This is a genomic window from Tardiphaga sp. 285_C5_N1_2 (assembly GCF_052076065.1).
Classification (GTDB): Bacteria; Pseudomonadota; Alphaproteobacteria; order Rhizobiales; family Xanthobacteraceae; genus Tardiphaga; species Tardiphaga robiniae.
In genome coordinates, this window is sequence record NZ_CP197241.1 from 444,875 (window position 1) to 502,545 (window position 57,671).

General features: G+C 61.6%; 45 protein-coding genes and 1 tRNA gene (1 of these 46 cut by a window edge). 30 read left to right on the forward strand and 16 right to left on the reverse strand.

Translation table 11 applies throughout. The features are described 5' to 3' along the window. Both AB7951_RS02100 and AB7951_RS02105 read left to right on the forward strand, forming a co-directional pair. A protein-coding gene (locus tag AB7951_RS02100) for a lytic murein transglycosylase (RefSeq protein WP_441255649.1) crosses the window boundary here: on the forward strand, nt 1–1,305 show its 3' portion. 93 nt of this gene lie to the left of the window's left edge; the window shows 1,305 of its 1,398 coding nt (coding positions 94–1,398); its start codon lies off the left edge, out of view; the stop codon is at nt 1,303–1,305. 96 nt (nt 1,306–1,401) lie between these two features. Next, the gene (locus tag AB7951_RS02105) at nt 1,402–2,367 is read left to right on the forward strand and encodes a tripartite tricarboxylate transporter substrate binding protein (RefSeq protein WP_120287199.1); all 966 of its coding nucleotides are present in this window, start codon (nt 1,402–1,404) and stop codon (nt 2,365–2,367) included. Between the two features lie 52 nt (nt 2,368–2,419). Here AB7951_RS02105 and AB7951_RS02110 read toward each other — a convergent pair whose 3' ends face one another. Both AB7951_RS02110 and AB7951_RS02115 read right to left on the reverse strand, forming a co-directional pair. Beyond that, on the reverse strand, nt 2,420–3,307 hold the full coding sequence (locus AB7951_RS02110; protein WP_120287198.1) for a TauD/TfdA dioxygenase family protein: 888 nt from the start codon (nt 3,305–3,307) through the stop codon (nt 2,420–2,422). A gap of 117 nt (nt 3,308–3,424) precedes the next feature. After that, entirely contained in the window at nt 3,425–4,204 is a 780-nt protein-coding gene (locus AB7951_RS02115) for an SDR family oxidoreductase (protein WP_199711968.1), read from the reverse strand. Nucleotides 4,205–4,311: 107 nt separating this feature from the next. Between AB7951_RS02115 and AB7951_RS02120 the strand changes: the two genes are divergently transcribed. Then, nucleotides 4,312–5,046, forward strand: a complete 735-nt coding sequence (locus AB7951_RS02120) for an SDR family oxidoreductase (RefSeq protein WP_120287197.1) — start codon at nt 4,312–4,314, stop codon at nt 5,044–5,046. An 82-nt stretch (nt 5,047–5,128) separates the two neighbouring features. After that, nucleotides 5,129–5,491 carry a CsbD family protein gene (locus AB7951_RS02125; protein WP_089266232.1) on the forward strand — a complete coding sequence of 121 codons (363 nt, stop codon included), beginning with the start codon at nt 5,129–5,131 and terminating at the stop codon, nt 5,489–5,491. A gap of 157 nt (nt 5,492–5,648) precedes the next feature. On the opposite strand, the gene AB7951_RS02130 is transcribed toward AB7951_RS02125, so the two are convergent. After that, nucleotides 5,649–7,355 (reverse strand): DUF459 domain-containing protein, encoded by a 1,707-nt coding sequence (locus AB7951_RS02130; RefSeq protein WP_120287196.1) that lies wholly within the window; start codon nt 7,353–7,355, stop codon nt 5,649–5,651. A gap of 231 nt (nt 7,356–7,586) precedes the next feature. On the opposite strand from AB7951_RS02130, the gene AB7951_RS02135 reads away from it, so the two are divergent. Further along, the gene (locus tag AB7951_RS02135) at nt 7,587–7,841 is read left to right on the forward strand and encodes a PepSY domain-containing protein (protein ID WP_120287195.1); all 255 of its coding nucleotides are present in this window, start codon (nt 7,587–7,589) and stop codon (nt 7,839–7,841) included. 15 nt (nt 7,842–7,856) lie between these two features. On the opposite strand, the gene AB7951_RS02140 is transcribed toward AB7951_RS02135, so the two are convergent. Continuing rightward, nucleotides 7,857–8,237 (reverse strand): DUF930 domain-containing protein, encoded by a 381-nt coding sequence (locus tag AB7951_RS02140; protein WP_120287194.1) that lies wholly within the window; start codon nt 8,235–8,237, stop codon nt 7,857–7,859. Nucleotides 8,238–8,688: 451 nt separating this feature from the next. Here AB7951_RS02140 and AB7951_RS02145 point away from each other — a divergent pair, with 451 nt between their 5' ends. Then, nucleotides 8,689–10,605: an AAA family ATPase gene (locus tag AB7951_RS02145; RefSeq protein WP_441255650.1), complete on the forward strand. Its 1,917-nt coding sequence runs from the start codon at nt 8,689–8,691 to the stop codon at nt 10,603–10,605. Nucleotides 10,606–10,748: 143 nt separating this feature from the next. Here AB7951_RS02145 and AB7951_RS02150 read toward each other — a convergent pair whose 3' ends face one another. Together AB7951_RS02150 and gltB are read right to left on the reverse strand one after the other, a co-directional pair. Next, nucleotides 10,749–12,206, reverse strand: a complete 1,458-nt coding sequence (locus tag AB7951_RS02150; protein ID WP_439059877.1) for a glutamate synthase subunit beta — start codon at nt 12,204–12,206, stop codon at nt 10,749–10,751. Between the two features lie 146 nt (nt 12,207–12,352). Beyond that, nucleotides 12,353–17,110 (reverse strand): glutamate synthase large subunit, encoded by a 4,758-nt coding sequence (gene gltB, locus AB7951_RS02155; protein ID WP_120287191.1) that lies wholly within the window; start codon nt 17,108–17,110, stop codon nt 12,353–12,355. Nucleotides 17,111–17,657: 547 nt separating this feature from the next. On the opposite strand from gltB, the gene AB7951_RS02160 reads away from it, so the two are divergent. Beyond that, complete coding sequence (locus tag AB7951_RS02160) at nt 17,658–18,503, forward strand: hypothetical protein (protein ID WP_120287190.1); 846 nt, start codon at nt 17,658–17,660, stop codon at nt 18,501–18,503. Nucleotides 18,504–18,602: 99 nt separating this feature from the next. Here AB7951_RS02160 and AB7951_RS02165 read toward each other — a convergent pair whose 3' ends face one another. Then, complete coding sequence (locus AB7951_RS02165; protein ID WP_199711967.1) at nt 18,603–19,079, reverse strand: Hsp20 family protein; 477 nt, start codon at nt 19,077–19,079, stop codon at nt 18,603–18,605. A gap of 199 nt (nt 19,080–19,278) precedes the next feature. On the opposite strand from AB7951_RS02165, the gene AB7951_RS02170 reads away from it, so the two are divergent. Both AB7951_RS02170 and AB7951_RS02175 read left to right on the forward strand, forming a co-directional pair. Next, nucleotides 19,279–20,226 carry an alpha/beta fold hydrolase gene (locus AB7951_RS02170; protein WP_120287188.1) on the forward strand — a complete coding sequence of 316 codons (948 nt, stop codon included), beginning with the start codon at nt 19,279–19,281 and terminating at the stop codon, nt 20,224–20,226. A gap of 12 nt (nt 20,227–20,238) precedes the next feature. Beyond that, the gene (locus tag AB7951_RS02175; protein WP_120287187.1) at nt 20,239–20,877 is read left to right on the forward strand and encodes a LysE family translocator; all 639 of its coding nucleotides are present in this window, start codon (nt 20,239–20,241) and stop codon (nt 20,875–20,877) included. Here the strand turns inward: AB7951_RS02175 and AB7951_RS02180 are convergent, their stop codons facing one another. Then, on the reverse strand, nt 20,878–21,630 hold the full coding sequence (locus tag AB7951_RS02180; protein ID WP_120288012.1) for a sulfite exporter TauE/SafE family protein: 753 nt from the start codon (nt 21,628–21,630) through the stop codon (nt 20,878–20,880). A 94-nt stretch (nt 21,631–21,724) separates the two neighbouring features. On the opposite strand from AB7951_RS02180, the gene AB7951_RS02185 reads away from it, so the two are divergent. Continuing rightward, entirely contained in the window at nt 21,725–22,618 is an 894-nt protein-coding gene (locus tag AB7951_RS02185; RefSeq protein WP_120287186.1) for a LysR substrate-binding domain-containing protein, read from the forward strand. 10 nt (nt 22,619–22,628) lie between these two features. Here AB7951_RS02185 and hisN read toward each other — a convergent pair whose 3' ends face one another. The 3 genes from hisN to AB7951_RS02200 all read right to left on the reverse strand — a co-directional run bounded on the left by hisN (nt 22,629) and on the right by AB7951_RS02200 (nt 25,309). Continuing rightward, entirely contained in the window at nt 22,629–23,411 is a 783-nt protein-coding gene (gene hisN, locus AB7951_RS02190; RefSeq protein ID WP_120287185.1) for a histidinol-phosphatase, read from the reverse strand. 619 nt (nt 23,412–24,030) lie between these two features. Further along, the gene (locus AB7951_RS02195) at nt 24,031–24,195 is read right to left on the reverse strand and encodes a Flp family type IVb pilin (RefSeq protein ID WP_199711966.1); all 165 of its coding nucleotides are present in this window, start codon (nt 24,193–24,195) and stop codon (nt 24,031–24,033) included. Nucleotides 24,196–24,421: 226 nt separating this feature from the next. Then, entirely contained in the window at nt 24,422–25,309 is an 888-nt protein-coding gene (locus AB7951_RS02200; RefSeq protein ID WP_120287184.1) for an N-formylglutamate amidohydrolase, read from the reverse strand. 292 nt (nt 25,310–25,601) lie between these two features. On the opposite strand from AB7951_RS02200, the gene cpdR reads away from it, so the two are divergent. From cpdR to AB7951_RS02215, 3 genes are all read left to right on the forward strand, one after another. Beyond that, nucleotides 25,602–25,961: a cell cycle two-component system response regulator CpdR gene (cpdR, locus tag AB7951_RS02205; protein ID WP_015669438.1), complete on the forward strand. Its 360-nt coding sequence runs from the start codon at nt 25,602–25,604 to the stop codon at nt 25,959–25,961. A 128-nt stretch (nt 25,962–26,089) separates the two neighbouring features. After that, nucleotides 26,090–26,164, forward strand: a tRNA-Val gene (locus tag AB7951_RS02210). 172 nt (nt 26,165–26,336) lie between these two features. After that, nucleotides 26,337–27,158, forward strand: a complete 822-nt coding sequence (locus AB7951_RS02215; protein WP_120287183.1) for a gamma-glutamyl-gamma-aminobutyrate hydrolase family protein — start codon at nt 26,337–26,339, stop codon at nt 27,156–27,158. Here the strand turns inward: AB7951_RS02215 and AB7951_RS02220 are convergent. Continuing rightward, nucleotides 27,118–28,536, reverse strand: coding sequence for a DHA2 family efflux MFS transporter permease subunit (locus AB7951_RS02220; RefSeq protein WP_120287182.1), 1,419 nt, complete (start codon nt 28,534–28,536; stop codon nt 27,118–27,120). The genes AB7951_RS02215 and AB7951_RS02220 overlap by 41 nt on opposite strands. Before the next feature lie 161 nt (nt 28,537–28,697). Between AB7951_RS02220 and AB7951_RS02225 the strand changes: the two genes are divergently transcribed. The 10 genes from AB7951_RS02225 to AB7951_RS02270 all read left to right on the forward strand — a co-directional run bounded on the left by AB7951_RS02225 (nt 28,698) and on the right by AB7951_RS02270 (nt 44,628). Next, complete coding sequence (locus AB7951_RS02225) at nt 28,698–29,615, forward strand: amino acid ABC transporter substrate-binding protein (RefSeq protein ID WP_120287181.1); 918 nt, start codon at nt 28,698–28,700, stop codon at nt 29,613–29,615. Between the two features lie 92 nt (nt 29,616–29,707). Continuing rightward, the gene (locus AB7951_RS02230) at nt 29,708–30,439 is read left to right on the forward strand and encodes an amino acid ABC transporter permease (RefSeq protein WP_120287180.1); all 732 of its coding nucleotides are present in this window, start codon (nt 29,708–29,710) and stop codon (nt 30,437–30,439) included. A gap of 3 nt (nt 30,440–30,442) precedes the next feature. Next, entirely contained in the window at nt 30,443–31,135 is a 693-nt protein-coding gene (locus tag AB7951_RS02235; RefSeq protein ID WP_068728918.1) for an amino acid ABC transporter permease, read from the forward strand. Nucleotides 31,136–31,186: 51 nt separating this feature from the next. Next, nucleotides 31,187–31,918, forward strand: coding sequence for an amino acid ABC transporter ATP-binding protein (locus tag AB7951_RS02240; RefSeq protein WP_120288011.1), 732 nt, complete (start codon nt 31,187–31,189; stop codon nt 31,916–31,918). Between the two features lie 304 nt (nt 31,919–32,222). Next, on the forward strand, nt 32,223–34,253 hold the full coding sequence (locus tag AB7951_RS02245; RefSeq protein WP_120287179.1) for a methyl-accepting chemotaxis protein: 2,031 nt from the start codon (nt 32,223–32,225) through the stop codon (nt 34,251–34,253). Nucleotides 34,254–34,341: 88 nt separating this feature from the next. Then, complete coding sequence (locus AB7951_RS02250; protein WP_089266236.1) at nt 34,342–36,345, forward strand: HAMP domain-containing methyl-accepting chemotaxis protein; 2,004 nt, start codon at nt 34,342–34,344, stop codon at nt 36,343–36,345. Between the two features lie 282 nt (nt 36,346–36,627). Continuing rightward, nucleotides 36,628–38,628, forward strand: a complete 2,001-nt coding sequence (locus AB7951_RS02255) for a methyl-accepting chemotaxis protein (RefSeq protein ID WP_120287178.1) — start codon at nt 36,628–36,630, stop codon at nt 38,626–38,628. A 528-nt stretch (nt 38,629–39,156) separates the two neighbouring features. Then, nucleotides 39,157–40,917 carry a HAMP domain-containing methyl-accepting chemotaxis protein gene (locus tag AB7951_RS02260; protein ID WP_120287177.1) on the forward strand — a complete coding sequence of 587 codons (1,761 nt, stop codon included), beginning with the start codon at nt 39,157–39,159 and terminating at the stop codon, nt 40,915–40,917. A gap of 54 nt (nt 40,918–40,971) precedes the next feature. Beyond that, a complete protein-coding gene (locus tag AB7951_RS02265; RefSeq protein WP_120287176.1) occupies nt 40,972–42,663 on the forward strand; it encodes a methyl-accepting chemotaxis protein in 1,692 nt (563 codons plus the stop codon). Between the two features lie 285 nt (nt 42,664–42,948). Beyond that, a complete protein-coding gene (locus tag AB7951_RS02270) occupies nt 42,949–44,628 on the forward strand; it encodes a methyl-accepting chemotaxis protein (RefSeq protein ID WP_120287175.1) in 1,680 nt (559 codons plus the stop codon). 111 nt (nt 44,629–44,739) lie between these two features. On the opposite strand, the gene AB7951_RS02275 is transcribed toward AB7951_RS02270, so the two are convergent. Further along, nucleotides 44,740–46,542: a carbamoyltransferase C-terminal domain-containing protein gene (locus AB7951_RS02275; RefSeq protein ID WP_120287174.1), complete on the reverse strand. Its 1,803-nt coding sequence runs from the start codon at nt 46,540–46,542 to the stop codon at nt 44,740–44,742. A 389-nt stretch (nt 46,543–46,931) separates the two neighbouring features. On the opposite strand from AB7951_RS02275, the gene AB7951_RS02280 reads away from it, so the two are divergent. From AB7951_RS02280 to hemC, 5 genes are all read left to right on the forward strand, one after another. Next, a complete protein-coding gene (locus tag AB7951_RS02280; RefSeq protein WP_120287173.1) occupies nt 46,932–47,246 on the forward strand; it encodes a hypothetical protein in 315 nt (104 codons plus the stop codon). A 260-nt stretch (nt 47,247–47,506) separates the two neighbouring features. Then, nucleotides 47,507–48,619: an NADH:flavin oxidoreductase/NADH oxidase gene (locus AB7951_RS02285; protein WP_120287172.1), complete on the forward strand. Its 1,113-nt coding sequence runs from the start codon at nt 47,507–47,509 to the stop codon at nt 48,617–48,619. Nucleotides 48,620–48,839: 220 nt separating this feature from the next. Then, nucleotides 48,840–49,025: a DUF3311 domain-containing protein gene (locus AB7951_RS02290; RefSeq protein WP_092145849.1), complete on the forward strand. Its 186-nt coding sequence runs from the start codon at nt 48,840–48,842 to the stop codon at nt 49,023–49,025. Next, nucleotides 49,015–50,502, forward strand: coding sequence for a monocarboxylate uptake permease MctP (gene mctP, locus AB7951_RS02295; protein ID WP_120287171.1), 1,488 nt, complete (start codon nt 49,015–49,017; stop codon nt 50,500–50,502). The genes AB7951_RS02290 and mctP overlap by 11 nt, the downstream gene beginning before the upstream one ends. Nucleotides 50,503–50,611: 109 nt before the next feature. Further along, nucleotides 50,612–51,595, forward strand: coding sequence for a hydroxymethylbilane synthase (gene hemC / locus AB7951_RS02300; RefSeq protein WP_199711965.1), 984 nt, complete (start codon nt 50,612–50,614; stop codon nt 51,593–51,595). 127 nt (nt 51,596–51,722) lie between these two features. Here the strand turns inward: hemC and AB7951_RS02305 are convergent, their stop codons facing one another. After that, nucleotides 51,723–53,822: a S9 family peptidase gene (locus AB7951_RS02305; protein ID WP_120287170.1), complete on the reverse strand. Its 2,100-nt coding sequence runs from the start codon at nt 53,820–53,822 to the stop codon at nt 51,723–51,725. Between the two features lie 83 nt (nt 53,823–53,905). Here AB7951_RS02305 and AB7951_RS02310 point away from each other — a divergent pair, with 83 nt between their 5' ends. Next, nucleotides 53,906–54,511: a nuclear transport factor 2 family protein gene (locus AB7951_RS02310; protein ID WP_120287169.1), complete on the forward strand. Its 606-nt coding sequence runs from the start codon at nt 53,906–53,908 to the stop codon at nt 54,509–54,511. Between the two features lie 149 nt (nt 54,512–54,660). After that, nucleotides 54,661–56,199, forward strand: coding sequence for a class I adenylate-forming enzyme family protein (locus AB7951_RS02315; protein WP_120287168.1), 1,539 nt, complete (start codon nt 54,661–54,663; stop codon nt 56,197–56,199). 215 nt (nt 56,200–56,414) lie between these two features. Here the strand turns inward: AB7951_RS02315 and AB7951_RS02320 are convergent, their stop codons facing one another. Beyond that, nucleotides 56,415–56,642: a SlyX family protein gene (locus AB7951_RS02320; protein ID WP_089265841.1), complete on the reverse strand. Its 228-nt coding sequence runs from the start codon at nt 56,640–56,642 to the stop codon at nt 56,415–56,417. Further along, nucleotides 56,635–57,432 carry an oxygen-dependent tRNA uridine(34) hydroxylase TrhO gene (gene trhO, locus AB7951_RS02325; protein ID WP_089265842.1) on the reverse strand — a complete coding sequence of 266 codons (798 nt, stop codon included), beginning with the start codon at nt 57,430–57,432 and terminating at the stop codon, nt 56,635–56,637. Before trhO ends, AB7951_RS02320 begins: the two co-directional genes overlap by 8 nt. Nucleotides 57,433–57,671: the final 239 nt, after the last annotated feature.

Below are 57,671 nucleotides of genomic sequence, written 5' to 3' on the forward strand. Positions count from 1 at the left end.
CAGGCGCAGAGCAAGAGCGGCCCTTTCAGCCTGTTCGACAATATCTTTAGCGGATCGTCGCAGACCCAGGACCCGCCGCCACAGGCGGCACTGCCCGGCGCGCCCGGAGCGCAGCCCTGGAGCGGCGAGGACGGCGCATCCGGCCATCCGCTGATGACTGCACAGGCAATCCGCGAGGCCGCTGGTAATTTCGACAACTGCATTGCCGGACTGTGGCCTGATGCCGCACGCCGCGGCATCTCGCAGGACAGCTATCAGCGTTTCACCGCCGGGCTGACGCCGGATCTGCGAATCATGGACCTGATGGATTCGCAGCCGGAATTCACCAAGGCGATCTGGGACTATCTCGACATCCTGGTGAACGACAACCGAATGGCCAAGGGCCGCGAGGTGCTGGCGCAGTACAAGACCATTTTCGATGCGGCCGAGAAGGCCTACGGCGTCGATCGCTACATCGTCGCGTCGATCTGGGGCATCGAGTCGAACTACTCGACGATGATCGGCGATCGCAGTGTGCTGCGCTCGACGGCGACGCTAGCCTGCGTCGGCCGCCGCCAGGCCTATTTCAAGGATGAGTTTCTGGTTGCTCTGGAAATCCTGCATCGCGGCGATCTGAGGCCTGAACAGATGCGCGGCTCCTGGGCCGGCGCATTCGGCCCGACCCAGTTCATGCCGACCGCGTTCAAACGCTTTGCGGTGGACGGCGACGGCGATGGTCGCCGTGACGTGGTGGACAACCCGACCGATCTGATTTTCTCGACCGCCAACAACTTGAAAAAGGATGGCTGGCAGAGCGGTCAGACCTGGGGCTACGAAGTCGTGGTTCCACAGGGCTTCAACTACATGCTGGCCGACAAGGCCAAGGCGATGACCCTGCCGCAATGGGAGCAGCTTGGCCTCAAGCGGGCGAACAACCAGCCGTTCCCGCGCATGACAGAAAAGGCCTATCTACTCGCGCCCGCCGGTTCGCAGGGGCCGGGCTTCCTGATGCTGACGAATTTCCGCGTCATCATGAAATACAATCCGGCTGAGGCCTATGCGATGGCCATCGGCCATTTCGCCGACCGGTTGCGCGGCGGTCCGCCTTTCGTGCAGCCATGGCCGCGTCAGGAGCGCGTGCTATCCCGCGCAGAACGGCTTGAGCTGCAGCAGCTGCTGGCGCAGCGCGGCTTCTACAAGGGCACGCCGGACGGCCAGTTCGGCGGCCAGACCCGTGAAGCCTTGCGCAATTTCCAGGCCTCCGTCGGCGCGCCTGCTGATGGGTTTGTATCATCGGAGATGCTGGATCGGCTCCGGGTGAGATAAGCGCCCTGCGCAGAGGGCCATAGCGCATAGCATTATACCGCAGTGCAGCATGCATGCTACGCTGGTCTCCTTGGATGCATTCTTTGGGGACTATCGATGTTGAACAGGCGCACGCTGCTGGCCGGATTGTCGGCAAGCCTTCTTCCATTTCAGGCCAAAGCGGCGTGGCCGGAACGGTCCATCACCCTGCTGCACGGTTTCGCGCCGGGCGGCGGCACCGACGCAACCTCGCGTGTGCTTGCCGAAGGTCTGTCGAAAATCCTCGGCCAGACGGTGGTGGTCGAGACCAAGCCTGGTGCCGGCACGACGCTCGCCGGGGCGCAGCTCGCCCGCTCGGCGCCTGACGGCTACACGATCTCGCTGATTACCGCGACCTATGGTGCGTCGTCGGCCTTCTACAAGAGCCTGCCTTACAAACCGGTCGATGACCTCAAGGGCATCTGTCAGGTTTCCGAAGCGCCCTACATGTTCTCGTGTAATGCGGACGCGCCCTTCAAGAATCTCGCCGAGTTGATCGCTTCTGCAAAGAAGCAGCCGGACAAGCCGCTCACTTACGGCACGCCCGGTGTCGGCTCGGGGCCCCATCTGATCGTCGAGCAGATCGGGCAGTTGGCCGGCGTGAAATTTCAGCACATCCCATTTCGCGGCGGCGCGCAGGCCGTGGTCGAAGTCCTCGCGGGTCGCATCGACTTCATGGTCGATCCGCCGATCTCGATGATCGAGCAAATCAAGGCCGGCAAGTTCCGCGCGCTGGCCGTGACCACCGCTGAACGCTTTCCGTCATTCCCGGATATTCCGACCGTGGCCGAGGCAGGTTTCCCCGGTTACGCGGCGCCAGGCTGGTACAGCCTCGTTGGCCCGATCGGCCTTCCCGATGACGTTGTGGCAAGACTGAACGCTGCGACGGTCACATTGCTCAAGGATGAGAGCGTGAAGGAGCGGCTGCTGTCGCTCGGTAGCCAGGCGAAGGCCTCGCAGCCGAAGGAGGTGATCGATCTCCTTGCCTCCGACGTGAAGCGCTGGGGCGAAGTGCTGGAGAAGGCAAAGATCGAGCGGATCTAGAACGCACACAGGCGCGCTGCATCGTGCGGCGCGCCTGTGTTTGAACGGCAGGTTATTCCGCCGCCTGCTGCGCCACCGTCGGCGCATTGCCGGCGACTGTGGCCCGGCGCATGTCGCGCGGCTGCGACTGGTCGTAGCGGCGGACGCGATGCATGGTCTGGCGATTGTCCCACATCACGAGATCATGCAGCGTCCATTTGTGGACATAGACGAATTGCGGCTGCGTGGCGTGTTCGTTGAGATCGCGTAACAATACGCGGGCTTCGGGCACCGACATGCCCTGGATCGCGCCGGCATGCGACGACAGATACAGCGACTTCCGGCCATGCACCGGATGCGTGCGCACCAGCCGCTGCAGCACCGGCTTGAACATCTCTTTCTCTTCGTCAGTGTAGTCGAGAAAGCCGAGCGCGCCGCGCGAGGTCATCAGCGAATGTTCGCAGATCATGTCCTCGATCTCGGCCTTGGTGTCGTTATCAAGCGCATCATAGGCGGCGCGCATGTCAGCGAATTCGGTGTTGCCGCCCTTCGGATTGACCACGCGTGCCGACAGCAGCGAGAATTTCGCCGGAATCGGCCGGAAGGAACTGTCGGAGTGCCACAGGCAGTTGCCCAGATTGAACAGGTGTGTCCGGCTGTCTTTCGGCAGCGGCTTGCCGTCCTTGCCGAGATTGGACACGTCGGCGAGACCCGATGTCAGCCGGTAGTCTTCCTTCTTGGTGACGGAGCCGCCTTTTCGGTTCTCTCGCTCGCCGAAATTCTGCGCGAAAGCGAGTTGCTGTTCGTCGGTGATATCCTGCTTGGGGAATATCAGAACAGCGTAGTCATCCATGCCGCGCTCGATGGCAGCGGCGTCATCGGGGTTGATGGGCCTCGTCAGGTCGACGCCGGTCACTTCGCCGACGAACAAGGGATGTAGTTTGCGGATCGTCACGGGCATTGCAGATTTCCTCCGTGTGGAATGGTTGACCCATTCGATTGCGGCTTCCAGCGATGCCGTGCCGCTTGAGAAAAATGCTACGCCCCCAAAGTGCGAAGTCAACCGGTGTGAATGCCGTTACGCATTGCGTGCCATGAGGCCGCCGTCGACCGGGATCACCGCGCCTGTGATATAGGACGCGGCCGGCAGGCACAGGCTTAGCGTCATATGCGCGACTTCTTCCGGATCGCCATAGCGGCGCAGCACCGTGCGGCGCTTGGCAAAGATCACCTTGTGCTCGTCGCTGATGCGTTCGGTGATCCCCGTCGTGATCGGGCCGGGACAGATGCAGTTCACAGTGATGCCGTCGCGGCCGAGTTCCACTGCGAGTGAGCGCGTAAGCCCGGTGACGCCGGCCTTCGCTGCGGAATAGGGACTGTGCAGTGCGGTGGCGCCGAGCGCTTCGGTGGACGCGATATTAACGATCCGCGGCGAGGGCGACTTGCGCAAGTGAGGCAATGCGGCGCGGATGATGCGCTGGTGCGAGGTCAGCATCACCGCGATGGCGCGATCCCACGCGGTGTCATAGCCGTCCTGGTCGATCGCGGTGGAAACTGAGATGCCGGCATTGTTGACGATGATATCGAGACTCCCGAAATGCGCGGCGACGTCGCTGACCACTGTGCGGATGCGATCGGGATCGGCAACATCGAGCGTCCATGCGTGTGCGCTGCCGCCGCCTGATGTGATCGCGCTCGCGACTGCTGCAATCCCGTCCGCCGAAATATCCGTGACGGCAACATTGGCGCCTTCGTCGCCGAACAAGCGCGCCGTCGCGCGGCCCATGCCGCTTGCAGCGCCGGTGACGAGAACGGTGAGGCCGCGCACCGAGCGGCTGAGTTGTTTGTAATCCGACAAGGCATCCTCCGAATTTTGCGCCTTCATGATGAGGCTTGATTGAAGGCTTGCACCGATCGCCGGCGCGGTCAAACATGCGCCGATAAAATCAAGAAGGACGATCAGGGATGAACGAACTCGATTTCAGCGGCCAGCAGGTGTTCATCGTCGGAGGATCAAGCGGCATCGGCAATGGTATGGCGCAGGCCTTTCGTGCGCGCGGCGCGCATGTGCATGTCTGCGGGACGCGCGCCAAGGCCAGCGACTACACGATCGATGAAGGTTCCGATCTCGACGGCCTCGGCTACAGCCAGCTCGATGTTGGCAGCGCGTCGGCCATCGAGGCCTTCGATCCGAAGCTCGATCGGGTGGATGTGCTGATCCTCGCGCAGGGTGCTGTGATCTATCGCCGCGGTGAATTCGAAATGGATGGCTTCCGCAAGGTGATGGAAGTCAACCTGATGAGCCTGATGGGCTGCGCGACGAAGTTTCACGCGCAACTGAAGGCCAGCAACGGCCGATTGATCATTGTCAGTTCCACCGCGGCCTATCACGCCACCAAGGGAAATCCCTCCTACAATGCGTCGAAGACCGGCGCAGTTGGGCTCACGCGCACATTGGCGCAGGCGTGGTCGGAAGACGGCATTCGCGTCAATGGTATCGCGCCGGGGCTCGTCGACACCAAGATGACAAAGGTCACGACAGCGAATCCGAAGCGGCTGGAAGGCGCGATTGCCAGGATCCCGCTGCAGCGGCTCGGCACGCCTGCCGATATGGCTGGCGCTGCATTGTTCCTGGCGTCGCCGCTGTCATCCTATGTTTGCGGTCATACGCTGGTCGTCGATGGCGGTTTGATCCTTTAAATTCACGGCGCCTGCATCGCGGCGGAACCAGTACTGGCTTCGGGCATTACACCGGCGAGAATTTCCTCACGGAGTAATGGACATGGACAAGGACCGTATTGCGGGCGCAGCCAAGGATGCAGCTGGCAAGGTTGAAGGTGTGATCGGCCGAGCCACGGGCGATGAGCGGACTGAAGCCTCGGGCCGCGCGCGCGAAGCGACGGGCACCGTGCAGAACCTGTATGGCCAAGCCAAGGATGCCGTGCGTGACGCATCGGACGCCGCCACCAGCTATGCCAAGGATGCACTCGACAGCGACGTCTATCGCGACGGCACGCAGGCGATCACCGACAAGGTCCGCGATAATCCGCTGGGCTCGCTGCTCATCGCAGGCGGTATCGGCTTTGCGCTGGCGATGCTGATGACGCGTCCGCCGCGCCGTCGTCCGAACCGTTTCGGTTATTGATCGCAGATCGCGGCAGACATAACGGACGCTGCAGAAGCGTCAGCAATCGCATCTGAGAAAACGTCCCAGAAAATATCCAGAAGCGAAAATCCCTCAGCCCGCAAAGGCTGAGGGATTTTTTTGACTCTGAAGTTTCGCGTCGGAATTTTTCGCGCGGTTAGCGCGTGAAGAAACCGGAGGGGGCGGAGGCGGCGGGGCCGACATTGGCGGGCGGCCGCGGTCCGGGCGCCTGGGCCGGGCGGGGGCGCTGCGGCGCCTGCTGGACGGGCGCGCGGCGCGGCGCATCGTCGAAGCCAAAGAAACTACCGAAGGATGACGGCGCTTCGGTGGCGATGACGGGTTTCGGCTTTTTCTTCGGCGCGGCCGGCGGCGCCATCACCGGAACGATGCCGTCCGGCCCGGTCGCCGCAGCGGTCGTGCCGCTCGTGCCTGATGTGGTCGGGGTGACTGCGGCCACAGGCACATCGCCCTTGGCCTGTTCGCGGCCGATCTCGCGGCGCGGCCAGGCGAAGTCGTCGGCGCGGCCGGCAGGCGCGGCGAGCGGCTCGCCCTTCACCAGCACGCGCGCCACCAGTGCATCGACACTCACCGGCTTCACGCCGGGGCCGCCGAGCAGTTGATCGGTGCCGACCGAGGAGGCGACCAATGGCACGATGGGGCCGGCCAGCGGACGCGGCGCTGGCGCGCCGGGCACGGCATTGAGGTCTGGCGTCGCAGGCTCGCTCGGCAGCGCGATCGGCGCGGAGCGGCCGGAGAGCAAACGGGTAATCTCGCGCTCGACGTAATGCGCCATCTTGCGGGCGCCGGCCCTGGTGAAATAGACGCCGTCGGCCGAACGCAGCCGGCGGATCTGGCCTTCGAAATCCGGGCCCTGCTGCAGGAAGCGGCCGGCCTCGTCGACGAAGCCGTCCCAGATATCGACATAGGTGATGCCGGCCTTGGTCGCGGCGTCGCGATAGAGATTGTCGAGATAGAGCATGTCGGCGGTCGCCTTGGTGCCGCGCACCGCCGGCAGGCCGACCCACAGCACGGGGACGCCCTTCGCCTTCACGACATTGATCATCTCCTCGATCTTCTTCGAGTATAGCTCGCCCCAGCGCTCGTCGCGGAAATCGACCATGCCGCCGGCGCGCGCGCCGCGCTCGGTCACGATCGAACCGGGATCGGGAATATCTGCATCGTCAGCTTCCGGCTCCGCCGGCTTGTCGCCGGGCTTCACTTCCGCGGCGCTGTCTTTCTTTTCGTCCTTCTTGGCGCCCTTCTTCTCGGCGGCCTTGTCGGGCTCGCGGATTGCGACGCGGTCATTGAGGCCGAGCATGACGACAATGGCATCGGGCTTCTCGGTGGCGAGAATGCCCTTGGCCGCTGCCGCCCAATCGGCGGGATCGCCTTTCGGCTGATAGCGCAGCAGGCCGGAGACGGTCTTGTGCTTGCGGATCACGCCCATGTCGGGCTGTTCGGCATAGGCGTCCTCGAGGCCGTAAGCGAGCCAGTCGGCCATGCTGTCGCCGAGCACCAGCACGTTGCGCTCGGCCGGGGCATCGCGTTTTTCCGGCGACGGTGCGCGCGAATAGTCCTCGCGCGGAGCGGCCCGCTTCGGCGCCTGTTGTTGTTGGAACGGCGCGAAAAACGGACTGTCATTGCCGCCGCCAAACCAGCCGAAGCCGCCACCGCCGCCCTGCGGCACATTGCGCTGCGGACGCGGAGGAGGTTGCTGCGGACCACCGAAACCGAAGAACTGCGCCGACGCGGGCGCCACAATGCCGATCAGCAGGCCCAGCGCCACGGCGAGCACCATCAGCGTGCCCTTTTCGGCACGCCAGTGATCGATCCGCCATCTCGGCAAGTTGGGCTTCTGTGACATGCGCCTCGACCGCAATCGCAGGGTCCGCAGACCCGGGTTCCCGCTCGACATACTACCGGATTCGGGCCGCAAGCGGGCAGCCGCGATCCCGCCATCAAGCGCCGCCCGGCGTTAACGTCAAGCAAATCCCGGAACTTTTAGCGGCAGGGTGAACAGCGAGGCCGCAGCCAAGGCCTGTGCCGAACAAAGCGGCAATCCCGGAGTTGTTGTGACAAATCAGGGAGGTTTACCATGAAGTCACTGCTGCTCGCCGTTGCGCTCGTTCTCGTGCTGCCCTCATGGGCTTCCGCAGATACCCCCGGCAAGGACTGGATGACCGCACAGCAGGTCACCGAAAGGCTGCGCAGCTTGGGCTATACCGAGGTCAGGGAGCTTGAGGCCGACGACGGCCATTGGGAAGCCGATGTCGTGAAGGACGGCCGGACCTTCGAGGTCCATGTCGATCCGCATAGCGGCGCGCTCACCAAGAACGAACCCAAGCACTGACGCCGGCAGGCTAGTCTATTTCCAGAGCCCTAAAGACTGCCATTTGGCGGGCGGAATGACCGTTCCCGTCTTGTAGGTGAAATCCAGTACCGTCTTGTGGTCCGGCGTCGCCTTGCAGGTGAAGGCGACCTGCATCCATTTGCCGCCCGCGCGATAGGCGCCGCCCTTGGCGATCATCGTATTGCCGAGATGCTGCGGCGGCATCAGTGCGTCGGATTTGGCGCGCTCGACGCGCGGACCGCCCTTGCTGATCCGGCGCATCGCCTCGAAATCGCAGACCTGTTCCAGCCGGGTCTTGGGATCGAGCTTGCCGAGGGCCGCCATGAAGCGGGCATCGCTGGCGTGGGCCTGCGGGACGAGCGCCACGAGGCCGAGCGGAATAAGCAGGAATTTCATGCGGGACGGGACAACACGTTTGGAAGGTAAGAGATCGGCGGGATGATACCGCTTAGCGTCTCTGCGGGTTGCTGGCTACCCACTCTGGGATGCGCCGCGCGGCAGGTCGCGCTGTGCGAGTCCCGGCCGTGAATGGGATCGACGCGCGCACGCGCCGTCTGTCCCGCGTCGCCGCGCAAGTTGGCCTTTCGGTGGTCCCCTTTGATGGGAGGGGGATGAAACGCCGAAAGGCGCAACCTTGTATTCAGTGGCGCGTCCCGTCGGCTGCCTGGACGCCCTCGAGAAGCACCCCTCGTTGGACAGGGTTGGCGGAATATAGTCTCAATTGCTCGTATGTCAAGCGGTGCGAAAGCCGTCTTTCTCGGTAGAGGCCCCTCTACTTTAACGCGTATAATGGTCTGTCGCCGCTAGTGCTCCCCGATGAGCAAGCGATCGGTCACAGGGAGCAGCAATGAATATTGAGAAAATTCAGATAAGAAATTTTCGATCGATAGAAGACGCCGAGTTGGAGCTTATGCCCAGATGTCGGGTTTTGGTCGGCATCAACGAGTCCGGAAAATCCAATCTTCTAAAGGCAATTTCTTCGCTGGGAACTTTTGTGCCGACTCGCATCGATGACGCGCGCGAGCCCTCCCCAAGTGAAGATCCGATATCCGAAGCGTTTGTTCGCTTCTCATTCTCTCTCGAGAAAAATGAAATAGAAGAAGTCATTGAGACGAGTTCCAAGTCTATTTTTTCTAAAAGCAAGAACAATCCAGTTGCGCGCGCTAAGGAAAAAAATTTGACGCTTAAGCGTTTCGTCGAAATGAGAGCGTCTGGTCTTTATGAAGTTGATATCCTCTCGGGCAAAAAGAGACCGGAATACTGGGAAATTGAAAACGACATTGCCATCCATCCGGGTTGGTGTAGGCCCTCGCCCTCTTGCCCAATCGACTATCTTTTAGAGCGAAAGGACGGATCCAAGGTTCTTCTTAAAAAAATGGTTCTGGTCTGGGGTGCCGATTGCCCAGATTTGTCTGATTGGTTAGAGCCAGCAGAGACCGACGATTTGGTTGATTTAGTGGGAGTGTTAGTTACCACCCAAATCAAAAATCAGCTTCCGCAGGTTCTGTTCTGGCAGTACTCGGAAAAAAATCTCCTTCCCGGTTCGATTAACTTAGATGATTTTGTTTCCGATCCGGATACATGTCTTCCGCTCAAGAATATGTTTGCGCTTGCTGATGTCAGTAATATCCAAAAAGCGGTGAGCGATGCTCGTGCAGGCTCTCGAAACACCCTTCATAACTTCTTTGCGAAAATCGCTGAAAAAACGACGGTGCATTTCCGCAGTGTTTGGAAAGAGCACCGCTCGATTGTGTTCGAGCTCGTGCCGGACGGGGCCAATTTAATTGCCGGTGTACGTGAGAAAAACAGATTTGATTTTTCAAAGCGCAGCGACGGCTTCAAGCGTTTTGTCAGTTTTCTTTTGTTGATCTCGGCAAAGGTGAAAAGCGGGGAACTGTCCAATACGATTTTGCTCATTGATGAGCCAGATATTAGCCTCCATCCTTCGGGCGCGCGTTTTCTGCGTGATGAGCTAATCGAGATATCGAAAACAAATCACGTCATTTACAGTACTCACTCTATTTTCATGATCGATAGGGAGAGTGTTGATCGCCACATTATTGTGACGAAGAAAAACGAGAAGACAGTTATCTCGATCGCGAATGAATCAAATATTGTAGACGAAGAAGTTATCTATAACGCTATGGGGTACTCTCTCTTCGAGAGCTTGAATCAGAAGAATATCATTTTTGAGGGTTGGAATGACAAGCGACTGTTCCAGGTGGCGACTAAGCGGTTGCCCTCAAAGTATTCGGGGCTGAGCAAAGTCTTTGCAAAGACGGGAATCTGTCATGCCAGAGGTGTTAAGGACATCAGGAATATTACGCCAGTAATGGAGCTGGCAAACCGAGGGTGCTTTATTGTCAGCGATAGCGATGAGTGGGCGCGTGAGAAGCAACTTGAGCATCAGAAGGGTGATGGCTACGGAGTTTGGAAACGCTACGATGAATTACTGGAGGGCGATGCAGGCATTGTTACTGGTGAGGATTTTCTCGAGATAGCAGCGTTCCGACCTTCCATCAATGATACGAGAAGTCGCTATGACCTTCCGGGCTTTGATGAAGCGTTGTTAGAAGGGCAACGAGGAAAGCTGTACTCAATAGGCGAGTGGCTCAGGCTCGGTGGTATGGCGAAGGATGTTCGTGAGCAAGAAATTCGAGCTATTAAGAAAAGTGTTTGGGCGGAACTATCCACAAATCATATTAGAGATGTGTATTTCGAATATCTTGCCGCGTTGGCAAAAACTTTGGACGCGTCACGATAGTTCTTTCTAGCTTCTTAGGATACGGCGCCCCGCGCTGACGTCTAGTTCCTTGCACGCGAAGACGCAGGGGAGTCATAAGGAAAGAGCCTCGATACTTTCGTATCGAGGCTCTTGAAGCTTAGACTTGCTCTGATCGTCCGGAATTACCTCGGCAGCGTCGTCGTTCCCATCAGCGCCTGATCGATGGCGCGGGCGCAGAGACGTCCCTCGCGGATCGCCCAGACCACCAGCGACTGGCCGCGGCGCATGTCGCCGGCGGAGAACACCTTCGGCAGCGAGGTCGCGAAATCGGTCGTTGCGGCGCGGACATTGCCGCGCTGGTCGAGATCGACGCCGAGGGTCTTCAGCATGCCTTCGTGGACGGGATGGACGAAGCCCATCGCCAGCAGCACGAGGTCGGCCTGCAGCGCAAATTCCGAGCCGGGGATCGGCTTGAACTTGTCGTCGACCTGCACGCAGTTCAGCTTGGTGACCTTGCCGTCTACGCCTTCAAAGCTTTGCGTCAGCACGGCGAATTCGCGCTTGGCGCCTTCGGCCTGGCTCGACGAGGTCCGCATCTTCAGCGGCCAGTTCGGCCAGGTCAGGCCCTTGTTCTCCTGCTCGGGCGGAGCCGGCATGATTTCGAGCTGGGTCACCGACAGCGCGCCCTGACGCAGCGAGGTGCCGATACAGTCGGAGCCGGTGTCGCCGCCGCCGATGACGACGACATGCTTGCCACCGGCGAGAATTTCCTTGATGTCGCCGAGCGGCTCGTTGCCGACGCGGCGGTTCTGTTGCGGCAGGAAGTCCATGGCGAAATGGATGCCGTCGAATTCGCGGCCGGGGATCGGCAGGTCGCGGCCATGCTCGGCTCCGCCGGTCAGCGCGATGGCTTCATATTCTTTGAGCAGTTCGGCTGGATCAATCGCACTGGGCGAGGTGCCGCCGACAGCCTTGCCATAATGGAAGGTGACGCCTTCGCCTTCCATCTGCGCGACGCGGCGATCGATGATGTGCTTTTCCATCTTGAAGTCGGGAATGCCGTAACGCATCAGGCCGCCGGCCTTGGCGAACTTCTCATAGATATGGACGTCGTGTCCGGCGCGCGCGAGCTGCTGCGCGCAGGCCATGCCGGCGGGGCCTGCACCGATCACGGCGACCTTGCGGCCGGTCTTCACGGCGGAGATCTGCGGCTTCAGCCAGCCATTGTCCCATGCCTTGTCGACGATGGCGCATTCGATGGTCTTGATGGTGACCGGGTTGTCATCGATGTTCAGCGTGCAAGAGGCTTCGCACGGCGCCGGGCAGATGCGGCCGGTGAATTCCGGGAAGTTGTTGGTGGAGTGCAGGTTGCGCGAGGCTTCTTCCCAGTTGCCGGTATAGACGAGGTCGTTCCAATCCGGGATCTGGTTGTTGACCGGGCAGCCGGGCGTGCCGGGCTGAACCGAGCCGGTGCCGTGGCAATAGGGAATGCCGCAATTCATGCAGCGCGCGGCCTGGTCGCGGGTGTCTTTCTCGCTGAGCGGAATGACGAACTCGTTATAGCCCTTCAAGCGCTCGGTAACCGGCGCGTACTTGCGGTCGTGACGATCGATTTCCAGAAAACCCGTGATCTTGCCCATTACAACTGACGCCTCTGAACTCTTAAGTTCCAAATTCCGTCCTCATCCTGAGGAGCGGCCACTTGGCCGCGTCTCGAAGGATGCGTGATTTGTCCCTCATGGTTCGAGACGGCGCTGCGCGCCTCCTCACCATGAGGGCCTTTTCCTTACGCGCCGATCGCGATCTGCGGTTCGGCCTCGGCGCTTTTCGCTTTCAACTCGCGCAGTGCGCGGCGGTACTCGACCGGCATCACCTTGCGGAATTTCGGCAGCCAGGTTTTCCAGTCCGCGAGGATCATCGCAGCCTTGGCCGAGCCGGCATATTTTGCGTGACGCGTGATCAGCACATGCAGGCGCTCGATATCGGAGTCGAGCAGGTTGGCGAACACGTCGACCTTGCCATGGGCTTCGAGATCGCCGGAGTGGTGATAGGTGTTCTCGGCGATCATCTCTTCCGAGAGGACCGGTTCGAGTTCGACCATCGCCATGTTGCACAGCTTCGGGAAGTCGCCGGTTTCGTCGAGCACGTAAGCCACGCCGCCGGACATGCCGGCCGCGAAGTTACGGCCGGTCTTGCCCAGCACCACGACGATGCCGCCGGTCATGTATTCGCAGCAGTGATCGCCGGCGCCTTCGACGACGGCCACGGCACCCGAGTTACGAACGGCGAAACGCTCGCCGGCGACGCCGCGGAAATAGCACTCGCCCTCGATCGCGCCATACATCACGGTGTTGCCGACGATGATCGACTCCTCCGGCACGATGGCGGAATGCGCCGGCGGGCGGACGATGATTTTGCCGCCCGAGAGACCCTTGCCGACATAGTCGTTGCCTTCGCCTTCGAGATCGAAGGTGATGCCCTTGCACAGCCATGCGCCGAAGGCCTGACCGGCGGTGCCCTTCAGCGACACCTTGATGGTGTCGTCGGGCAGGCCGGCATGGCCGTAGATCTTGGCCACCGAGCCCGCCAGCATGGCGCCGGCCGAACGGTTGGTGCTGTTGATCTTGGTGTCGATCTTCACCGGCGCGCCGCGATCGAGCGCGGGCTGCGCCTGCTTGATCAACTCGCGATCGAGCACGGCTTCCAGGTGATGGTCCTGATCTTCGGTGTGATAGATCTTCTGGCCGGGCAGTTCGGGCTGGCGCACGAACAGCTTGGAGAAGTCGAGACCCTTGGCCTTCCAGTGCGACACGAGCGCCGACTGGTCGAGCATCTGCACCTGGCCGACCATCTCGTCGAAGTTGCGATAGCCGAGCTGGGCCATGATCTCGCGGACTTCCTCGGCGACGAAGAAGAAGTAGTTGATGACGTGCTCGGGTTGACCGGTGAAGCGCTTGCGCAGCACCGGGTCTTGCGTCGCGACGCCGACCGGGCAGGTGTTGAGATGGCACTTGCGCATCATGATGCAGCCGGCCGCAATCAAGGGCGCGGTGGCGAAGCCGAACTCGTCGGCGCCGAGGAGCGCGCCGATGACGACGTCACGGCCGGTGCGGAAGCCGCCGTCGACCTGGACGATGATGCGGCTACGCAGCCGTTCACGCACCAGGGTCTGGTGGGTTTCGGCAAGACCGATTTCCCACGGCGAACCCGCATGCTTGATCGAGGTCAGCGGCGATGCGCCGGTGCCGCCTTCGAAGCCGGCGATGGTCACATGGTCTGCGCGCGCCTTGGCGACGCCAGCGGCAACCGTGCCGACGCCGATTTCCGACACCAGCTTGACCGAGACCTGGCCCGTCGGATTGACGTTCTTGAGGTCGTAGATCAGCTGCGCGATGTCTTCGATCGAATAGATGTCGTGATGCGGCGGCGGCGAAATGAGACCGACGCCCGGGGTCGAGTGGCGCACGGCGGCAATCGTCGCGTCGACCTTGTGGCCGGGCAACTGACCGCCTTCGCCGGGCTTCGCACCCTGCGCCATCTTGATCTGCATCATGTCCGAATTGACGAGATATTCCGTGGTGACGCCGAAACGGCCGGACGCGACCTGCTTGATCGCCGAACGCATGCTGTCGCCATTCGGCATGGGCTTGTAGCGATCCGACTCCTCGCCGCCTTCGCCGGTGTTCGACTTGCCGCCGATCCGGTTCATGGCAATGGCCAGCGTCGTATGCGCCTCGCGCGAGATCGAGCCGTAGGACATGGCGCCAGTCGCAAAGCGCTTGACGATGTCCGCGGCGGATTCGACTTCGTCGAGCGGCACAGGCTTGCGCTTCTCGTCCTCGGCCGTCTTGATCTTGAACAACCCGCGCAGCGTCAGCAGACGCTCGGACTGTTCGTTGAGGATCTTGGCGAAGGCGCGATAACGATCCTGCGAGTTGCCGCGCACGGCATGCTGTAGCAGCGACACCGACTCCGCATTCCACGCATGGTCTTCACCACGGCTGCGATAGGCATATTCACCGCCGACATCGAGCGCCGTCTTGTAGATCTGGATCTCGCCGAACGCCTCGTTGTGGCGACGCACGGTCTCCTCGGCGATTTCGGCGAGGCCGACGCCTTCGATCTTGGTGTGGGTGCCTGTGAAGTACTTGGTCACGAATTCCTGACGCAGGCCGACGGCGTCGAAGATCTGCGCGCCGCAATAGGACTGGTAGGTCGAGATGCCCATCTTCGACATGACCTTGAGCAGGCCCTTGCCGATCGACTTGATGAAGCGCTTGACGATTTCATAGTCGTCGAGCTGCACCGGCAGCCGGTCCTTCATGGCGATGATGGATTCGAACGCCAGATACGGGTTGATCGCTTCGGCGCCATAGCCGGCGAGGCAGGCGAAGTGATGCACTTCGCGCGGTTCGCCGGATTCGACGACCAGGCCCACCGAGGTGCGCAGGCCGGTGCGGATCAGGTGGTGATGCACGGAAGCGCAGGCCAGCAGCGACGGGATCGGAATGCGATCCGAGCCGGCCATGCGATCGGACAGGATGATGATGTTGACGCCTTCGCGCACCGCAGCTTCGGCGCGGGCGCACAGTTCATCCAGCACCTGCTCCATGCCTGCCGCGCCGAAACCGGCATGGAAGGTGGTGTCGAGGGTACGCGAGACAAAGTGCGACTCGGCGACATCGGTGATCGAGCGGATCTTTTCGAGATCCTGGTCGGTCAGGATCGGCTGGCGCACTTCGAGACGCTTGGTGGTGGCAACGCCCTGCAGGTCGAACAGGTTCGGCCGCGGTCCGATGATCGAGACGAGGCTCATGACGAGCTCTTCACGGATCGGATCGATCGGCGGGTTGGTGACCTGCGCGAAGTTCTGCTTGAAGTAGGTGAACAGCGGCTTCGGCTTGCTCGACAGCGCCGAGATCGGCGTGTCGGTGCCCATGGAGCCCGACGCTTCCTCGCCCTGCGACGCCATCGGCGTCAGCAGGATGGTGACGTCTTCCTGGGTGTAGCCGAAGGCCTGCTGGCGATCGAGCAGCGGCAGGTTGGAGCGCTGGCCCTTGGCCGCCGCGTCCGGGAGTTCTTCCAGAACGATCTGGGTGTGTTCGAGCCACTCGCTATAGGGATGGCTTGCGGCCAGCGTCGCCTTGATCTCGTCGTCAGGGATCAGACGGCCCTGGACAAGGTCGACCAGCAGCATCTTGCCGGGCTGCAGACGCCACTTGGTGATGATGTCTTCTTCCGGAATCGCCAGCACGCCCATTTCGGACGCCATCACGATGCGGTCGTCCTTGGTGACGAGATAACGTGCGGGGCGCAGACCGTTACGGTCCAGCGTCGCGCCGATCTGTCGACCGTCGGTGAAGGCGAGCGCGGCAGGACCGTCCCACGGCTCCATCATCGCGGCGTGATATTCGTAGAAGGCGCGGCGCTGCTCATCCATCAGGGGATTGCCAGCCCAGGCTTCCGGAATCATCATCATCACGGCGTGGGGCAGCGAGTAGCCACCCTGTACCAGGAATTCGAGCGCGTTGTCGAAACAGGCGGTGTCCGACTGGCCTTCATAGGAGATCGGCCACAGACGGCTGATGTCCTTGCCGTACAGTTCGGACTCGATGGACGCCTGACGCGCCGCCATCCAGTTGACGTTGCCGCGCAGCGTGTTGATTTCGCCGTTATGCGCGACCATGCGGTACGGATGCGCCAGCGACCAGGTCGGGAAGGTGTTGGTCGAGAAGCGCTGATGCACCAGTGCCAGCGCGCTTTCGAAATCCTCTTCGTGCAGGTCGGCATAGTAGCTGCCGAGCTGGTCGGCGAGGAACATGCCCTTGTAGATGATCGTGCGGCACGACATCGAGCACGGATAGTAGCCGGCAAGGCCGCGCTCGCGGCGCTGATAGATCGCCTGCGAGATCGACTTGCGGAGAATGTACAGACGGCGTTCGAATTCGTCCTCGTCGGCGATCTTGGCTTTGCCGATGCCGATGAAGACTTGCATGTTGGCAGGCTCGGTCGGCTTCACGCTTTCGCCGAGCGATGCGTTGTCGGTCGGGACGTCGCGCCAGCCGAGCAGCTTCAGGCCTTCGGCCTTGATCTGGTCGCCGATGATGCCCTGAATGACTTTCCGCCACGCGGTATCACGCGGCATGAACAGCGCGCCGATGGCGTATTGGCCAGGCTCCGGCAGGCTGAAGCCGAGTTCCACAGTCTTGCGGACGAAGAACTTATGCGGGATCTGCACCAGAATACCGGCGCCGTCGCCAAAGCGCGGATCTGCGCCGGTGGCGCCGCGGTGCTCGAGGTTGCACAGGATGCTGATCGCGTCAGACACAATCTGATGCGACTTGCGGCCCTTGATGTTGGCAATGAAGCCGACGCCACAGGCGTCCTTTTCCTGCGACGGGTCATAGAGGCCCAGCGCCGGCGGACGGTAGGTATGGAGTTCCGGTTTGATGGCGGTGTCTTTCACGTTAGCCGATTTGATAGCCGGGGCCGCCGAATGCGTGCCGGTTTCGATCAATTGGCGCTCGTGCTCTGATCCGCTCATCTTCGTCCTCTCAACCCCCGTCGGGGTTCTGCCACCCTTGTCGGCGCACCTTTGACGCTCGCGGAACCCGTTCGGGCTACCGCTCGCGCGTCTTGCGAGCCTCGTTTTCAGAATTCAGACTGGTGGTGCCCATCGTCCCCGGCGGCCACCCCATATCTCGCCTTAAAGGCATTTCGTCTCAGCAGGCGTGTTTTTTAGTCGCGACGCCTGCTTATGTTGCAAACCCTGTGCCGGATTTGCCACCAAAAATTGCGACAGTGATGCTGTCCTAACCAGGACTTTGCCAAATTTTTATCTAGCACACAAGCGCGCTTGAGTCCGTCGTCGCATAGCAACAACGCATGCCAAATTGTCCAAGCTGGCGTGGACACATTCAGCCCGGAGGTGCCGCGTTCCGGCCAAAGGCTGGCCCAAGGGCTGCCGGATTCAGCGGTGAGGTTGCGCAGTGCTCGTTAACGCCTGTGGCAGCGGTGCTGGCAGGCGAGCGAAGCGTGAGGTTCAGGAAGTTGAACACTCTCCGGGCGCGGGGGCGTCGAAGGAGCATGCAATGAAGGTACTTGTGGGATGTCTGGCCTCGGCCGGTCTGTTGCTGGCGAGTGGTGCTGCACAGGCGCAGGCGCTGCCGCCGATGCGCGGCGACGTTGCCGTTGTGGCGCAGGTCTCCGATGTCGGCGGTCCCTATGCGGCTATGCCGCCCGTGGAATATGCGGAGCCGCGCCCCTATGGCGTGTTGCGCCGTGGCTATGATCTGGCGGTGCTGCCGCTGCGTGAGGTCTATTCGATCCTGCGCGAGGCCGGCTTCTCCGCCCTCGGCATGCCGCAGCAGCGCGGCCTCATCTACACGGTCGCGGCGATCGATCTCGACGGCGAGGACGGCCGGCTGGTGATCGATGCGCGGAGCGGACGCATTCTGCGCTTCATTCCGGCCTATCGCATGGGCGACCGGATGAGTGAGGAAATCGACACGCGCTACGGCCCGCAGGGCGCAGTGCCGACCCTGCCGCAATATCGCCGCCCGCCGTTTACAGCCGGGACGGCAACGCCCGCGCCGAAGGTTGCCAGCCGCACGACGAGCGTGCCGCTGCCGAAGCGGCCACCGGTGCGCGCGGTTGCGGCGCCGGCCAAGCCTGTCGCTCCGGCCGAGACCAAGCCGGTCGCAGTCAAACCACCTGAAACGCCGCCGGCCGCTGCGCCCGTGCAGCAATCGGCCGTGACGGAGCAGAAGCCCGCCGAGACGAAGGCGCCGGAAACGACCGGGGCTGCTCCGGCAACACCGGCAGTGCCCGAGAAGAAAGACGCTGTTGCTCCGACAGTCGCTGCGCCGGCGACAGAAGCAAAGCCTGCGACACCGCCAGCTGCGGAAACGCCGCCGGCTGCCCAGGGGCTGGAATAGTCCGGGCCGGATCAAGAAAAAACGCCCCGGATTGCTCCGGGGCGTTCGTTCAACAACTACACTTACTTCAGTTCACATACTTCAAGTACAAAGTCGCGGTTACGCGGCGACTTTCTCGGCCGAGCCGTCAACCACCTGCGGCGCGCTCGCGGCGCTGGTGGAAATCGGAATGCTGCGGGGTTTCTTGGCTTCCGGGATCTCACGGACGAGGTCCACATGAAGCAGGCCGTTCTCGAGCGAGGCGTTCTTCACCTGTACGAAATCGGCAAGCTGGAAGGCGCGTTCAAAGGCACGGGCGGCGATGCCGCGATAGAGCACTTCGGCCTTGCTGCCATTCTCGTTGGCAGCCTTCTCGCCCTTGATCGTCAGCGTGTTTTCCTTCGCGACGATGGAGAGTTCGTTTTGCGCAAAGCCGGAAACGGCGACGCTGATACGGTACTCGTTCTCGCCGGTGCGCTCGATATTGTAGGGCGGATAGCCCGGCGCTGCGTCACCTGTGCTCTGATCGAGCAGATTGAACAGGCGGTCGAAACCGACGGTGGAACGATAAAACGGGGTGAGATCATAGCTACGCATTGGATAGTCCTCCATTGAGCGACTGTTGCAATAACCCGCCCGCCATAGGGGCCGGGCTTTCGTGTCATGCAGCCTAGAGAGGCCTGCATGAAGCTGATATGGGAGGGGTCTGGCGGCTCGCAAGGGGGGCCGAAAGATTCGCGCCGACCTGTCTCCCGCCCTTGAAATCCCGCGTTTTTCGCCTAACCGGTCCCCCGCCATGACGCTCGTCTCCATTCCCGCCAACCCCGTTCCCGAGGGGGCCGTGTCCGGCACCATCAAGACGCCGGACGGCGCTGAGCTACGTTTTGCGCGCTGGGCGCCGACGACCGGGCGCAAGGGCACGGTCTGCGTGTTCAGCGGGCGCGGCGAATATATCGAGAAGTATTTCGAGACCGTGCGCGACCTGCGCGACCGCGGCTTTGCAGTGGCCATGATCGACTGGCGCGGACAGGGCCATTCGTCGCGGCAGTTGCGCGATGGCCGCAAGGGCTATGTGCGCAGCTTCTCGGATTTCGAGATCGACGTCGAAAGTTTCGTGCAGCAGGTGGTGATGCCGGATTGCCCGCCGCCCTATTTCGCGCTGGCGCATTCGATGGGCGGCGCGGTGATGCTGCGTGTGGCGCATTCCGGCAAGCGCTGGTTCGATCGCATGGTGCTGTCGGCGCCGATGATTGATCTGCCGGGCCGTTCGACCTCGCTGCCGGCGCGGCTGCTGTTGCGTGTCATGCGCTGGACCGGGCAGGGCGGCAACTACATTCCCGGCGGCAATGGTGAGCTGGTCGGGACCTCGTCATTCCCCAACAACAAGCTGACCAGCGATCCTGTGCGCTATGCGCGCAACGCGGCAATCCTCGAAGAGGACGCAACGCTCGGCATCGGCTCGCCGACGGTGGCCTGGGCCGATACGGCGATCCGTGGGATGCATGGCTTTCGCGAGGCCAGCTATCCCGTGAAGATCCGTCAGCCGATCCTGATGCTGGCGGCCAGCAACGACCAGGTGGTGTCGACGCCGGCCATCGAGGAATTCGCCTATCACCTGCGTGCCGGGTCGCATCTGGTGATCGCCGGCTCCCGTCACGAGATCCTGCAGGAACAGGATCGCTACCGGCAGCAATTCTGGGCGGCGTTCGATGCATTCGTGCCGGGGACGCCGCTGTTCAAATAACGGACACATCCTATGCTTGGTATTCACGGCCTCTGGCTCTTCATCCTGTCCGGCATCCTGCTCAACATCACGCCGGGGCCGGACACGGCTTATATCGTCGGGCGCAGCGTGCAGATGGGCTGGCGTGGCGGTGTCGCGGCCGCGCTGGGGATCAGTGCGGGATGCCTCGTCCATGTGTTCGCCGCGGCGGTCGGATTGTCGGCGCTGCTGGCGGCCTCGTCCTATGCCTTCACAGCGGTGAAATGGATCGGTGCGGCCTATCTGCTTTACACCGGCGTGCAGATGCTGCGTGCGCGGGCATCGACAGTTGCAACGAACGACGCTGCGGAAAAGCCGCTGCTGTCGCTTCGGCAGGTGTTCTGGCAGGGCGCCTTCACCAACGCGCTGAACCCGAAGGTGGCGCTGTTCTTTCTCGCCTTCCTGCCGCAATTCGTCGACGTGGATGCGCCCAGCAAGGCGTTGGCTTTCATCGTACTTGGGCTGATCTTCATCAGCACGGGCACGATCTGGGGGCTCGGCACGGCCATTGTCGCGGCCAAAGCCGCCAGCCGCGTCCGGCGATCCAGTCAGGCAATGATGTGGATCAACCGCGCCCTCGGCGGCGTCTTCATCTATCTCGGCATCCGCGTGGCGATGCTGGAGACGCGTTAGTTACTTCAGAATTTCCCACGTCTCGACGCCGGCCAGATAGACGCCGAGCAGCATCATCGCGATCAGGAACCAGCGGCGGAATTGGTCGGGATGCATCCGCATACGCACCATCTGGCCGATGAACATGCCGGCAAAGGCCATCACCATGGCAACGAGGCCCGACAGCGCTATGGAGGCATTCAGCAGACCGGCGCTGGAGAGGTTGAAGGCCTGTGCGAGAGTACAGACGGTGAAATAGACACCGAGCGCCTGGATCAGCTCGTCCTTTTCCATGCCAATCGACTGCATGAAGGGCATCGACGGGATCACCTGCACGCCGGTGGCGGCAGCGACGACACCGGTGACAAGGCCGACGACGCCGCCGACCCACCCTTCGTTCTGTTTTGCGACGCTTAGCTGGAATTTCACGAGGCTGATGGCACCATAGATCACCAGCAGGATGCCGAGCACGACGGTGCCGTAGCGCGCATAGGGGCCGGTCATCAGCCCGCCGCTGCTCCAGATACCGAAAGCGGTGCCGAGCATCAGCGGCCACAGCCGGCGGATGATGTCGCGCAAATAGCCGCCGACGAAAGTCTGCCAGATATTGGTGACGATCGCGGGGGCGATGACGATGGCCAGCGCCTGCACCGGCGGCATGGCGACGGCGAGCAGGCCCATCGAAACGGTCGGGAGGCCGAGGCCGATGACCCCTTTGACGAAGCCGGCGAGCGCGAAGACTGCAGCGATCAGAATGAGTGAGGAATCGAACATGATGCAGGCACATTGACCGATCGGCTGGACAGGCACAATCTGGAGGTTACGGAGAAAGCCTTCGTCTTTAACGAAGGCTGGCGCGGAGAACACCATGCATGCCGACCTTGTCGATCTCAGGCTGTTCGTCGCGGTGGCCGAGGCGCGCAGTATCACCGCGGGTGCTGCCGCTGCCAATCTGGCGCTGGCTTCGGCTAGTGCGAGAATCAAGGGGCTGGAGGCGACGATCGGCGTGCCATTGCTGAAACGGGGCCGGCGCGGCGTTACGCTGACGGCGGCTGGCGAGAGCCTGCTCGGCCATGCCCGCATCGTAATGCAGAATGTCGAGACCATGCGCGGCGACATGGCGGCCTATGCCAATGGCATGAAGGCCAGTGTGTCGATGCTGGCCAATACGGTGGGCCTGTCCGAACATCTGCCGAAGGCGCTCGCGAGTTTCCTGCGCGAGCACCCCAATGTCAGCCTCGAGGTCGAGGAGCGCGAGAGCGCCGATATCGCCCAGGCGATCGCCGCCGGCATCGCCGATTTCGGCTTCGCTGCCGAGCATACGCTGCCGGACAGTCTGGAACGCTTCACCTTCAACGAAGACCGGCTGATGCTGGTGACGGCGCCGCGCAGCGATCTCGCCGGCCGGCGACATATCGATTTCCATGAGATCATCGACCGCGACTTCATCGGCCTCACCAACGCGACCGCGCTGCAGAACCACATCGGCAAATATGCGGCGAAGCTGGGTGCGCGACTGCGCTACCGAGCGCAGATGCGGGATTTCGATGCGATGTGTCAGATGGCGGCGGCGGGGGTCGGCATTGCGATTGTGCCGGAAGTCGCCGCACGGCGCTGCGCGCGGTCAACGGCGCTGGCGCTGATCCGCATTCGCGATCCCTGGGCGAACCGCAGACTGGCGATCTGCTTTCGCAGCCTGAAGACGTTATCCCGTCCCGCGCAGCAGATGATCGAGCATCTGCGGGCTGCAGCGCGGGCGTAGCAGTTCCCGATCAGGCGTTGAGGATCTTCAGCGCCGCCTCATGCACGCGCGGGTCGCCGGCGGCGACGATGCGGCCACCGTTCTGCGCGGGCTTGCCCTCCCACGTTGTCACCACGCCGCCGGCGCCGGTGATGATCGGGATCAGGGCTGCGATATCGTAGGGCTTCAGCTCGGTCTCGATGACGAGGTCGAGATGGCCAGCGGCGAGCATGCAATAGGAATAGCAATCGCCGCCGTAGCGCGTCAGCCGCACGCCTTTTTCGACGTCGTGAAATTTTGCGCGATCGGCGTCGCCCATCAGCCGCGGGCTGGTGGTGAACAGCGTGGCGTCCTTCAGCGATGCGCAGCGGCGCACGGCAAGCTTGCGGGTGGTGTTGTTGGGGCCCTGGTAGCGCGCCGAGCCGCTGTCGCCGCTGAAGCGCTCGCCGATATAGGGCTGGTGCATCATGCCATAGACCGGTGTGCCCCGATGCAGCAGCGCGATCAGCGTGCCCCAGATCGGGAAGCCGGAGATGAAGGATTTGGTGCCGTCGATCGGGTCGAGCACCCAGACATATTCGGCGTCTTCGCGTTCGGTACCGAATTCCTCGCCAACAATGCCGTGCTGGGGGAAGTTGGCCTTGATCAGCCGGCGCATCACCGCCTCGGCGGCGCGGTCGGCTTCCGTGACCGGGTCGAAATCGGTGCTGTTCTTGTTGTCGATACTCAGCGAGGTGCGAAAGAACGGCAGGATGGTCTCGCCCGACGAGGTCGCAAGACGACCAATGAAGGCGTTGAAGTCGATGACCGTCACGGAGAGGTCCTTTGTTGCGGCTGCTGGATGGGGACGTGTCGCTTCCTATACAGCGCAGGGCAACGACTCGCATCTGCGGTGATCGAAATCTCTCTGCGATTCCCCTAAGCCACAGCACTGAATCGGATTGCGATTTCCCTAAGATTCCTGATGTCCGGCATCAGAAATTGGTCAATGGAATGAATATATGATCATTTCTTAAATAGGTCAAAGCTACTGTCATTTCTATATCGCATTGATTTTACTTATAGAAATTATGACGCCTATGCCTGAACGGTGCGATCACCATGCGAAATTTGCATGGAAATTTGCCCGAAAACTCTTGCACTTGGTGCGTCGCGGCTGCATATTGTTGCGGTGCGGTAGCGCTTGCGCTATCGCTGCCCTCCTTGGGCGTTTCCTCCCTAGACTTGGGCCGCTTGCTATCGCAAGCGGCCCTTTTTTCTTGTCGGAGGAGTTTTGCATCACGGCGTGCCGACGTGGCTGCCGGCGATTGTCTTTATGTCGCCTGGCCTGTTCGTCGCCTGGCACCCCGACAGCCTCGGGCCCATTGCGACGTCAGTCATCAAGCAAGACTTATTCGGCTGAGAACCTCAAGCCGGTGTCCACGTCGTGGCGGTTACTTCAGCGACCCGTTGATCTCGGTGAACTTGCCGTTGAGGTTGGTGCCGAGGCCGTTGACGACGGCGATGATGGCCAGCGAGATGCCGGCGGCGATTAGCCCGTATTCGATCGCAGTCGCTCCCGATTCGTCCGACCAGAATTTCTTGATGATGTTCTTCATGTTCTCTCCTGCCATTTTACGCGGTTCCAATCCGCGGAACCACGCTGGTGGGGATAACCTAAAGTTGCATTAATCCCGGTGGTAAAACTCTGCCCCATCTCTAAATCCAGCGAAAATTGACAATTTGTCGCACGAAATAAGCGCTGCCGTGACCCGGCGGTCACGGTTCCAAATACCCCACCTGATTGAGTGAAGGTTCGAACCCGGCGAGCCGTTCGGCCCCAGCCTATTCGGCGGCGGCCTGGAACGGGCCGAGGCTGTCCAGCGGGATCTTCGCCAGCGCATCGGCCAGGACGGTAAAATCGGCAGCAATCTGATCGAAGCGCGCGGTTCGCTCACGGCGGCGTTCGTCCATATAGATCGCCCGGTTCAGCTCGATCTGGATGGCGTGCAGCCCACTGGCCGGGTTGCCGTAATGCTCGGTAATGAAGCCGCCGGCATAGGGCTTGTTACGGCCCAGCGAATAGCCGAGGCCGCCGAATGTGTCTTCGACCACCTCGGCCAGGATAGTGGCGCAGCTGGTGCCATATCGGTCGCCGACGACCACGTCCGGGCGGCGCGGCTCCTCGCGGGAAATTCCGATCGAGGGCATCGAGTGGCAATCCACCAGGATCACCGTGCCGAATGTCTGGTGCGCCTTGTTGATCAGGCGGCGCAGGGCGCGATGGTACGGCTTGTACAACGCCTCGATCCGGGTGAGGGCGTCATCGACGTCCAGCCGCTCGCGGTAGATCTCCTGGCCGTCGCCGACCACCCGGGGAATAGTGCCAAGACCGCCGGCCACCCGCATCGAGCGGGTATTGGCGAAACTAGGCAGGCGGCCGTTGAACATCCGCGGATCGAGCTCATAGGGCTCGCGATTGACGTCCACATAGGAGCGCGGGAAGTGCACCCGGACCACCGGGAAGCCGCGATCGCTCAATCCGGCGATCAATTCGTCCATGAACGAATCTTCCGAGCGGCGCAGCGCAGTCACGTCAATGCGGGACGCACTGAGGAATTCCGCTGGATAGACCGAGCCGGAATGCGGGGAATTGAAAATGATCGGGGCGCGCCAGTTGGCCGGCTCGACGATCTCGAAGGGAGGCGACAGCTCACCGTCAAACTGGGTCATCGTCGCGCATCGTCCCTGCAGCCGCGTTCTTCGGTTTGCCCAGTCTGGCAGAAAACCGGCGCTTTGTGAGGCTGCATTGTCGATAACCGAAACAAGTCTGCCAAGTTAAAAACCTTCCGCAGGCGCGGCGATCGCGAGAAACGCGCTCATTTGTTGTGTTTCACGACGTTCTGGCGCACCATCTTGAGACGCTTATGCACAGTCTGCGCTGATCACCTTCACCCGAAATTTACCAGACCTCGGGCTTAGTGGGCGAACAGGTCCTCTCATTCGGGTTCGACGTCCAACCGCCATGCACAAAATCCTTCTCGCAGAAGACGACAACGACATGCGCCGCTTCCTGGTGAAGGCGTTGGAAAACGCCGGTTTTCAGGTGTCGCACCACGATAACGGGATGTCAGCCTATCAGAGACTCCGCGAGGAACCCTTTGAAATGCTTCTAACGGACATCGTGATGCCGGAGATGGACGGGATCGAACTGGCGCGCCGCGCCAGCGAACTCGATCCCGACATCAAGATCATGTTCATCACCGGTTTCGCCGCCGTGGCGCTGAATTCCGACTCGGAAGCGCCGAAAAACGCCAAGGTTCTGTCCAAGCCGGTCCACCTGCGCGAATTGGTCAGCGAAGTGAACAAGATGCTGGCGGCCTGAGGGCAGCCCGCTTTCCTGGATTTCTTTCTTGGATTTCCTGCAAATCAGGCAAGGATTGGCCCTCCGCCGTCCTTGCTTGTCCGGGTTTGACCCGTTATAGACCCCACACCCGTAACGACCGGTTCTTAGGGCGCGTAGCTCAGCGGGAGAGCACTTCCTTGACATGGAAGGGGTCACAGGTTCGATCCCTGTCGCGCCCACCATCCAAACGCACCTCACACTTTCGAAAACTGCCGGATTGGCGCCTTCTCAGGCGTCGGTAGACGTTTCTTTCCCGGATGCTCCACCTGGTGACAGTTTTATTTCGGAACCAGTCGTGTTCACGCCGTGACTCGGTTATAGCTCAACGGTCCAGCACTTTTCGACCGGAAGCTGATGCCAACGAAGACCCGGCCGGTAATCGGCGTGATCGGCAACGCGTATCGCATTGAGAACAGGTTCTCCGTCCAGGCGGTCGGAGAAAACAACCTTCGTGCGGTCGCGGAAGTGGCCAATGCCCTGCCGATGATGTTTGCCGGCACCCCCGACATTACCGATATCGGCCAGGTGCTCGATCTGGTCGATGGCATCCTGCTCACCGGCGCTCGGGCCAATGTCCACCCGACCCGGTTCGGAATGGAAGCCCATGCCCGTCACGAGCCCTATGACAATGGCCGCGATGCGGTGGCTCTGGCCATGATCGAAGCTTGTGTCGCGCGCGGGGTCCCGATCTTCGGCATCTGTCGCGGATTGCAAGAGATGAACGTTGCGTTCGGCGGTTCGCTGCATCCCGAGATCCGCGAGATTCCTGGCCGCATCAATCATCGCATGCCGCGGCTCGAGAGCGGCGAGATCCATCCCGATCCGGCGGTCGTATTTGCCGATCGCCACGACGTGCATCTGACCAGCAACGGCACCTTCGCCAGCCTGCTGGGGCGCGAGACCATCACGGTCAATTCCCTGCATGGTCAGGGCATCGATGTCCCTGGCGAGCGAGTGGTGATCGAGGGTATTGCCGAGGACGGCACCATCGAGGCCATCCGCATTGCCGATGCGCCGAGCTTCGCGCTCGGTGTGCAATGGCACGCCGAATATGATCCGCAGATCAACCCGATCAACCGGACGCTCTTTCAGGCCTTCGGCGAGGCAGTGGCCGCTCGCAGGCAGCGTGGGGCCTTCACGGCTGCGGCCGCGCCGCTATCAGCAGGAATGCGCTGAGCGCGGCTGCGACACAAAGCACAGCACCCGCGACCGTCGCTGCTGCAAAGGCGCTGATCAGCGCCGGCCCCTTTGCCGCCATAACCGATCCGATCAGCGCCGTGACCACAAGACCGCCCGTGCGTGCGACCGCGCTGTTGAAGCCCGATGCAGACCCGGTGTGACGCGCATCGACGGACATCAGCACGGCCGTCGTCAGAGGTGCGACAGCGCCGGCCATGCCGATGGCGATGACGACCATGGCGGGGAAGACGCTGGTCCAGTAGCTGGTGTCGGGACCGATCCGGAGCGCCAGCAGAAAACCCATCGCCACAATCACCGGTCCCAGCGTCAGCATGATCCTCGGGCCGGTTCTAGCTGCGAGCGAGCCAGCGAGCGGTGATGTCAAAGAGATGACAAGCGGCAAGGGCAGCAGCGCGGCACCGGCCTGTGTCGCCGTGTAGCCGGCGGCTTCGATCAGGAGAAAAGGCATCAGGACGAACAGCCCGCCGAGTGCGCCGTACAACAAGAATGTCAGCAGCGTCAGGCCGACGAAGCTCGCCGACCCGAACAGTGCGAGCGGCATCATCGCGCGTTCGCCCTTACGGCCTTCGATCCACACGAACACAAGCAAGAGCAGGAGTCCTGCGACGAGCGTGCCAAGCGTGAAACCCGTCCAATCATGTGACGTAGCTTCGGTCAGACTCCAGGTCGTCAGGCCAAGTCCCACAGTCGCGAGGATGGCGCCGAGACTATCGAGCGGCTCGTCGCTGTCGTGTCGATCGCGGGGGATGCCTAGCCAGGCAAGCGCCATTGCGGCCAATGCGATCGGCACATTGATGAGAAAGATGAGATGCCAGCTGCCGATGTCGATCAGCCATCCGCCCAACACCGGTCCGAGCGCGCCGGCGGCAGCGCCGCTGGCAGCCCAGATGCCGATAGCGCGGCCCTTGGCTTCGCCGGAAAACGTCTGGCCGAGGATCGCCAGGCTGTTCGGCATCAGCATCGCCGCGCTGACACCCTGCAGAAAACGCGCAGCCAACAGCCAACGGAGGCTGGGCGCCACAGCGCAAGCCAGCGAGGCCAGCGCGAACAGGCCGACTCCGCAGATCAGAAGCCTGCGGCGGCCGAAGCGGTCGCCTGCTGCACCGCCGAGCAAAAGAAGTGCACTAAGCGGCAACAGATAGGCATTGATCACCCATTGCAGGTCGACGGCATCAGCCTGAAAACTTGCTGCAATGGCCGGAAGTCCGACATTCACCACCGATCCGTCGATAAAGGCGAGGCTGGAGGCCAGAATCGTGGTGGCAATTACCAGGCCGGGATGGCTGATATCATCGATCTTTTCCGTGGCGCCGGCGGCGCCTGCGTCACAAAGCGCATGCAGGGCGTTGCTCATGACCGGGTTGTACGGGAACGGGATGTCAGAACAAACTATTGTCGTCCGATCGGGCAATTCCGTTTTGGCCCCGATTGTGCAAGCATCCCGGGCGGTCGCGCCGGGACGCTCGGAAAGAGAGTCGTTCGGCGTGAGATCGGACTGTGTTGAGGAGAGGGACTATGAAACGAATTTTTCTGTTGGGGACCATGATCGCCGCGGCGGTCTGCACGACGCAGGCGGGCGCTCAGGAGCTCACCGGCACGCTCAAGAAGATCAAGGACGCCGGCGCCATCACCATCGGCTTCCGCGATTCCTCGGTGCCGTTTTCTTATCTCGATGACAACCAGAAGCCCGTCGGCTTCGCCATGGACATCTGCTACAAGATCGTCGATGCGGTGAAGAAAGAGCTGAAGAACGACAAGATCGAGGTCAAGCTCAATCCGGTCACCTCGGCCACCCGTATTCCGCTGATTGCCAACGGCACCGTCGACCTCGAATGCGGCTCGACCACCAATAATGCCGATCGCCAGAAGCAGGTTGCCTTCACCAATACGCACTTCCTGACCGCCAGTCGCTTCGTCTCGAAGAAGGCCAGCAAGCTCGACAAGATCGACGATCTCAAGGGCAAGTCGGTGGTCTCAACCTCCGGCACCACCAACATCAAGCAGCTGACCGAGGCCAATGCCGCCCGCAATCTCGGCATCAACGTCATTCCCGCCAAGGATCACGCCGAGGCATTCCTGATGGTCGAGACCGACCGTGCTGTGGCTTTCGTGATGGATGACATCCTGCTTGCCAGCCTTGCTGCCGGTGCGCGCGATCCGAGCGCCTATGTGATCTCCAAGGACGCGTTCTCGAAAGCTGAGCCCTACGGCATCATGCTCCGCAAGGACGATGCGCCGTTCAAGAAGGTTGTCGATGCGGCCACTGCCGAGCTCTACAAGAGCCCGGAAGGCGCCAAGATCTATGACAAGTGGTTCACGCAGAAGATCCCGCCCAAGGGCCTCAATCTGAACGTTCCGATGGGAGCCGAGCAGAAGAAGGCGTTCGCCAGCCCGTCGGATTCGCCTGATCCCGACGCCTACGCAGCCAACTAAGACGACCTTGCCCATGCAATGGCCCGGCCATTGCATGGGTTTCTGCCTGAGGTTGCCAGGTTTTCGCGTGGACGGCGCGTGGGGGTGAATGCGTGAACTATAACTGGAATTGGGGAATCTTCTGGGATCAGACGCCTGATGCGACGGGGACCTATTTTGGCTCGCTGATGAGCGGCCTTCAGGTCACGATCCTGCTCGCACTCTGCGCCTGGTTCATCGCGTTCGTGATGGGCTCTCTGATCGGCATCATGCGGACCCTGCCGGCGCGCTGGGTGGTGTTTGTCGGCAATGCCTATATCGAGATGTTCCGCAACATTCCGCTGCTGGTGCAGCTGTTCATCTGGTTCTTCGTCATTCCCGAACTTTTGCCCGGCGATCTCGGCATCTGGATCAAGCAACTGCGCAACGGGCCGTTCATCGCCGCGATGCTCGGGATTGGCTTCTATATGTCGTCGCGTGTCGCCGCGCAGATCACCGCCGGCATCAACGCGCTGCCGAAAGGTCAGCGCATGGCCGGCACGGCCATCGGCCTCACCACCTGGCAGACCTATCGCTACATCCTGCTTCCGCTGGCCTATCGCATCATCTTTCCGCCGCTGACCTCCGAATTTCTCAACACCATCAAGAACACGGCGCCCGCACTCACCATCGGTGTGCTTGAACTGACGGCACGGGCGCGGTCCATGCAGGAATTCTCGTTCCAGGTGTTCGAGGCCTTCTCGGCTGCGGCCGCCATCTACCTCGTTCTCAGCGCCGTCGTGACGATCGGAATGCGCATTCTCGAAAAGCGCCTGGCGATCCCCGGCTTCAACGAGGGGAAATAAGCGATGTTCAGCAATTTCGATTACGACGTCATCTGGCGCAGCCTGCCCTACCTGTTTCAGCAGGGCATGGCGTTCACCCTCACGCTGACGGCTATTGCGACGGTCTTCGGTCTCATCCTCGGCACCTTGATCGCGATGATGCGGCTGTCGTCCAGTGCTGTGCTGTCGGGCTTCGCCGTAAGCTACGTCAATCTGATGCGCTCGCTGCCGCTCGTGCTGGTGATCTTCCTGTTCTACTTCCTGATGCCCTATGTCGGACAGTGGATCATCCGCTCCGATCAGCCGGTACAGGTCGGCGCCTACGCCTCGACCATCGTGACCTTCACGCTGTTCGAGGCTGCCTATTTCTCGGAGATCATGCGTGCCGGCATCCAGTCGGTGCCGCGGGGGCAGGTGATGGCCGGTTATGCCATCGGCCTCAACTATCGCGAGGTGATGCGCCATGTCGTGCTGCCGCAGGCGTTCCGCAACATGCTGCCGGTGATCTTCACGCAGACCATCGTGCTGTTCCAGGACACATCGCTGGTCTACGTGCTGTCGATCACGGATTTCCTGGGCGCCGCGTCCAAGGTTGCGCAGCGCGACGGTCGTCTCACCGAAATGTATCTGTTCGCGGCGCTGGTCTACTTCCTGATCTGCTTCACCGCGTCATTCTTTGTGAAGCGCTTGCAGAAGCGCATCAGCATCATCCGCTAGCCACTTTCGCTTTCAGTCTTTGCCTCCAACTGTCGGTCGCTCATCATGCCCATGATCACCATCGAAAAAGTCAGCAAGTGGTACAACCCGCAGTTCCAGGTGCTGAAGAACTGCACGACGGCCGTCGAGAAAGGCGAGGTGGTCGTCGTCTGCGGTCCCTCGGGATCTGGCAAGTCGACGCTGATCAAGACCGTGAATGCGCTGGAGCCCGTGCAGCAGGGCACTATCATGGTCGATGGACTGAATGTGACGACGATGAAGAAGGACCTGCCGAAGCTACGCTCACGCGTCGGCATGGTGTTTCAGCACTTCGAACTGTTTCCGCATCTGAAGATCGTCGAGAACCTGTGTCTTGGCCAGACCATCGTGCTCGGCCGCTCGGAAGATGCGGCGAAGGCCAAGGCGATGAAAATGCTAGAGCGCGTCGGCCTCACGGCGCATGCGCAGAAATATCCCGGCCAGCTCTCCGGCGGTCAGCAGCAGCGCGTCGCCATTGCGCGCGCGCTGGTGATGGATCCGATCTGCATGCTGTTCGACGAACCGACCTCGGCGCTCGATCCCGAAATGATCAACGAAGTGCTCGACGTCATGGTCGAACTCGCCAAGGAGGGCATGACCATGATGGTGGTGACCCACGAAATGGGCTTCGCCAAGAAGGTCGCCAACCGCGTCATCTTCATGGATGCCGGCGAGATCGTCGAGGATGCGCAGAAGGAAGACTTCTTCGGCCATCCGCGCAGCGATCGGGCGCAGCAGTTCCTGTCGAAGATCCTCGCGCACTGACGCATGCAGTGTGGCGCTTGTGCCTCAAGTTTATGCAGATTCTTGAATGCTGCATGACGGGGCAATTAACGAATGTGTCAGAAATGGAGTGGTATCCTTCAACCGTGAGGGCGAGGGCCTGTTGGTCCGCTGATTGAACTCCACCGGAGCGATCGGGTCTTTGTCCTCACGGACAATTCCGCGACGCCCCGTTCTCTGCCTCTGCCCAATGCTTCTCTGACCGTCATCCAACGACCCGAGCCGAGGCTGCGCGAGCCATGCTTGCGCGCGTCCTGACTTGGCCCTTCTCCGGAAAGTGCATCGCATGATCAAGATCAACAGTGTCGGCAACAAATTGGGTCTTGCCGGTCTCGTTGGCATCTTGCTCTCGGCGGGCGTTGTCGCAAACCAGATGAGGACCGAGAGCGCGATCTCGGAGGTCAATCGTCTGGCTGATGTGCAGCAGAAAATCGCCGATAGCGCGATGGAGGCCGACGGCCAGATGCGCGCCATGCAGGTGGCCAGTCAAGGCCTGCGTATGGCCATCACGACGCCCGAGATTGACAAGAACGCGGCCGAGATCAGGGCCGCCAAGGCTGCGCAGGACCGCATCATCGATGCCGCGTCCGCCCTGGCGACCAAGCAGGAATACAAGGACAATTTCGCGAAGATCAAATCGCTGACGTCAACCTATCTCGCCGCTGCCGACGAGATCGTCGGTCTGCAGAAGAAACTGCTCGAGCTCTATCGCAACCGCAACGTCGCCGTCATCGACTGGAACCGGCATCTCGACCAGCTGCGCCTCACCACTGCCGTGACCGAGGCGACGAACTGGCCTGAAGTCGATGGACAGCTCAAGATCGCGGACAATGCCATCAACGCTGTGCAGGCAGCCGCATGGCGTTATGCGTCGATGAATGAAGTCACGCAGAAGGGCCAGATCATCACCAAGGCCAAGATCCTCACCGATGCGCTGGCCAAGGCCAGCGTGTTCGAAGACAGCGAGCTCGTGCAGAGCGGCCTGATCCAGCTCGGCACCGACATGAAGAAGTTCATGACGGCCACCGATGAAGCGATCGGCAGTAACGACCAGAAGACCGATATCGTCCGCACCAAAATCACGCCCGCCGCTGCGGCAGCATCTCAACTGGTCGCGCAATCGGTCTCGTCGGCCAAGGCTGCGGTTGGAGAGGCCCGGGCGCAGGCCGCCGAGGAAATGGCACGATCCGGCCAGGTCAATCTCGCGCTCGGCCTCGCGGTCGTGCTGGTGCTGATCTGCACCATGGTGTTCTCTTTCGTCGGCGTCGCACGGCCGATGACGCGCCTGAACGGCGCCATGGGCAAGATGGCGGCCGGCGATCTCGATGTCGTCATCCCCGGCGCCAAGCGCGGCGACGAAATCGGCGATATCGCCAAGACAGTTACGGTCATTCGTGCAAACGCCGAACGGAAGGCGCGCGATGAAGCTGCGGCGCGCCTCGACCAGGACAATCTGGCCGCGGCGTCGCGCAAGCGCGAAATGGTCGAGCTCGCCGGGACGTTCGAACGCGCCGTCGGCAATATCGTCGACAATGTCTCCTCGGCGTCGAACAGACTCGAGGAGTCCGCGGGCGCGCTGACGGCAACGGCTGAACAGGCCAAGGAGCTGACCGCTGCAGTCGTTGCTGCGTCGGACGAGGCGTCCACCAATGTGCAGGCAGTGGCGTCATCGACCGAAGAGATGTCGTCATCGGTCAACGAGATCAGCCGGCAGGTCCAGGAATCTGCGAATATCGCCAACTCCGCCGTGGCGCAGGCGCGCAAGACCAATGACCGCGTGGCGGAGCTTGCCAAGGCTGCGGCCCGGATCGGAGATGTCGTCGAGCTCATCAATACTATTGCCGGCCAGACCAACCTGCTGGCGCTCAACGCCACCATCGAAGCGGCGCGCGCCGGCGATGCGGGTCGCGGCTTTGCGGTGGTTGCGTCCGAGGTGAAGGCGCTCGCCGAACAGACCGCCAAGGCGACGGGCGACATCAGCCACCAGATCAACGGCATCCAGGCGGCGACCCAGGAATCCGTCGGCGCTATCAAGGAAATCGGTGACACTATCGGCCGCATGTCCGAGATCGCCTCGACCATCGCCTCTGCTGTCGAGCAGCAGGGCGCGGCAACCCAGGAGATCTCGCGCAATGTTCAGCAGGCAGCGCAGGGCACGATGCAGGTGACGTCGAACATCACCGATGTACAGCGTGGCGCCAGCGCGACCGGATCAGCTTCGACGCAAGTGCTGTCCGCGGCACAGTCGCTGTCCGGCGAAAGCGCGCGGCTCAAGCTCGAAGTCGGCAAGTTCCTGGACTCCGTCCGCGCCGCATAAATTCATGCTCCTCCCATGATGGGGGAAGCAGCAACGAAGACGGCGCCCGTCGCCGAAGCCAGATCAGATCCTACCTAGGAAGCCAATGATGTCGCTGCTCAATCTCCGTATCCGCGGTCGCCTCTATGGTGGTTTCGGCGCGCTGGTCCTGTTTGGTCTCGCCAGTTCGGGATTTGCCGTCTGGCAGATGACGGAAGTTGGAACGCAGGTCGACTCCCTGAATATTCTTTCGGCCAACACGATCCGGGCCTCGGAGATCGCCTCCGAACTGCACGCGATCCGCGGTGCCGTGTTGCGCTATTCGTTCGATCAGGATGAAGCGGCGCTTGCGGATGCCGACAAGCGTCTCGCCGGCGTCACCGCCAGCCTGGACACGGTGATCAAGACCAGTCGTTCGGAAGAGCGCCGCGCCGCCTACCGCACCATCGAGAAGGACGTCGCCGACGTGAAGGCGCAGCGCCAGGCGCTTGGCGAGGCCATCAAGCAGATGGTCGCCGGCCGGGAAGTGCTGCAGGAAGCCGGCGACAAGCTGTCATCTAGCCTGCGCAAGCTGGTGATCAGCACGCGCAACACCATGTATGGCCAGGGTTCGACCAAGCTCGAATCCGATACACTCATGGTGCAGATTGCGAATTGGCGCTTCTTCGTCAGCCGCGACGAGAAACATATCGAATCTTTCAAGGATCACGTCCGCATCGCGGAGCAGCAGATCGGCGAAATGGAGAAGATGCAGATGCCGCCGACGCTCAGCGCGTTGTTCGGCACCATCCGCAACAACCTGAAGAGCTACGCCGCCCAGTTCGAGAAGGCTGCCGCCAGCCTGCAGACGGCAGACGGCATCTTCAACAAGTCGATCAGCCCGACCGTCGTGAAAGCGATCGGCAAGGTCGAGACCATCAAATCCGACATCCAGCAGGTTCAGTCGCAGACCGTCGCCGCAACCAGCAACCGCATGTCGACGACGAGCATGCTGCAGCAGATCGTGGCCGGCGTCGCTACTGTGGTCGGTCTAGCGATCGCCTTCCTGATCGCGCGCGGCATTATTGGCCCTCTGTCGGGCCTGACGGCGGGTATGAAGCGGCTCGCGGACGGCGATTTCAGCGTGGTGCTGCCGGGTCTCGCACGCAAGGACGAGGTCGGCGACATGGCACGCGCAGTCGAGACCTTCAAGGTACGGGCCGAGGAGAAGGCACGCGCCGAGGCCGAAGCCAAGCTGACGCAGGACCAGCAGGCAGCGATTCAGCGCCGCCGGGACATGATCCGTCTCGCGGACGATTTCGAGGGCGCTGTCGGCAGCATCGTCGAGAACGTGTCATCGGCCTCGAGCCAGCTCGAAGAATCGGCGGGCGGACTGACTGCGACCGCCGAGCAATCTCGCCAGCTCACCGCCATGGTGGCCGCGGCCTCCGACGAAGCCTCGACCAATGTGCAGGCGGTGGCGTCATCCACCGAGGAGATGTCGTCCTCGGTCAACGAGATCAGCCGTCAGGTTCAGGAGTCGGCCAATATCGCCAACTCCGCGGTGGCACAGGCCCGCAAGACCAATGATCGCGTGGCTGAGCTTGCCAAGGCGGCCGCGCGGATCGGAGATGTTGTCGAGCTGATCAACACGATTGCCGGCCAGACCAATCTGCTGGCGCTCAATGCCACCATCGAAGCGGCGCGCGCCGGCGATGCCGGTCGCGGCTTCGCGGTTGTTGCATCGGAAGTGAAGGCGCTCGCCGAACAGACGGCCAGGGCAACCGGCGACATCAGTCACCAGATCTCCGGCATCCAGGCCGCGACCGAAGAGTCGGTCGGCGCCATCAAGGAAATCGGCGACACCATCGGCCGCATGTCGGAGATCGCGTCGACCATCGCATCTGCCGTCGAGCAGCAGGGCGCGGCGACGCAGGAGATTTCGCGCAACGTTCAACAGGCGGCGCAAGGCACGATGCAGGTGAGCTCGAACATTCTGGATGTGCAGCGCGGCGCGAGCAACACGGGTTCAGCGTCGTCGCAAGTCCTGTCCGCTGCGCAATCGCTGTCCGGCGAAAGCGCGCGGTTGAAGCGCGAAGTCGGCAAGTTTCTGGACTCCGTTCGCGCGGCATAGGACAAAACGTCACACGATCACGCGCGTTCGCCCGACGAGTAAGATACAACTAGCAAACAGCCCGGATGCGTCATCGCGTCCGGGCTGTTTGTTTTGGTGAGTCAAACGATGACACGCGCGACAAAAAGTCATTCCACTTTAAAGCGTTTGCGCGGCTGAAATTAACCCGAAGTTCTCGCAACCTAACGATGATCGGATTCGAGATTGCCTCTTGCGTTGCGGGCGCGATTCGTGACGTGCAAGGTCGGCTATCAGGTGGTTCTCCCAAGAAGGGCACGTCGCATGTCGCTATTCAATCTCCGCATCCGTGGCAGGCTGTATGGGGGCTTCGGTGCGCTCGTCTTGTTCGGGTTGGGCATGGCGGGTTTCGCCGTTTGGAAGCTCACGGAAATTCGTGACGACGTCTCGGCGATGAATGCCCAGTCCGCCAATGCGATGCGCTCGATGGAGATTTCGGCGGAACTCCAGGCGCTTCGCCGCGCGATGCTGCGCTATACGTTCGATCAGGACGAGGCGTCATTCGCTGAAGCCGAAAAGCTGCTGACTCAGGTCGGTGGTGTGCTGGAGGAGACGATCAAAGCGAGCTCGGAGGAGCGTCGCGGGGTCTATCGCGAAGTCGAAAAGACGATCAACGATTTGAAGAGCAAGCGAGTCGATCTCGGTAACACCGTCAAGGAGATGCTCGCCAGCCGCAAGGCGCTGCTTGCTGAGGGTGAAAAGCTTCAGGCCGACTTGAAGAAGCTCGTGCTCGCGACGCGTAGCTCGCCATTCGCACAAGGGGCGACCACCCTGCAATCCGAAACTCTGTTGGTTCAGATGGCGAACTGGCGGTTCTTTGCAGGTCGCGACCAGGACAATGTGACGTTGTTTGCCAACAGCGTGAAGAACGCGCAGCAACAGATCACCGAGATGGAAAAATTTGATATGGCGCCGAGTCTTTCAGCGCTGTTCGAATCGATCAAGAAAGGCTTGGTCAGTTATTCCAGCGGGTTCGATAAGGCGTCGGCCAATCTGCTGAAGATGGATCAGCTCTATTACAATACGATCACGCCGATGGTGGTCAGCGCCATCCGCAAGACTGACGGCATCAAGGCCGCGATCCAGCAGGAGGTCGTGAGCGCGACGACAGCCAATGAGCAGCGCATTTCCGGCACGATCACGCTGCAGCAGATCGTGGCGGCTGCGGCGACCATCACAGGTCTGTTGATTGCGTTCCTGATCGCGGGCGGCATCATCCGTCCGCTGTCCGGCTTGACAGCCGGCATGAAGCAACTCGCCGAGGGCAATTTTGGTGTGGTGCTGCCGGGGCTCGGCCGTAAGGACGAGGTCGGCGACATGGCGCAGGCTGTTGAGACCTTCAAGGTCAAGGCGGAGGACAAAGCCCGGGCGGAAGCCGAGGCACGGATCACGCAGGATCAGGCGGCGGCCTTGCAACGCAAGCAGGACATGATCCGGCTCGCCGACGATTTCGAAGGTACGGTTGGTGAAATCGTCGAGGCGGTGTCGTCCGCGTCGACCGAATTGGAAGCCTCGGCCAGCACGCTGACGTCGACGGCAGATCGGTCGCAGCAGCTCACCACGGTCGTCGCGACGGCGTCGGAAGAAGCCTCCACCAACGTGCAGTCGGTGGCGTCCGCCACTGAGGAAATGGCGTCGTCCATCACCGAGATCGGCCGTCAGGTCCAGGAATCCGCGCGTATTGCCAATGAGGCCGTGGACCAGGCTCAGAAGACCAATGATCGCGTCGGCGAACTGTCGAAAGCTGCCGGCCGCATTGGCGCGGTGGTCGAGCTGATCAACACCATTGCGGGGCAGACCAACCTGCTGGCGCTCAATGCCACCATCGAGGCGGCACGTGCCGGCGATGCCGGCCGCGGCTTCGCAGTGGTCGCGTCCGAGGTGAAGGCGCTCGCCGAGCAGACCGCCAAGGCCACCGGCGAGATCAGCCAGCAGATCGCGAGCATCCAGACTGCGACCGATGATTCCGTCTCGGCGATCCGCGAGATCGGCACGACCATCGGCAAGATGTCGGAGATCGCGTCCACGATCGCTTCGGCTGTCGAAGAGCAGGGCGCGGCGACGCAGGAGATTTCCCGTAACGTGCAGCAGGCTGCGCAGGGTACGATGCAGGTCTCGTCCAACATCATCGACGTGCAGCGCGGCGCGAGCGAGACCGGCGGTGCGTCGTCTCAGGTGCTGTCCGCAGCGCAGTCGCTCTCGTCAGACAGCAGCCGTCTGAAGACTGAAGTCAGTCGCTTCCTGAACTCGGTCCGCGCGGCCTGAGTTCTCCAACATCGCAATTCACTGGCTTGAGTAACGGTGCGTTCTCCGCGCATTGCCATTCAAGTTGCTGCATCCTCCGAGAGAATTCAGGGCCTCGAAATATCCCGTGCAGGGCATCGCATGATGAGGTTGCAATTTTAGATCGTTAATTCAGAACCTCTGATGCCTGAATTCGAACTCCATCACTGTTTGAAAGGTCCGAATTGCTCGACGACCATTGCGGTACCGGCTCAATTTGAGTGATTGCATCATCGGCGCGTTAACGTTTGTGTCAGAAGCGCGGTGGTAGGTTCCTGCCCATGAGCAGGTGATTTGATCGATCATCGAACGTATCGCCCGCTCATATGAGCCGATGACGCTTCTCGTTCAGGATCGGCTCACGCCAAGCCTCGCGTGCCCGTCGGATTGCCGCCGGGCTGCGCCAAAAATGACAACCGCTTAGCATTCGACCATTTCACGCGACGCCGGACTCCGTCCGGCGAAGGACGACCCGACTCATTTTTCTGCCGCTTCATTCCAGGAACTGTCATGGCCTTCATCCAGAATCTGCGTATCGGCACGAAGCTCGCGATTGCGTCCGGGCTCGGCATCATTCTCCTCGGTGTCATGATCTATATGCAGACGATGGGAAGCGCAGGCGTTCGCCAGTCATATCAGACGGCCGGCGTCTATCAGGGCATTGCGCAGAACGCTGCCGAGGCCAAGGCCTCGTTTCGCGGCATGCAGATCGGCGTGCGTGACTTCCTCGGGGCAACGAAAGTGGCCGATGTCCAGAAGGCCGCCGACTATTTCACGGCGCGTACTACCGCCGGCCTTAAATTTTCGGCTCAGATGCTCAAGCTTGCGACCGCACCGGACGAGCGCGAACGCATCGGAAAATTCCTCGACATGATGACGACCCTCGGTAAGGGCGGCGACAAGATCGGTGTAATCCGCACAGATATCTTGAATCTGCAGGCCACGCGCAGCGAAGCTGGCGAATTGTCTGCGGATGCCTCCACGCGCATCACTGCACTGGGTGCGGAGATCGTGAAGCTCCGCACCGACGTGCTGCTACCCATGAGTGCAGAACTCGACAAGCTGGCCGATACGATCGTCAATCTGGCTAAGGAGAAGGTCGAGCAGCAGACGAATGCTGCGGCGAACGAGGCCGCTGCGACCGAGCGAGACTCGCTGATTCTCGGTGGTGTGGTCGCCCTGATGCTGATCGGGACCTGCGTGTTCTCGGTGTTCACCATCGGGCGTCCGATGCGCGCGCTGAGCCGTTCGATGGAAGAACTCGCCGAGGGTAATTTCGGTGTGGTGTTGCCGGGCCTGGGCCGCAAGGACGAGATCGGCGACGTCGCTGGCGCCGTGGAGAAGTTCAAGGTCAAGGCGCAGGAGCGCGCCCGCGCCGAAGCCGACGCTCAAAAGCAGCAAGAGCAGATCGCCGCCGAGCAGCGCAAGCGCGAGATGATCACGCTGGCAAACGATTTTGAGAGCGCAGTCGGCGAGATCGTCGAAACAGTGTCGTCGGCATCGACCGAACTCGAAGCGTCGGCGGGCACGCTGACGTCGTCTGCCGAGCGTTCGCAGCATTTGACCACCATGGTGGCAGCCGCTTCGGAAGAGGCCTCGACGAACGTACAATCCGTGGCATCGGCGACCGAGGAAATGGCGTCATCGGTGAACGAGATCAGCCGCCAGGTTCAGGAATCTGCGCGCATTGCCAGCGAGGCCGTGCAGCAGGCCCAGAAGACCAACGACCGTGTCGGCGAGCTATCCAAGGCGGCCAGCCGTATCGGCGACGTGGTCGAGCTGATCAATAGCATCGCGGGGCAGACCAACCTTCTGGCGCTCAATGCGACCATCGAAGCCGCCCGCGCCGGTGAAGCGGGCCGCGGCTTCGCCGTGGTGGCGGCCGAGGTGAAGACGCTCGCAGAGCAGACCGCCAAGGCGACCGGCGAGATCAGCACGCAGATCGGCAGCATCCAGTCCGCCACGGACGAATCGGTCAGTGCCATCCGCGAGATCGGCGTCACCATCGGCCGGATGTCGGAAATTTCGTCCACGATTGCTTCGGCCGTCGAAGAGCAGGGTGCCGCCACCCAGGAGATTTCCCGCAACGTGCAGCAAGCCGCGCATGGCACCCAGCAGGTCTCGTCCAACATTACGGATGTGCAGCGCGGCGCCAGCGAGACCGGATCGGCCTCGTCGCAGGTTCTTTCGGCAGCACAGTCGCTGTCGTCGGACGGCGCGCGGCTAAAGGTCGAAGTCGCGCGGTTCCTCAACTCTGTTCGCGCGGCCTAGGCCATGCGGGATCAGAACTGATCATTCTATTGAGCGATAACAGGACGTCCAGCCATGCTCTCGAACACCTCTATCAAAGCCAAGATCACCATCGTTATCGCTTTTCTGTTAATCGCAATGACGGGGATGGGGGCGCTTGCCGTCAGCAAGATGCAGACAATTAACGCCAATGCGTCGGACATCCAGAAGAACTGGCTTCCAAGCGTCCGTGTTCTCGGCGGGTTACGGGCGACGACCATCGATTATCGCAATCTGGTGCGCGCACACATCCTCGCAGCCAATGCTGAACAGATGCAGAAGACCGAGGCTGGTATCGACACCATCGTCAAGCGGGCCACCGATGAGCGGACTGCCTATGACAAGTTGGTATCGAGCCCCGAAGAGCGCGCAATCTTCAACGATTGGAGCAAGGAGTGGGACAACTACGTATCACGCAGTCAGGAAGTCTTCGCACTCGACCGCAAGAATCTCGGCAAAGGCAGTCAGGAAGCCCATGAGCTCAATCTGAATGTGATCAATCCGCTGGGATCCAAAGCCGATTTTGCCCTACGCAAGGCCATCGAATTCAACGACAAGGGCGCGGCGGCATCGGGACAGAAGGCCGATGACAGCTATGGTTCGGCGCTGATGACGGTCATCGCGATCATTGCAGCGACGGCGGTCATCGGCATCGGTGTCGGCATTTATCTGGTCAAGGACGTGTCGTCGGGTATCGCTTCGATCGTGCAACCGATGCAGGCGCTGAGCGCCGGCGATCTCACGGCGCATGTGGCGCATCAGGGCGAAAAGACCGAGATCGGCGCGATGGCCGACACGCTTCAGGTGTTCAAGCAGGCGCTGATCGACAAACGCGCGGCAGATGAAGCTGCCTCTGCCGACGCCGAAGCCAAGATCGAGCGTGGTCGCCGCGTTGACAACATCACCCGCGAATTCGAATCGATGATTGGCGAGATCGTGGAGACCGTATCGTCGGCATCGACCGAACTCGAGGCCTCCGCAAGCACGCTGACCGCGACGGCTGAACGTTCCCAGGACCTGGCCACCACAGTGGCGGCAGCGTCCGAAGAAGCTTCCACCAACGTCCAGTCGGTGGCATCGGCCACTGAAGAAATGGCCTCGTCGGTCAACGAGATCAGCCGACAGGTGCAGGAGTCGGCGAGCATCGCCAATCAGGCGGTTGACCAGGCGCGGCGTACCAATGATCGCGTCAGTGAACTCGCCAGCGCTGCGTCGCGCATCGGGGACGTCGTCGAGCTCATCAACAATATCGCCGGCCAGACAAACCTGCTGGCGCTCAACGCAACCATCGAGGCGGCGCGTGCCGGTGAAGCGGGCCGGGGCTTCGCGGTCGTGGCTTCCGAAGTAAAGGCATTGGCCGAGCAGACCGCCAAGGCGACCGGCGAGATCTCGACGCAGATTTCCGGTATCCAGGCGGCGACGCAGGAATCGGTCGGCGCCATCAAGGAAATCGGCGACACCATCGGCCGGATGTCCGAGATTGCCTCGACCATCGCATCGGCGGTGGAAGAGCAGGGTGCCGCGACGCAGGAGATTTCGCGTAACGTCCAGCAGGCGGCACAGGGTACCATGCAGGTCTCGTCGAACATCGCCGACGTGCAGCGTGGAGCGTCCGAGACCGGCTCTGCTTCGTCGCAGGTGCTTTCGGCCGCGCGGTCGCTGTCATCGGACAGCACACGTCTCAAGAACGAAGTGGGCAAGTTCTTGAACTCGGTGCGCGCTGCCTGACGAGCTTGAACACAAGTGTACAGCGCAAAAAGCCGGCGCGTGAGCGTCGGCTTTCCTGCGCGATAGTGTTGTTATGCGCGTGCGCTACGTTCACTCAAGAAGCCATGCACAAGAAGCAGTCATGATGCACCGCTCCTTAACTTTATCCGGACAATCTCGATCACGAGATCGTTGAAAGCTATCGACGCTCGGCCGGCAGCTCCAATGCATGCCGCGTCTTCAAACCCAGAAAATGCCATTCGTGCAGTTGCGCGCCAACGGTCAAAAACCGAGGGACCATCACCTATGTTTGCCAGCCTGTCCATCCGCACCAAGATCACTCTTGTCGTCTCGTTCCTGCTGCTCGCCATGTCTGCGATGGGCGTACTGGCCATCAAGCAGATGTACACCATCAACGGAGCGACGTCCGATATCGTCACAAGCTGGCTGCCGAGCGTGCGTTCTTTGGGTGAAGTCCGCGCTGCAACGATCAGCTATCGCTCTGTGGTTCGCGGACATCTGCTTGCAACGGATGCCGCAGATACGAAGGTCCAGGACGACACATTGGTGCGTTACGCCGAGATGCTCGACAAGGCGCGCAAGACGTATGAGCCGATGATTTCGTCGCCAGAGGAACGCGCGATGTATAGCGAATTCAGCAAGCTCTGGAGCGAATACATAGCGGCGTTGCAGCCGGTTCTTGCGTTGTCGCGCAAGAACGCTCGTGATGAAGCGCGAGATATGAACGTGAAGGTCAACCAGATTGGTTTCAAGGCGGACGAAGCCCTGCAGAAGGATGTCGAGCTCAACAACAAGGGAGCTTTGGCGGCTGGAGAACTGGCGACGGACAGCTTTGGGGTCGCCATCAAGATGGTGATCGGTTCGCTCTTGTTTGCGGTTGTTGTCGGCATCGGTGCGGCTATCCTGCTGGTGCGCGATGTCTTCGCCGGCATTACATCGATCGTGCTGCCGATGCAGGCGCTTGGCACGGGTGACCTGACTGCAAATGTTCCGCATCAGGGCGAGAAGACCGAAATCGGTACGATGGCGGATTCGCTTCAGGTGTTCAAACAGGCGCTGATCGACAAGCGCGCGGCGGATGAAGCCGCAGCGGCCGATGCAGAAGCCAAGATCGAGCGTGGCCGCCGCGTCGACAGCATCACCCGCAACTTCGAATCGATGATCGGCGAGATCGTCGAGACGGTGTCGTCGGCATCGACCGAACTGGAAGCCTCGGCAGGTACGCTGACCGCGACGGCGGAACGTTCGCAGGAATTGACCACGACGGTTGCCGCAGCCTCCGAAGAAGCATCTACCAATGTTCAGTCAGTGGCATCGGCAACCGAGGAAATGGCCTCGTCGGTCAACGAGATCAGCCGTCAGGTTCAGGAGTCGGCTGCAATCGCAGGGCAGGCGGTGGATCAGGCACGCAAGACCAATGATCGCGTCGGCGAGCTCGCCAGCGCTGCAGCGCGCATCGGCGATGTGGTCGAACTGATCAACAACATCGCAGGTCAGACAAACCTGTTGGCGCTCAACGCCACCATCGAAGCGGCGCGCGCCGGCGAAGCCGGTCGCGGCTTCGCCGTCGTCGCCTCCGAGGTGAAGGCACTCGCTGAGCAGACTGCCAAGGCCACTGGCGAGATCTCGACGCAGATCTCCGGTATCCAGGCGGCGACCCAGGAATCGGTCGGCGCCATCAAGGAGATTGGCGACACCATCGGCCGCATGTCCGAGATTGCTTCGACCATCGCTTCCGCGGTGGAAGAGCAGGGTGCCGCGACGCAGGAGATTTCCCGCAACGTTCAGCAGGCGGCACAGGGCACGATGCAGGTCTCGTCGAACATCGTTGATGTGCAGCGTGGTGCAACAGAGACTGGATCTGCCTCGACCCAGGTTCTCGCTGCGGCGCAATCACTGTCCTCGGACAGCACGCGACTGAAGGACGAAGTCAGCAAGTTCCTCAACGCCGTGCGCGCGGCCTGATCATGGCTTGTAAGGTGGGCGAGGGCGCTTTTGCGCGGTGCCCACCGCAGCGCGTTCGATGATGGTGGTGGGCACGCTGCGCTTTTGCCCGCCCTGCGGATGTCGAGCGTTCTATCTCGTACTCGCCGACACTAGTCCCGCGATGTCCATATAGGTGCGCACCAGCGGGGCGACGAAACGATGCGCCGATGTCTTGGACACCAGCGTATCGTGCAGGATCAGATGATCGATGCCGGTATTGATGAAACACGCCATGGCGTCGCGCGGAGCCTCGACGATCGGTTCGCCCTTCACGTTGAATGACGTGTTGAGCAGCACCGGTACGCCGGTGAGCGCATCGAATTCCTTCAGCAGCCGATAGAGCACAGGATTGGTGTCTTCCGTGACGGTCTGGATGCGCGCCGTTCCATCGATGTGCACAATGGCCGGAATCTTCTCGCGCCATTCGGGGCGCACCGGGGCGGCGATCAGCATAAACGGCGAATCCTGATCGCCTTCGAAAATCTCTCTGGCGCGCTCGGCGAGCACAATCGGCGCGAACGGACGGAACGGCTGACGGTGCTTCACGCGTGAATTGAGGATGTCCTTCATCTCCGGCCGGCGCGGATCGGCGATGATGCTGCGATTGCCGAGCGCGCGGGGGCCGTATTCCGAGCGACCCTGAAACCAGCCGATCACTTTCTGGTCGGCGAGCAGCTTGGCCGTATCGCGGCAGATATTGTCGCTGCGCACCGTGCTGGTCTGCGCCTTGACCAGCGTGCGCTGTGTTGCTGCCTCGATGTCGCGATCGGTATAGTTCCTGCCGGTGTAGGAATGCGTCATCACATAAGAGCGCGGCTGCTTCTGTACCTCCAGCAGGCCGTAATAGGCGCAGCCGATCGCGATGCCGTTGTCGCCGGCGGCGGGCTGGATCCAGACATTCTCGAAGCCGGCTTCGCGGGCGATGCGGCCATTGGCGACGCAGTTCAGCGCGACGCCGCCGGCGATGCAGAGGTTCTTTGCACCGGTCGTTTCGCGCAGCCAGCGCGCGCGGGCGAGCAGCACCTTCTCGGTGTCGTCCTGCACGCGCCAGGCGAGATCCTCCCAGTGCCGCATGGACGGATGGGTGTCCCACTTGCCGTCGCTGTCGGCGATATAGGGCTGGTTATATTCGGGGGTCCAGCGCGGCACGCTGAGCACGTTGTCGGTGATGTCCATCAGCGGCTTGACCTGGTCGCGGCGGCCATAGGGCGCGAGCCCCATCAGTTCACCGCATTTGTTCCAGTCGCCGAACACATAGGTCGAGGCCCGGCTATAAAGCGCCCCGAGGCCTGGCATGTTGTAGAATTCGTCGCTGAGGAAGCCGCGGTCCGGCTCCATCCAGACTTTCTTCAGACAATCGAGCTGCGTGCCCTTGAACGCGTAATAGCTCTCGGATTCCCGGGCGAGCTTTGAACCCGGCTCGCTGTCCGGATAGGCCTCCATGACGTCGGAGCGATAGCTGCCGACGCCGTCGACAATCATGATTGCTCCCTCCTCGAAGGGGCAGACGGCGAATGCGCTATAGGCGTGCGCCAGATGATGCGAGATCGTTTTGACCTTGCCGGTGCGCGCCCGAAACAGCGGGTAGACGCTGGCGTCCTGCCGTTCATATTCGGGCAGGAAGCCCGGCATGTCCTGATAGATCAGGCGGTCTTCCATCTCCGGAACCGGCAGGATGTAGCAATTGCTCACCACCAGGTCGACGTCGTCCAGCGTGATGCCTTCGGCGTCGAGGACGTAGTCGATCACTTCCTTGTAGAACCCCGTCGCGTGCTTCTCGCGGGTAATCCGCTCCTTCTCGATCGCATAGGCCAGCGTGCCGTTGCGCAGCAGGCAGGCGCTGACGTCGTGATCGTAGGTGTTGAGACCGAGGATGTAGCTGGGTTTGGGCATGAATCAGCTTCTGACAATTCGCGGAAAGGGACGAATGATGGGATCGAGCTGCTAACGCAGACGCGGCGGGTGGGACTGACCGCATATTCGCAGTTGCGAGGCGGAGCGATCAGCATAGTGCGAGGCAATATGAAGAGAAGATGAACGCAGGAGGTCAAAAGCGAGGTGACGCGTGAAGGTGCGCATTCGTTCGTAGTGACAGCGTTGCCGGCAACTTGACCGCCGTTCGGGCTTGACCCTATTGTAAAGTTGTTCGTGCGTGCACGCCTTGTGATGGCCATATTACTATTCTGGTTTCAGCACCTGTGTGAATCAAGAATTGCTCACTGAACGATTCGAGGCCGGAAGCATTCTAAAGCCGTGCTTCTGCAGAATGGGAGTTCCTAAGAATGGCTCAAACCAAAACGACGCGCCATAATATCGTGACCCGCTGCCTAGCAGCGATGGCGCTTGTGTCTGTCTACTGTGTTGGTCTGATCGGCGCGTCGGCGGTGTTGCTCACCACGAGCAGCACCTCGGCCGAGGCCCGTGGCGGTGGTCGCGGTCGTGGCGGCGGCGGTTGGGGCCGTGGACGCGGTGGCGGCTTCTATCGTGGCGGCGGTCGTGGCTATGGTCGCGGCTATGGCTTCTACGGTGGACCGCGCTTCGTGGCGCCGGGCTGCTATTTCAGCCGTCGCTGGGGCCGAGTGGTCTGCCCGTACTAAGTCATAGGCGCTACGGCGCTGAATGAACGAGATGGAGAGGCGCGCCGGGTAACCGGGGCGCCTTTTGCTTTCCAGGCTCGCCTTTCTCCAGGAAACGGGCCTCTCCTCCGAGAATGATTTGTCGAAAGCTACCCTCCTTGCACAATGCTGAGGTCGCTTTTGGCATGCCATCTTGTGTTTTCTCATCCAAATTCCAATGTCGGCATGGCAAGCTTGCGCGCCCGCGCATGGCAATTCGGTCCTCCCACCCTGGAACCTTCATGAGTGCCCTGTTCTCTCCCTTCAAGCTGCGCGACCTCACGCTGCCAAACCGCATCGTCATTGCGCCGATGTGCCAGTATTCTGCCGAAGATGGCCGGGCGACCGACTGGCACATGATCCATCTCGGCAATATGGCCCTGTCGGGCGCCGCAATGCTGGTGATCGAAGCGACCGCCGTGGAAGCCATCGGCCGCATCACACCCGGCGATCTCGGCCTCTATAATGACGCGACCGAAGCCGCGTTGAAGCCTGTGCTGGCGGCGATACGCAAACATTCGAACATTGCCGTTGGCATGCAGATCGCCCATGCAGGCCGAAAGGCGTCGAGTCACGCCCCATGGGATGGCGGCCAGCAGGTCCCGCTCGACAAAGGCGGTTGGGTCGCCCACGCCCCGTCCGCCATTCCGCAGAAGTCCGGCGAATTGCCACCGCAGGAGATCGATGCCGCGGGCCTCGCGCGCATCCGCGACGCGTTCGTGGCCACGGCGAAACGCGCCGAGCGGCTCGGCATCGATGCGCTCGAGATCCACGCGGCGCACGGCTATCTGCTGCACGAATTCCTGTCGCCGATCTCCAACCAGCGCACGGACAATTATGGTGGTTCGCTGGAAAATCGCATGCGCTTTCCGCTCGAAGTATTCGACGCTGTGCGCGCAGCGTTTCCGGCCCACAAGCCGGTTGGCGTCCGGGTCTCGGCGTCGGACTGGGTCGAGGGCGGTTGGGATGTCGAGCAGACCATTGTGTTCGCGCAAGAGCTCAAGAAACGCGGCGTTGACTGGATGGATGTTTCGTCCGGCGGTGTCTCGCCGCAGCAGAAGATCGCGCTCGGGCCGGGTTATCAGGTGCCGTTCGCTGAAGCCGTGAAAGCGGCGACGGGACTGCCGACGATTGCGGTGGGGTTGATCACCGAAGCGCAACAGGCTGAAGACATCGTGGCCTCCGGCAAAGCCGATCTGGTCGCCATCGCACGTGGCATTCTCTACGATCCGCGCTGGCCGTGGCACGCGGCGGCGCAGCTTGGCGGTCAGGTACAGGCGCCGCCGCAATACTGGCGCTCGCAGCCATCGACGCAAAAGGCGCTGTTCGGCGATACGACATTCGGCGGCCGCTAAACCACTTCAAGGCGCCTGACTTTCAACACCCACACATTGTCCCGCAAGCCGGGTGCGATGTGTGGGTGTTTGTCTTTGCTCCGCGTCCACTCCGCGAATGGCAGCCCTGCGGCGCCATCGTGTTTACATGACAGAATGTCGCACCTACACAGCGCAAAATTCTGCGCCGTAAAATAATCGTGGCATCCGGCGCTGCCCGCCTGTCGAGAGGAGCCCCGCCATGGCCCGCCATTTTCTATGGCTTCTGCTGATCCCCTTCGTCGGTCTGCTCTGGGTCCCGTTCTACAACTTTCATGATCCGGTGCTGTTCGGCTTTCCGTTCTTCTACTGGTACCAGCTCGCGTGGGTGCCGATGACCGCCTTTCTGACCTGGCTCGCTTACCGGACCTACCCCAATGAAGACTGAGCTCGATATTCCCGCCGTTGCGGTCTTTCTGTTCTTTTTCGCGCTCGTCACCGTGATGGGCTTCGTCGCCTCGAAGTGGCGCCGCCCGAAAACGCTGGCCAGTCTCGACGAATGGGGCCTTGGTGGCCGCCAGTTCGGCACCTGGATCACCTGGTTTCTGGTCGGCGGCGATTTCTATACCGCCTATACGGTGATCGCCGTGCCGGCACTGGTCTATTCGGTGGGTGCTTATGGCTTTTTCGCGCTGCCTTACACCATCCTGGTCTATCCCATCGTGTTCATGGTGATGCCGAGGCTGTGGCAGGTCGCCAAGGACAACGGCTATGTCACTGCCGCCGACGTTGTGCATGGTCGCTATGGTTCGCGCATGCTGGAAGCAGCAGTCGCCATCACCGGTGTCGTCGCCACCATGCCCTATATCGCGCTGCAGCTAATCGGTATGGCCACCGCGGTGAAGGCGCTTGGTTTCGAAGGCGAACTTCCGCTGATCGCGGCCTTTGTCGTGCTGGCGCTCTATACCTATTCGTCGGGCCTGCGCGCGCCGGCATTGATCGCCTTCGTCAAGGACATCATGATCTACATCGCCGTTATCGCGGCAGTGTCAGTGATCCCCGGCAAGCTCGGCGGCTATGCCGCAGTGTTCGACGCCGCCGATCAGGCATTCAAGGCCAAGGGCTCGGGCAGTATCCTGCTGCAGCCCAGCCAGTATGTCGCCTACGCCACGCTGGCACTTGGTTCGGCGCTCGCGGCCTTCATGTATCCGCATACGCTGACCGGTATCTTCGCCAGCAAGAGCGCCACGACCATCCGCAAGAACGCCGTACTGTTACCGGCCTATACACTGATGCTCGGCCTGCTGGCGCTGCTCGGCTATATGGGTCACGCTGCCAAGTTGAAGCTCGCCAGCAATAATGACGTGGTACCGGCGCTGTTCCAGACGCTGTTTCCGAGCTGGTTCGCAGGCTTCGCTTTTGCGGCGATTGCCATCGGCGCGCTGGTCCCGGCAGCGGTGATGAGCATTGGTGCTGCCAATCTCTTTACCCGCAATTTCTGGAAGGCCTACGTCAATCCGCAGGTCGATTCAGCGGGCGAAGCCGCGGTGGCAAAGATCGCGTCGCTGGTGGTGAAGGTCGGTGCGCTGCTGGTGATCATCTATCTGCCGACGCAGTTCGCGCTCGACCTGCAGCTTCTCGGAGGCCTGTGGATCCTGCAGACGCTGCCGGCCTTGATCTTCGGCCTGTTCACCCGCTGGTTCACCGCGCCGGCGTTGCTGACCGGATGGGTGGTCGGCCTGTTCGGGGGCACATATCTGGCCTGGACGGATGGTCTCAAGCCGCTGCACATGCTGTCGATCGGCAGCTTCCAGGCGACGGTCTATGTCGGTCTGATTGCCCTCGTCGCGAATATCGTGGTGGCAATGCTGGTCAATCTCGTGGTGCCGAAGCCGGTGGCAACGGCCGAGGCGGCGAGCACGTAAGGGCCCCCCGTAAAGCCCGCGCGCGCATTGTTTCCGGCGCGCGCTGGCTTTATTGTCCGCGCGAATGCCCGCCATCCCTGTGCGGGACCGCCGGATGGAGCTTGCCTGAGTGACTGAATCGATGCGCATCGGCACGCGCAAAAGCACCATGGCGCTGGCCCAGACCGAAGAGATCGCGCGCCGGCTTGCGGTTGTCGCGCCGGAACTGGCCGTCGAGATCGTGAAATTCGAGCCGGTCGGCGACCGTGACCAGACCAGCAATCTCCTGAAGCATGGCGGCAAGGGCGGCGCTTTCGTCGGCGAAATTCGCGCGGCCGTGCTCAAGGGTACGCTGCATGCGGCGATGCATTCGCTGAAGGACATGCCCGGCAATGAAGACACGCCGGGTCTCGTGATCGGCGCCACGCTGGTGCGCGATCCGCCGACCGATGCACTGGTGCTGCGCGAAGGCGTTAGCCTCGACGATCTCAAGCGCACGCATGGCAAAGGCTTCAAGATCGGCACCAATGCCGTACGCCGTGCCGCCTATATCCGCCGCCTGTTTCCCGAGATTGAGGTGATCCATTTCCGCGGGGCTGCCGATACGCGCGTGCGCAAACTCGACAATGGCGAGATGCAGCGGCTGCCTGATGGCGACGAGATCGGCCCCGCCGACGCGCTGATCATGGCGCGTTCAGGCCTCGAGCGTGTTGGATTGGCGAGCCGCATCGCACGTGATTTCACGCCGCAGGAAATGTTGCCGGCCGTGGGGCAGGGCATCGTCGCAGTCGAATGCGCGGCGCATGATTGGGCTTCGCGGCGTCATCTGTCACTGATCGACGACCCTGCGGCACATCTGTCCTGCGATGCCGAGCGCGAGGTGCTTTGGGTGCTGAACGGCCACTGCAATTCGCCGATCGCCGGCTATTCGGTGATCTCGGGGCACGAGATGTCGCTGACCGCATCGGTGCTGGATGAAGCCGGCGGGCAGTTCATTGAGGTAACGCGCATCGGGCCGGCGGATCGTCCGCGCGAACTGGGGCGGGCCGTCGGGCTGGAGCTGCTCGACAAGGGCGCCGGCGCGCTGATCGAGGCCAATCGGCCGGAGCACTAGGCCGTTCGATACGACACTTTGCCCTCTCCAAGTTATGCCCGGGCTTGACCCGGGCATCCATCTTTTGATGTACGACAGTGAAGTTGGATAGCCGGGTCAGGCCCGGCCATGACGGAGTGTGTGGCGACTAGCTCTCCGCCATCCCCACCGACCACAGTGCAAACGCATAGACGATCGCGATTTCATCCAGTCGGTTGAACCGCCCGGAGGCGCCGCCGTGGCCGGCGCCCATGTTGGTGCGTAACAGCACCGGGCCTCCACCCGTCATCGTCGTGCGCAGCCGTGCGATCCATTTCGCCGGCTCCCAATAGGTGACGCGTGGATCGGTGAGGCCACCCATCGCCAGAATCTTCGGATAGGCTTTCGCCGCGACCTGGTCATAGGGCGAGTAGGACAGGATGGTCTTGAAGTCGGCTTCGCTCTCGATCGGGTTGCCCCATTCGGGCCATTCCGGCGGCGTCAGCGGCAGCGTGTCGTCGAGCATGGTGTTGAGCACGTCGACGAATGGTACTTCGGCGACAATCCCCGAGAACAGTTCGCCGGAGCGATTGGCGACCGCGCCCATCAGCATGCCGCCGGCGCTGCCGCCATGGCCGACGATGTTTTTCTCGGATGTATATTTCGCTGATATCAGCGCACGCGCAGCGGCCGCGAAATCATCGAATGAGTTCGTCTTCTTGTCGCGCTTGCCGTCGAGATACCAGCCCCAGCCCTTGTCGGCGCCGCCGCGGATATGCGCGATGGCATAGACGAAACCGCGATCGACCAGCGACAGCCGGTTGGCGGAGAACGACGCAGGCATCGCCATGCCGTAGGAACCATAGCCATAGAGCAGCAGCGGAGCCTTGCCGTCCCGTGCCAGGTCCTTGCGATGCAGGATCGACACCGGGACTTCGGCGCCGTCATGGGCTTTGGCCATGATGCGCGTGGTGACGTAGTCAGCGGGGTTGTGGCCGGACGGGATCTCCTGACGCTTCCGCAAGGTGCGTTCGCGCGTCGCCATGTCGTAGTCATAGACTTCCGACGGCGTCGTCATCGACGAATAGGCAAACCTCAGCGTGGTCGTATCGAATTCGTAGCCGCCCATCGTATCGAGTGAGTAGGCGGCCTCGTCGAAGGCGATGGCGTGCTCGTCCTTGGTGGTGAGATCGCGAATCACGATCGACGGCAGCGCGTTGGCACGCTCCAGACGGACCAGATGATTGGCCGTGAGCTCCATGTCGAGGACATAGATGCCCTCGCGATAGGGGATCAGGTCGGTCCAGTTGGCGCGCGCGGGCGAAGCCAGCGGTGCGGTGACGATCTTGAAGTCGATGGCGCCATCGGCATTGGTCAGGATGAACAGCTCGTCGCCGCGATCGGCCAGCGAATACTGCACGCCATCTTCGCGTTTCGCCACGAGGCGCGGCGGCGCGTCTGGCGTGTTGAGATCAATCAATTGCTGCTCGGAGGTCTCATGATCGCCGCCGGCGATGACGCAGAAGCGGCCGCTGGCGCTTTCATGGATGTGGGTGAACCAGCCGGAATCCTGCTCCTCGAAGATCAGCCTGTCGTCGGCCTGTTTGGTGCCGAGCTTGTGCAGCCAGACCTGCATCGGACGATGATTGTCGTCGAGCTTCACATAGAAGAAGGACTTGCAATCGAGCGTCCACACCACGCCGCCATCGGTCTCCTCGACCACGTCGTCGAGATCGTTGCCGGTGGCCCAGTCACGCACGCGAATGGTGAAATATTCCGAGCCCTTGACGTCGGCACTCCAGGCTTCCAGCGCATGATCGGGTGAATGGCGGGCGCCGCCGAACTTGAAATATTTGTGGTCGGCGGCAAGCCTGTCGCCATCGAGAATGATGGTGGCCTCGCCGCCATCCCGCGGCATGCGGCCGAATAATTCATGCTGGCCGCCCTCGCGGAATTTCCGCAAATAAGCATAAGGGCCATCCGGCGACGGGACGCTGGAATCGTCTTCCTTGATGCGGCCGCGCATTTCCGCAACCAACTTGGTCTGCAGCGCCGCCGTGCCGCCGAGCAGGCTCTCGGTATAGGCGTTCTCGGCCTCCAGATAGGTGCGGATCTCCGGCTCCAGCACGCTGGGGTCGCGCAGCACCTCCTGCCATTTGGCATCCTTCAGCCAGGCATAGTCATCGGTCACGGTGATGCCGTGGGTCGTGAAGGAATGCGGATGACGCGGCGCAACCGGCGCGGGCATGGAGGATGTCTGCTTTGTCATGAACGCTCTTTTCGCGGAAGCCTGATCGGATATGATCGCGGAACACGCACGCATCGGCGCCTGCCCCGCATATTGGATATTCCATGGATATAGAGATTATCGACCGCCTTGCCATCCGCGATCTCATTGAAAACTGGGTGGTCTGGCGCGACGCCGGCGACTGGGACCGCTTCCGCACCGTCTGGTTCGACGATGGTCGCATGGTGGCCACCTGGACCCAGGGCACGGCCGACGAGTTCATCGCCATGAGCAAGGCTGGCTGGGCCAAGGGCGTCTCGATCATGCATTTCCTCGGCGCGCAGTCGATCGATCTCGCAGGCACCCGCGCAATTTCGCAGACCAAGATGGCCATCGCCCAGCGCGCGCTGGTGCACGGCGTCAATGTCGACGTGATGCTGACCGGGCGGTTCTACGACTTTCTCGAAAAGCGCGATGGCAAATGGGGCATGGTGCTGCGCCAGCCGATTTATGAAAAGGACCGCATGGATCCCGTCGTGCCCGGCGCGCCGCTGAAGCTCGATGCGGATTTGCTCGCGAGCTTCCCCGAGGGCTATCGCCATCTCGCTTATCTGCAGAGCCAAATCGGTTATCAGATCAAGCCTGATATGCCCGGCCTGCGCGGCGACGCGGTGGAGGCGCTTTATGCCAGCGGCAAGAAGTGGCTGAACGGCGAAAAGCTGGATCGGTAGCCGCCTTACCCTCAGCCGTCATTGCGAGGAGCCTCTTGGCGACGAAGCAATCCAGTCTTTCCTTGTCGCTCTCTGGATTGCTTCGTCGCTTCGCTCCTCGCAATGACGTGGATAGTTGATAAAGAACAAAAAAGACTGGGAGAAACAACATGCCCGACTTCATCACCCTCGATGCACTGGTCCGTAACACCGCCGCATCCAAGCCGACCAAGATCGCCGTGATCGATGCTGATCGCCAGATCGACTACGCCGCATTCGACGCACTGATCGATCGTATCGCTGCATCATTGCAGGCCAGTGGCCTCAAGCCGCGCGACGCGATCTCCATCTGTGCGCTGTCGTCGATCGAATATGCAGCGGTGTTTCTTGGTGCGTTGCGCGTCGGTGTGGCGGTGGCGCCGCTGGCGCCGTCATCGACACCCACGGATTTCGCCGCGATGGTGAAGGATGCGGCCGCAAAAATTCTGTTCATGGACGACGCGACGGCCGCCTCCTTCGCGGAGGCTACGATCGATCCCTCCATCCAGCGCGTCGCGCTCGACGGCGGCAAGGCCGGCAAGCCGTTTGTGCAATGGCTAGCGCCGGAAGGTGCGACGCCAGCGCCGGTGACGATTGATCCGGAATGGGTCTTCAATATCATCTATTCCTCGGGCACGACCGGTACGCCGAAGGGCATCATCCACACCTATTGGATGCGCTGGCGGCAATATGGCCAGCTCGATCCGCTCGGCTACGGGCCGGATGCGGTCACCGTGCTGTCGACGCCGCTCTATTCCAACACCACGCTGGTCTGTTTCAATCCGACACTCGCCGGTGGCGGCACCTTGGTGCTGATGAAGAAGTTTGATGCGCGCGGCTTCCTTGAACTCAGCGCCAGACATCGGGCGACCCATGCGATGCTGGTGCCGGTGCAGTATCGCCGCATTATGGCGGTGCCGGATTTCGACAGTTTCGATCTGAAGTCCTTCGTGATGAAATTCTCGACCTCGGCGCCATTCGGCGGCGCGCTGAAGGCCGACGTGTTGAAACGCTGGCCTGGCGGGCTGACCGAATATTACGGGATGACCGAAGGCGGCGGCACCTGCGTGTTGCTGGCGCATGAACATCCGACCAAGTTGCACACCGTCGGCCAGCCAGCGCCAGATCATGAGATCCGCCTGATTGACGAGGACGGCAATTTCGTTGCCCAAGGCGAAATTGGCGAAGTGGTCGGGCATTCGCCCGTCATCATGCAGGGCTATCTCAACCAGCCCGGCAAGACCGCCGAGACGTTCTGGCACGACGCTTCCGGAAAGCGCTATGTCCGCACCGGCGATGTCGGGCGTTTTGACGAAGACGGCTTTCTGCAGCTGATGGACCGCAAGAAGGACATGATTATTTCCGGCGGTTTCAACATCTATCCGAGCGATCTCGAAGCCGTGCTGACGAAACACGACGACGTGCTCGAAGCCGCCGTTGTGGCCATGCCGTCGGAAGAGTGGGGTGAGACACCGGTCGCCTTCGTGGTGATGAAGGCGGGTGCCTCGGTCGATGCGCCGGGACTGAAGGCTTGGACGAATGAGCGTGTCGGCAAGTTCCAGCGACTCAACGATGTCGTGCTGGTCGATGTGTTGCCGCGCAGCGCCATCGGCAAGGTGCTGAAGCGCGAGTTGCGAGACCGCAAGCTGGCGGCGGATTTGTCGGCGTAGCGCGCCGCTTTCCCTCCCTCAAGCGCGGCGTAGCCGCGCGCAGTGGGGAGGGTGGCGCATCGAGAGCGAAGCGATCGATGTGACGGGTGGGGTGCAACAAGCGTAGCTCTGTATGTGGCGCGACCCCCACCTGACCGGCCTGGCGGCCGGCCACCCTCCCCACGCAAGAGCGGGGGAGGGACTCCGCGGCCACTGCACTTGACTACCAATAATCTTCAATAATGCGGCGGAGGTTCATTCCGCGGCGCACCGCTGTTGCTTTCGGCCTCCTGCAGCCGCTCGCCGAGCGTGGCAACCTGCCGCGTCAGCATGTCGATCTGTTTCCACTGGGCGGTGATCGTCGTATTCAGCGTCTCGATCGTGTCGTCCTGATAGGCGACGCGAGTTTCGAGTGCGTCGATACGTTCGCGTAAGCCTGTCAGGTCTTTTGCGGTCTCACTCATCGGATGCGCTCTCCCGCAGCATCGCAAAATCTTCCGAATTGATCGGCAAGTCAGGCTTGATCGACTGGCTTTCGACGAGGCCATGACCGAGCGCGACGCGCTGGTCGAACACGAAGCATTCGCCGCGCCAGCGGCTCTCGGCCTCAGGGATCTCCTCGAGATATTTCAGGATGCCGCCCTTGAGATGATAGACGTCGGCGAAGCCGCGCGAGAGCAGATACGAACTCGCCTTCTCGCAGCGGATGCCGCCGGTGCAGAACATCGCGATTTTGGTGTGCTTGGCGGGATCCAGCGTACGCGCGACGAAATCCTTGAACTGGCCGAAGCTTGCGATCTCCGGATCAACTGCGCCCTCGAACGTGCCCATCGCCACTTCGAACGCGTTGCGCGTATCGAGCACCAGCGTGTTCTCGTCGGCGATGAGATCGTTCCAGTCGGCGGCGTCCACATAGGCGCCAACCGTCTTGGTCGGATCCGTCTGGGGATCGCCGAGGGTGACGATCTCCTTTTTCAGCCGCACCTTCATGTGCAGGAACGGCATCAGGCTGGCGCGGGAGAATTTCAGCTCCAGATGGTTCAGTCGGCCGCTGAACATCACGCCGGTCTCAAGTTCGTGCACCAGCGTATCGATGGCGGCGTCTGTCCCGGCCACGGTGCCGTTGATGCCCTCCTCGGCCAGCAGGATCGAGCCTTTGATGCCGAGATTGACGCAGAGTGCGCGCAGCGGCTCGCGCAATTGCCGGAAATCCGGCAGCGCGGCGAATTGATAGAGGGCGGCGACCTTGAACATGGCGGGGGTTTACCAGCCGGACCCGCGAGGGGGAAGTCCGGGAACTGGCCGAAATATCGTTGCCATCAGGGCTTTGGGCCGGATGCTCCCCTGCGCAGGTATTGACCTATGTCATACCCGGCGAAACCAGCGCAACGCGTGGTGCCAGAACGCAAAAACCGGCCCCTTACGGGACCGGCTTCTTTTGCAGCGTCACCTGCGACCGACGGAGGAGTCAAAACTCCGTCGGTTGGAATTGG

What these genes read in the sequence shown, in the direction of transcription:
- AB7951_RS02105 (WP_120287199.1), top strand. Translation starts at nt 1,402, where the DNA reads ATGTTGAACAGGCGCACGCTGCTGGCCGGATTGTCGGCAAGCCTTCTT.
- AB7951_RS02110 (WP_120287198.1), bottom strand. Translation starts at nt 3,307, where the DNA reads ATGCCCGTGACGATCCGCAAACTACATCCCTTGTTCGTCGGCGAAGTG.
- AB7951_RS02120 (WP_120287197.1), top strand. Translation starts at nt 4,312, where the DNA reads ATGAACGAACTCGATTTCAGCGGCCAGCAGGTGTTCATCGTCGGAGGA.
- AB7951_RS02125 (WP_089266232.1), top strand. Translation starts at nt 5,129, where the DNA reads ATGGACAAGGACCGTATTGCGGGCGCAGCCAAGGATGCAGCTGGCAAG.
- AB7951_RS02130 (WP_120287196.1), bottom strand. Translation starts at nt 7,355, where the DNA reads ATGTCACAGAAGCCCAACTTGCCGAGATGGCGGATCGATCACTGGCGT.
- AB7951_RS02135 (WP_120287195.1), top strand. Translation starts at nt 7,587, where the DNA reads ATGAAGTCACTGCTGCTCGCCGTTGCGCTCGTTCTCGTGCTGCCCTCA.
- AB7951_RS02140 (WP_120287194.1), bottom strand. Translation starts at nt 8,237, where the DNA reads ATGAAATTCCTGCTTATTCCGCTCGGCCTCGTGGCGCTCGTCCCGCAG.
- AB7951_RS02145 (WP_441255650.1), top strand. Translation starts at nt 8,689, where the DNA reads ATGAATATTGAGAAAATTCAGATAAGAAATTTTCGATCGATAGAAGAC.
- AB7951_RS02150 (WP_439059877.1), bottom strand. Translation starts at nt 12,206, where the DNA reads ATGGGCAAGATCACGGGTTTTCTGGAAATCGATCGTCACGACCGCAAG.
- gltB (WP_120287191.1), bottom strand. Translation starts at nt 17,110, where the DNA reads ATGAGCGGATCAGAGCACGAGCGCCAATTGATCGAAACCGGCACGCAT.
- AB7951_RS02160 (WP_120287190.1), top strand. Translation starts at nt 17,658, where the DNA reads ATGAAGGTACTTGTGGGATGTCTGGCCTCGGCCGGTCTGTTGCTGGCG.
- AB7951_RS02165 (WP_199711967.1), bottom strand. Translation starts at nt 19,079, where the DNA reads ATGCGTAGCTATGATCTCACCCCGTTTTATCGTTCCACCGTCGGTTTC.
- AB7951_RS02170 (WP_120287188.1), top strand. Translation starts at nt 19,279, where the DNA reads ATGACGCTCGTCTCCATTCCCGCCAACCCCGTTCCCGAGGGGGCCGTG.
- AB7951_RS02175 (WP_120287187.1), top strand. Translation starts at nt 20,239, where the DNA reads ATGCTTGGTATTCACGGCCTCTGGCTCTTCATCCTGTCCGGCATCCTG.
- AB7951_RS02180 (WP_120288012.1), bottom strand. Translation starts at nt 21,630, where the DNA reads ATGTTCGATTCCTCACTCATTCTGATCGCTGCAGTCTTCGCGCTCGCC.
- AB7951_RS02185 (WP_120287186.1), top strand. Translation starts at nt 21,725, where the DNA reads ATGCATGCCGACCTTGTCGATCTCAGGCTGTTCGTCGCGGTGGCCGAG.
- AB7951_RS02195 (WP_199711966.1), bottom strand. Translation starts at nt 24,195, where the DNA reads ATGAAGAACATCATCAAGAAATTCTGGTCGGACGAATCGGGAGCGACT.
- AB7951_RS02200 (WP_120287184.1), bottom strand. Translation starts at nt 25,309, where the DNA reads ATGACCCAGTTTGACGGTGAGCTGTCGCCTCCCTTCGAGATCGTCGAG.
- cpdR (WP_015669438.1), top strand. Translation starts at nt 25,602, where the DNA reads ATGCACAAAATCCTTCTCGCAGAAGACGACAACGACATGCGCCGCTTC.
- AB7951_RS02215 (WP_120287183.1), top strand. Translation starts at nt 26,337, where the DNA reads ATGCCAACGAAGACCCGGCCGGTAATCGGCGTGATCGGCAACGCGTAT.
- AB7951_RS02220 (WP_120287182.1), bottom strand. Translation starts at nt 28,536, where the DNA reads ATGAGCAACGCCCTGCATGCGCTTTGTGACGCAGGCGCCGCCGGCGCC.
- AB7951_RS02225 (WP_120287181.1), top strand. Translation starts at nt 28,698, where the DNA reads ATGAAACGAATTTTTCTGTTGGGGACCATGATCGCCGCGGCGGTCTGC.
- AB7951_RS02235 (WP_068728918.1), top strand. Translation starts at nt 30,443, where the DNA reads ATGTTCAGCAATTTCGATTACGACGTCATCTGGCGCAGCCTGCCCTAC.
- AB7951_RS02240 (WP_120288011.1), top strand. Translation starts at nt 31,187, where the DNA reads ATGATCACCATCGAAAAAGTCAGCAAGTGGTACAACCCGCAGTTCCAG.
- AB7951_RS02245 (WP_120287179.1), top strand. Translation starts at nt 32,223, where the DNA reads ATGATCAAGATCAACAGTGTCGGCAACAAATTGGGTCTTGCCGGTCTC.
- AB7951_RS02250 (WP_089266236.1), top strand. Translation starts at nt 34,342, where the DNA reads ATGTCGCTGCTCAATCTCCGTATCCGCGGTCGCCTCTATGGTGGTTTC.
- AB7951_RS02255 (WP_120287178.1), top strand. Translation starts at nt 36,628, where the DNA reads ATGTCGCTATTCAATCTCCGCATCCGTGGCAGGCTGTATGGGGGCTTC.
- AB7951_RS02260 (WP_120287177.1), top strand. Translation starts at nt 39,157, where the DNA reads ATGGCCTTCATCCAGAATCTGCGTATCGGCACGAAGCTCGCGATTGCG.
- AB7951_RS02265 (WP_120287176.1), top strand. Translation starts at nt 40,972, where the DNA reads ATGCTCTCGAACACCTCTATCAAAGCCAAGATCACCATCGTTATCGCT.
- AB7951_RS02270 (WP_120287175.1), top strand. Translation starts at nt 42,949, where the DNA reads ATGTTTGCCAGCCTGTCCATCCGCACCAAGATCACTCTTGTCGTCTCG.
- AB7951_RS02275 (WP_120287174.1), bottom strand. Translation starts at nt 46,542, where the DNA reads ATGCCCAAACCCAGCTACATCCTCGGTCTCAACACCTACGATCACGAC.
- AB7951_RS02280 (WP_120287173.1), top strand. Translation starts at nt 46,932, where the DNA reads ATGGCTCAAACCAAAACGACGCGCCATAATATCGTGACCCGCTGCCTA.
- AB7951_RS02285 (WP_120287172.1), top strand. Translation starts at nt 47,507, where the DNA reads ATGAGTGCCCTGTTCTCTCCCTTCAAGCTGCGCGACCTCACGCTGCCA.
- AB7951_RS02290 (WP_092145849.1), top strand. Translation starts at nt 48,840, where the DNA reads ATGGCCCGCCATTTTCTATGGCTTCTGCTGATCCCCTTCGTCGGTCTG.
- mctP (WP_120287171.1), top strand. Translation starts at nt 49,015, where the DNA reads ATGAAGACTGAGCTCGATATTCCCGCCGTTGCGGTCTTTCTGTTCTTT.
- AB7951_RS02305 (WP_120287170.1), bottom strand. Translation starts at nt 53,822, where the DNA reads ATGACAAAGCAGACATCCTCCATGCCCGCGCCGGTTGCGCCGCGTCAT.
- AB7951_RS02310 (WP_120287169.1), top strand. Translation starts at nt 53,906, where the DNA reads ATGGATATAGAGATTATCGACCGCCTTGCCATCCGCGATCTCATTGAA.
- AB7951_RS02315 (WP_120287168.1), top strand. Translation starts at nt 54,661, where the DNA reads ATGCCCGACTTCATCACCCTCGATGCACTGGTCCGTAACACCGCCGCA.
- AB7951_RS02320 (WP_089265841.1), bottom strand. Translation starts at nt 56,642, where the DNA reads ATGAGTGAGACCGCAAAAGACCTGACAGGCTTACGCGAACGTATCGAC.
- trhO (WP_089265842.1), bottom strand. Translation starts at nt 57,432, where the DNA reads ATGTTCAAGGTCGCCGCCCTCTATCAATTCGCCGCGCTGCCGGATTTC.